Consider the following 57,671-nt stretch of genomic DNA (forward strand, 5'->3'; position numbering starts at 1 on the left):
CTGACCTGGACAGCCGGGCCGAAACCGGGCGGCAACTACGCTCCGTTATGGAGCCTAGTCCGTCCGCGCCCATCTCCGGCCCTCCAGCGCTCTCGGGGCGCGCGGAGACACGCCATGCAGATGTATGTGCANAAAATGGATCCGCCACTTTCCGTAATGATTGAGATATTCCGCACGTTCTTTTACCGACCATCCGGGGATCCGCTAGAGGCATCGGCCCCGACTGGTCGTGCATTCCGGCCGGGTTATGCACACCCTCTTCCTTGCAACGTGACTTCTCGGCTACTTTCTGCCCAAGAGGTGCGCAAGGCACCGACATTATGGATTTAAGCCATCTTTACCTCGACGGGGGACACATGTCGAATACGTCGTCCGGAGATCCCTCTCCCACGACCCAGTTCGAGCGTCTGCTGNGGGAGGCCGGGGTATCCGACACCCGGTTCGCCCGGCAGGTGAACGCCCGCGCCCGCCATCAGCGCCGGATCGAGCTGGGCCTGGCCAGGACCACCGTCGGTCACTGGCGTCGCGGGATGCGGCCGCGTGACCCGATGGTCGCCGAACTTGCGGCGGCCGAGATATCCGCGGCCCTGGGATACCCGGTCCGGCCGGTGGATCTGGGCTGGCGCGGGGAGTCCTATGAACGCGACGACCTCGGGCTGTCGAGCTCGAACGCACCCACCGAGACCCTAAGCACCCTTGCCGGACTATCGGGACGAGACATGCGGCGACGCGACCTGTTGCACGACGGAACGGCCTTTATCGCATCGGCCTTCGCCGATCCGGTCCTCTCCAGCCTCACCGGAGTGGTTGACCGGGTCGCCAGGCCGGAATCAACGGGAGCCTCCGCCGGCGCCGTGATCCGGGATATGACCGAGACCTTCCGCCGGCTGGACGCAAAGTTCGGCGGCGACGAGATCCGGCCTCAGGTCGTCGCCTTTCTGCACGACCGGNCCCGGGCCGCCNGGGNGGGGCGGCCGAGCCCCGACCTGTTCAGTGCGCTGGCCGAGCTGACCCAGTTCAGCGGGTGGCTCGCCCAGGACAGCAACCGGCAGGCCCTCGCGCAGCGCTACTACATCCAGGCCCTCAGCCTCGCCGNGCACGCCGACGACGCCATGCTCGCCGGCCGGGTGCTGTCCGCGATGAGCGACCAGGCCGCCCGGCTGGGCCATCCCCGGCAGAGCCTCGCCCTGGCCCGGGCGGCCCTCGGCCGCGCGGTGCGGCACTCCTCGTATGCCGTGCAGGCCATGCTGCACGACANGCATGCCTGGGCACTGGCACGCAACCGTGACGAGGCCGGTTGCATGGAGGCCCTGGACAAGATGGACCGGGCGATCGCGCGCAGCGACGGGGACGACGGACCGTCCTGGGCCGGCCACTACAACGCCGGCGACGTCGCCGAGTGCCATGGTCACTGCCTGTTACTGCTGGGCCGCGCCCGACCGGCCGAGACGAAACTGCTCGAGGCCCGGAGCCTGCAGGGCGCGGCGCGCGCCCGAACCCGCAGCTACGCCGAGGCCGACCTCGCCTTGGCCTACCTGCGCCGACCGACTCCGGACCTGGAGGCCGCCCTGGAGGCGGGCTACCGAGCCGTCGCCGTCGCCGGGCAGCTGTCGTCCTCTCGGGTCACCGAGAAGCTGCGGGAGCTGGACCGTGAGCTCGACACGCACCCGACGGTGGCGGTCCGCGAATGGCACGAACGGGCGCGCCCGCTGGTCGGCGCCGCGGCCGGCGCCACAGCCGCCACCTGACCAGTCACCGATAGCCGCCGCACGGGCGCCGACGGCTCCCGGCCCCGGCAAGCTACGGCCATCGGCCCCACCGTTACCGACCTCTCACCACCGAACGGGCCGTCCGGGAGCACCCGCCTCCCGGACGGCCCTGTCAGCCGGGCACTCTGGTGAAGTGAGTTCCGCGCAGGAGTCCGGTTCCGCCGTGCCGGATACCGACCCCACCTCCCGGCACAAGGACATCCCGGTCGCCGCCCCGGAGCCCCGGCCGCACCCGACCTTCCCGGTCCGCCCCCTGGTCGTGATCGTCGCGTGGGTCGCGGCGGCCGGACTCGGGGGGATCGCCCTCGGCCGGTTGGCCCATCTCGACGATGCGGTGGGCTGGCCCTACTCCGCGATCAACGCCGGGACCGAACTGCTCTACCTCCCGGCCTACGCCACCGTGGCGGTGGCCTTCGCGCTCCGTCGCAACCTGCTGATGATCATCTCCATGGCCCTGATCGCCATCCATCTGTTCTGGACCCTGCCCGAGGTTTTCCCCGGCGGCGCCGAGGAGGCCCCGCAGGGTGCCGCGCGCCTGCGGGTGATGTCGGCGAACCTGCTCTACTACAACGACCACGCCGACCGGCTGGGCGCGCAGATCCGCGCCGCGAACCCGGACGTGCTCGTCCTCGTGGAGCTCTCCCCGCTCACCCTGGCGCGGGTCACCTCGTCCGGAGCGCTGGCGAGCTACCGGTACCGCGAGGTGCACCCGGAGCCGGGTGCGTTCGGCGCCGCCGTGTTCTCCCGCTTCCCGCTGCACGACGCCGCGGCCCCGATCGTCGGCGGAGCAATGTCATTGCGGGCCACCGTGGAGGTGGATGAGCGTCGACGCTTCGTCGTGTACGCGGTGCACACGATCTCACCGACGACCAGCGCCTACACCGACCGCTGGCGGACCCAGCTCGACACGCTGCGCGCGCAGCTCGAGCACGCCACGCTGCCGGTCGTCATGGCCGGCGACTTCAATGCCACCCGGGACCACCGGCCGTTCCGTCGGCTGGTGAACTCGGGGGTACGCGACGCGCACGACGTCGTCGGCGGCGGATGGCAACCGACCTGGAACTCCAAGAGCCTGATCCTGCCGCCCGTGCTGCGCATCGACCACGTGCTGGCCTCACCCGCGTTCGCGGTGACGGGTTTCGAGGTCGGCGGCGACTTCGGCAGTGACCATCGGCCGGTCATCGCCGACCTGGCCATGCGGTAACCCCCGGATGGCGCCTTCGGCGCAATCCGGGGACCCCTACCACAGACACCGCACGGGGTCTCCGTCGAATCGCCTCCGGCGATCCTCCTGGGACAACCATCGCGCGCCTTCGGCGCAATCCGGGGACCCCTACCACAGACACCGCACGGGGTCTCCGTCAGCGGCCGATGAAGTCGGCCTTGCCGGGCCCGCTCTCGAGGAAGGACTCCATTCCGATCCGCCGGTCCTCGGTGGCGAACAGCCCGGCGAACAGCGCCGCCTCCAGACGTAGCGCCTCGGCCAACGCGATCTCCGCGCCGTCGTCAACCGCCTGCTTCGCCGCCGCGAGCGCCATCGCCGGGCCGTTCGTGTACCGGCCCGCGATCCGCTTCGCCTGCACGTACACCTCACCCGCGGGAACGACGGCGTCGGCCAGACCGATCTCCGCTGCCTCGGCCGCCCGGACCTGCCGGCCGCTGAAGATGAGGTCCTTGGCGCGGGACGGGCCGATCAGGCGCGGCAGCCGCTGGGTGCCCCCCGCGCCGGGGATCACTCCGAGCAGGATCTCGGGCTGGCCGACCCGGGCGTCCTCGGCCAAGACCCGCACGTCCGCGCACAGGGCAAGCTCCAACCCGCCGCCCAGGGCATAGCCCGTCACCGCGGCGACCACGGGCTTCGGGATCCGGGCCACGACCTCGAAGGTGGAGTTCAGATCGCCCACCCAGGTGGATNCCTCGGCGTAACCCATCGGCNCCATCTGCNGGATGTCGNCCCNGGCGGCGAACNCNTTTNCCCCGCCATAGAGCACCACCGCGCGGACGTCCGACCGCCGGGTCGCCTCGACCGCGGCGGTCCGCAGCTCCGCGGCGACCGTGGAGTCCAGCGCGTTCATCGGCGGCCGGTCTAACCGGATGGTGCCGATCCCGCCGTCAACCTCGAGCCGCACCACACTCATCCGCGTTCCTCCCGCTTCAGGCCCTCGATGACCGGCGAGGCGTCCGGCGCCCCGGCGTTCCCCNCCCCGTCCGACCCGCCGAGATCGTCGACGGTGCCGGCTTTGAGGATGGTTTCGATGTCGCTGTAGATGTCGGTCGCCACGATAGGCCGACACCCGCTGATCTTCATCAATCATCTCCAGATCGGGTTCGGGGATCGCTCGGTTCCACCCGGCGCACTAGCCCATAGCAGGAAATAGCGGACATTGCCAACGGTCGGCCGCCGGCCGGTCCCCTCTCACGCCCGGAACCTGCCGACCGCCGGAACCTGCCGCGCAACTCCTGAGAGTTGACGGGCCTTCGTGGTAGACCGGGGGGGCAGCGTGTGACCGTGCTGTTCGTCCCGAGCCGACCCAGGAGGAGCCGTGACCGACACAGGTGTCAGCGTCTCGACCGGTCTCGAGAACGTCGCCGATCTCGAGGCGACCCTGGAGAGTCTGCTGTCGGTGGAGCGTTTCGACCCATCGGCGGCCTTCNCCCGGCGCCTGCCGATGGACGCCGACCGGGCCGCCGCCGAGGCGGACCCGAACGCGTTCTGGGCTCGCAAGGCCGAGGAGCTGCTGACCTGGCACACGCCGTTCACGCAGGTACTCGACGACTCGAACCCGCCCTTCTACACCTGGTTCGCGGACGGGATGCTGAACCTGTCGGAGAACTGCCTGGACCGGCACGTGGCGGCCGGGCGCGGCGAGCGGGTGGCCTTCCACTGGCACGGGGAGGAGGGGGAGCGGCGCACCGTCACCTATGCGGACCTGCTCGCCGACACCCAGCGGCTGGCGAACGGGCTGCGTTCGCTCGGCGTGCGCGCCGGCGACGTGGTCGGGATCTTCCTGCCGATGATTCCCGAGGTGGCCGTCGCGATGCTGGCCTGCGCCCGGATCGGCGCGGTCCACAACGTGGTCTTCGGCGGTTTCGCGCCGTCCGCGGTCCGGGAGCGGATGGAGGTCTCCGACGCCAAGGTGCTGATCACCGTGGACGGCGCGCGGCGCAAGGGACGGACGGCGCCGGTGAAGGCCGCCGTCGACGCGGAGCTCGGTGACCTCCCGGCGCTGGGGCACATTGTGGTCGTGTCCGGGCCGGGCGGTACCGGGGCGCCGATGACCGCGGGCCGGGACGTCTGGTACCACGAGCTGCTGGCCACGGCGGCGCCCGACTGCCCGCCGGAACCGCTGTCCGCGGAGCATCCCCTGTTCATCCTCTACAGCTCCGGGTCGACCGCGAAGCCGAAGGGGATCCTGCACACGACCGCGGGTTACCTGCTCGGCGCCACCTACACTCACCGGGCGGTCTTCGACATCGACCCGGACACCGACGTCTACTGGTGTTCCGCGGACGTCGGCTGGATCACTGGGCACTCCTACATCGTCTACGGCCCGCTATCGAACGGCGTGACCAGCGTGATGTACGAGGGGGCGCCGGACTACCCCGACTACGACATCTGGTGGCGGCTCATCGAGGAGTACAAGGTCACCGTGTTCTACACGGCGCCGACGGCGATCCGTACGTGCATCAAGTGGGGCGCGCGGTATCCCGGTCGGCACGACCTGTCCTCGCTGCGGGTACTCGGCACGGTCGGGGAACCGATCAACCCGAAGGCGTGGTTGTGGTACCACGTGGTCATCGGCGGTGGTCGCTGCCCGATCGTCGACACGTGGTGGCAGACCGAGACCGGCTCCGCGCTCATCTCGCCGCTGGCCGGCGTCACGTCGACCAAACCGGGTTCGGCGACCCTGCCGCTGCCCGGTATCAGCCCGGCGCTGCTCTCGGAGGACGGCGAGCCGGTCACTGAGGGCACCGGAATCCTGGTGATCACCAAGCCGTGGCCGTCCATGCTGCGCACCCTTTACAAGGACGACGAGCGATTCGTCAAGACGTACTTCTCCCGCTTCGGCCCGTCAACCTACGTCGTCGGCGACGCCGCACGCCTCGACGCCGACGGCTACTTCTGGATCATCGGGCGGATCGACGACGTCATCAACGTGTCCGGGCACCGGCTGTCCACCGCGGAGGTGGAGTCGGCGATCGTCGCCCATGAGGCCGTCGCCGAGGCGGCGGTGGTCGCACAGTACGACGAGCAGACCGGCCAGGCGATCGTCGCGTTCGTGACGCTCGCCGGTGACCGCTCGGGCGACGAGGCCACCGAGGCCGAGCTGCGCGAGCACGTGGCCAGGCGGATCGGCAAGCTCGCCCGGCCGCGGCGGATCATCTGGGCCGACGACCTGCCGAAGACCCGGTCCGGCAAGATCATGCGCCGGTTGCTGCGTGACATTGCCGAAGGCCGGGAACTCGGCGACGTCACGACCTTGCGCGACCCCGCGGTGATGGCCGCGCTCACGGCCAAGGTGGGCACCGCCCGAGACAACGAGTAAGGGCGGTTCCGGTCCCCGATTCCGGACAATTCTGGCTGTCATCGGGTCGACATGACAGTTGTTTCCCGGCCGGGACCAGCTGGCCGCACCCGGGTGTGTCGACGTCGCCGGCACTGTCTAGGCTCACGTCTTCGTGAGAGCCCTCCGACGGTTCACCGTCCGTGCGCAGCTCCCCGGGCAGCTTGCTCCACTGGGGGAACTAGTCCTGAATCTTCGCTGGTCCTGGCATCCCGAGACGCTGGACCTGTTCGAGTCTGTTGATCCGGAGCTCTGGCGGGCGACGAAGGGAGACCCGGTCCGCCTGCTCGGCGAGGTGGATCATAACCGGCTGCTCGCGCTGGCCGCCGACCGCCGGTTCGTGCGCCGACTCACCGACGTCGCGGACGACCTCCAGGAGTACCTGACGGCCGATCTGTGGTATCAGCAGCGGAAGGCCGAGGGCGCCCCGTCGGCGATCGCCTACTTCTCCCCGGAGTTCGGTATCACCGAGGTGCTGCCGCAGTACTCCGGCGGCCTCGGCATCCTCGCCGGGGACCATCTCAAGACCGCGAGCGACCTCGGCGTGCCGATCATCGGCGTCGGCCTGCTCTACCGGGCCGGGTACTTCGTGCAGTCGCTGTCCCGGGACGGCTGGCAGCAGGAACGGTACCCGGGCATCGATCCGCACGGGCTCCCCCTGACCCAGCTGACCGATACGGCGGGGNTGCCGGNGAAGGTGGCCGTCGGGCTGCCCGAGGGTCGCACGCTGCACGCGCAGATCTGGAAGGCGCAGGTCGGACGGGTCCCGCTGCTGCTGCTCGACTCGGACGTCGAGGACAACCAGCCGGCCGAGCGGGGGGTGACCGACCGGCTCTACGGCGGCGGAACCGACCACCGGCTGCTCCAGGAGATGCTGCTGGGCATCGGGGGTGTCCGCGCGCTGCGCGCCTACGCCGCGGTGACCGGGACTCCGGAGCCCGAGGTGTACCACACCAACGAGGGGCACGCGGGCTTCCTCGGCCTGGAGCGGATCCGGGAACTCGTCGAGAACGGGCTCAGCTTCGACGAGGCGCTCCAGGCCGCCCGCGCCGGCACACTGTTCACCACCCACACCCCTGTCCCCGCCGGCATCGACCGGTTCCCTCGCAGCCTGGTCGCCCGCCATTTCGGCGGGGACAACGGCTGGCCCGGCGTGCCGGTCGAGCGGATCCTGCAGCTCGGGGNGGAGGCCGACCCCAACGTCTTCAACATGGCCCACATGGGCCTACGGCTCGCACAGCGTTCGAACGGCGTCAGCAAGCTGCACGGCATCGTCAGCCGGGAGATGTTCGCGGGGCTGTGGCCCGGCTTCGACACCGCCGAGGTCCCGATCGGCTCGGTGACCAACGGGGTGCACGCCCCGACCTGGGTGTCCCGGCCCATTATCGAGCTTGCTGACCGCGAGCCCGACCCGGGCCTGCTTTCCGACGACGCGGCCGGATTCGAGAAGATCTCCACGTTGCCCGACGAGGTCGTGTGGGCCGCCCGGCGGCAACTGCGGGAGCGCCTCGTCACCGAGGTCCGCCGCCGGCTGCGGGCCTCCTGGCTCGAGCGCGGCGCGGCACCCGGTGAGCTGGAGTGGGTGGAGTCGGTTTTCGACCCGGACATCCTCACGATCGGTTTCGCCCGGCGTGTGCCGTCCTACAAGCGGCTGACCCTCATGCTGCGGGACCGTGACCGGCTGCGCCGGCTGCTGCTGCACCCGCAGCGGCCGATCCAGATGGTCATCGCCGGCAAGGCGCACCCCGCCGACGACGGCGGCAAGCAACTCGTCCAGCAGATTGTCCAGTTCTCCGACGACCCGGCCGTGCGGTCGCGCATCGTCTTTCTCCCCGACTACGACATCGGGATGGCGCGCTTCCTGTACTCCGGATCGGACGTTTGGCTGAACAACCCGCTGCGTCCGCTGGAGGCGTGCGGCACGTCGGGGATGAAGGCCGCGCTGAACGGCTGCCTGAACCTGTCCATCCGGGACGGCTGGTGNGACGAGATGTTCGACGGCCAGAACGGCTGGGCGATCCCGACCGCGGACGGGGTCGAGGACCCCGACCGGCGCGACGACATCGAGTCCGCCGCCCTGTACGACCTGTTGGAGAACACTGTCGCCCCCCGCTTCTACGACTCGGAGCCCGGCGACGGCATCCCGCGGCGCTGGGCCGCGATGGTCAAGCACACCCTGTCGGCCCTCGGTCCTCAGGTCCTGGCCAGCCGCATGGTCCAGGAGTACGTCGAGCGCTACTACGTGCCGGCCGGTGTCTCGGCCCGGGCCGCCGCCGCCAACGGCTTCGCCGGAGCCCGGGACCTGGCCGCCTGGAAGAGCCGGGTGCATGCCGCGTGGCCCGGGGTCCGCGTGCTCAACGTCGACTCCGCTGGTCTCGGTGACACCCCTCAGGTGGGCCAGTCGCTGGTGGTGCGGGCCACGGTCGACCTCGGTGAGCTGGCACTCGGGGACATCGACGTCCTCGCCTCCTACGGCCGGATCGACCAGACCGACCGGATCCTGGATCCTTCGACGCTGTTCCTGCAGCCGGTTGGCGAAGGGGAGGGCGGTTACCGCTACGAGGGCACCATCCCGCTCGGGCGCACCGGACCCTTCGGTTACACGGTGCGGGTGCTGCCCCGGCACGCACTCACCGCGAGCATCGCCGAACTGGGCCTGGTCACCAATCCTTAGGGGTCCCCACACCGCGGGGAAGCCGCCGTGCCGGGGGGATGGGCTCGTAGGACGAGCACGCTGTGGCCCAGCACGGTCAGGGACTCGCCGCCGACGTAGCTGGTTCCCGGTACCGCGACGGTCGCCGGGAATCCGGCAAGATCGTCGTCGGCGGTATTGAGCAGCAGGTCGTGGCGGGCCGCCCAGGGAGCACCGGGCAGGGNGACGACGGNGTCGCCGCGATCCGGGNGGAACACGTACACCAGGCCAGCGCCGTGGGCCGGTAGATCGTGCGTTCCCCGCCCGCCGGCAGGATCCTCATCGACGGGGCTGCCGGCGACGGGGCTGCCGGCGACATGGGCCACGAGCGTCTCGACCTGCGGGGCGTTCCAGTCCGCCACCGACATCACCGCCCCGTCCGCACGGAACCAGGTGATGTCCGCGAGTCGCCCGGGTGCCGACTGGCCGCCGTGGAAGAACCGCCCGCGGCGCAGCACGGGTTCGGCGGAACGCAGTGCCGCCAACCCGCCCACCAGCCGACACAGCGCCGGGTCGGGGCCGGCCGGGTCGGGGTAGGCGTGGTCCGGCTCCGCGACGTCCTCCGGTCCGGTGACGCCTTCCGGTCCGGTGACGTCCTCCGGTCCGGTGACGCCTTCCGGTCCGGTGACGCCTTCCGGTCCGGTGACGTCCTCCGGTCCCACGAGGTCGGTCGGCCAGTCGAGCCAGGACACCGCGTTGTCCTGGCAGTAGGCGTTGTTGTTGCCGCCCTGCGAGCGACCGAACTCGTCGCCGGCGAGCAGCATCGGGACGCCCGTGGACAGCAGCAGCGTCGTGATCAGTCCCCGGCGCACCCGGCGGCGGATGGCCAGGATCGCCGGGTCGTCGGTCGCACCCTCCATCCCGTGGTTCGCCGAGCGGTTGTCCGCCTCGCCNTCCCGGTTGCCCTCGCCGTTGTCCTCGTTGTGCTTCTCGTTGTAGGAGACCAGATCGGCCAGGGGAAAGCCGTCGTGGGCGGTGACGAAGTTGATCGATGCCCAGGGGCGTCGGCCGCCGTGCTCGAACAGGTCCGACGAGCCGGACACCCGATAGCCCAGATCGGCGACGCCGCTGGTGTACCTGTTCCACACGTCGCGCACGGTGTCACGGAACCGCCCGTTCCACTCCGCCCAGGGTGCCGGGAACCCCCCCACCTGGTATCCGCCCCAGCCGACGTCCCACGGCTCGGCGATCAGCTTCACCGTGGCGAGGATCGGGTCGGCGTGGATGGCGGTCAGCAGGCTTGCCGCGGGGTCGAAGGCGTCGGGATTGCGGGCGAGCGCGGTGGCGAGATCGAACCGGAACCCGTCGACGCCCATCTCCGTCACCCAGTACCGCAGCGAGTCGCAGATCAGCCGCACGACGTGCGGTGAGGACGTGTTGAGGGTGTTGCCGCAGCCGGTCACGTCACGGTAGCGCCGGGGATCCATCGGCTCTACCCGGTAATAGGTCGTGTTGTCCAGGCCACGCAGGGACAGCGTCGGGCCCCGCTCGCTGCCCTCGGCGCTGTGGTTGTAGACGACGTCGAGTATCACCTCAATGCCGACGGCGTGCAGGGCTGCGACCATCGCCTGGAATTCGCCGATCGGATCGTCAGTGGCCGCGTACCCGGCATGAGGGGCGAAGAAGGCCAGGGTGTTGTAAGCCCAGTAGTTGATTTTTCCGCGCTCGAGCAGGGCCGGTTCGGAGACCGAGGTGTGCACCGGCAGCAGTTCGATCGCGGTGACGCCGAGCCGGCGCAGGTGCGCCAGGACGCTCGGGTGGCCGAGCCCGGCGTATGTCCCGCGTAACCGTGGCGGCAGGTCCGGGTGACGTTTCGTGAGCCCGCGTACGTGCGCCTCGTAGATGATCGTGTCCGACCAGGGGATGGTGGGCCGGTTGTCCGCNGGGTGTACGCNGTGNCCCGNNAAACCGCCACTCCCGGATCCGGGGTCCCCGATCCCGGGGTCCCCGAATCCGGACTCCCTGGTCCCGGCGGAGCCCCGCTGCGCCCGCCCGGGCCCGGTCACGACGCAGCGGGGCACGAAAGGTGCGGAGTCCCGCGGGTCCGGTTCGAAGCCGTAGGGGTCGCCGCCACCGAACCCGTAGATCGCCGGGTCCGTGCGCAGCGTCCCGGCTACCGATCGGGTGTAGGGGTCGACCAGCAGCTTCGCCGGGTTGTACCGCTGGCCCCGCTCCGGGTCATAGGGACCGTGTGCCCGCAGGCCGTAACGCTGACCGGGGCGGACGCCAGCCAGATAGCCGTGCCACACCCCGCCGTCACGCTCCGGAAGTCGATGGCGTGTCTCGCGGCCGTCGGCATCGAACAGGCAGAAGTCGACCGCCTCGGCCCCGGGGGCGACGACGGCGATGTTCACCCCGGACCCGTCCCAGGTCACGCCCAGTGGCACCGCGCACCCCGGCGCGAGCCCGGAGGCGGTCGGCGCCGGTACGCCCGGGGATGCCGCTATGTCCGGTGAGACGGTGGTCTTCACGGTGTCGGACACCTTGGCGACGCTAACCGATCCCCTTCTCCGGAGCACGGGAAACACGGTGGCCGTGGAACAGGCCGGGGATGACGTCAAAAGAAGGGGGACGGCTGCGCGGACGGGGACGGCTGCTAGGGCGCAGGGGTGGCGTGGACCCCCCCTACGTCCGGCCTCGACTGGCCGCGTACAAGGCTGTGGCCCACGTCGCACTCAACCAGGCAGATGAAGCCCGGTCAGCCCTGACGTGAAGCCCGGTCAGCCCTGACGGTGATGCAAACGAGCCGGACAACCCTGCCGCCCTATCCCGCCGCCGCGGCCTGGGAGGAGAGCGAGGAACTGATCTGGGCGGCTATGGCCCTGGCTGAACTTGGCGATTCCTCCGAAGTTCAGCCTCGCGTCACCGAAGCCCTGTCGGGCCTACCGACTCTCTCTCACCAGGCTCGCGCGAATGCCCTGTTCGCGGGGGCGCACGCCCAAGTAGACGATCCGGCGGCAGCGGCAGCGGGAGGACTCGCCGCGCTCGACGCGAACGCGGCGTGGCCATCCGCATCGGTCGTCGGCAGGGTGCGTCGGCTATCTGTGGCACTTCCGTCCGGGCCGGGCGCGCCTGCCGAGGTAGTCAAGTTGCGCCGAGCTCTCAGCACCGCACCCCCGCACGTTGCGGATAACGCCGCCGTCTGACCTTCCCGAGCCTGGTGTGCTACGCCGGACGCACGGTTACAGTTCCGGCGGTCCTGGTACCGACGTGGGTGTTCCGCCGCTACCGTTGATGCGGGTAGGGATCGATGGGAGACGGAGAGCAACAGGAGGCGGCGTGGTGCAAAGACCTAAGCACCGGGATAAACGGGGTAACACGTCCGGCGGATCAAGCACCGGGCGTTCCGGGACGAAGCGCGGCGGGACAAAAAACACCGCCGACCCGGACGACATGGTCAACCAAGGCCCACTCACCTGCCCGACGTGCGGCGGCTCCGGGCGGGCCGGCCGCCCGACCGCTGAACTCGACGCGGACGGCATGTTCGACGGTCAAGGTAAGGACAAGTGCACCAGCTGCGACGGCACCGGGAAGCAGAAAAGGTGAGTGATGAGCCGTGATGAGCCGTCAGCCCAGGACAACACCCCCGAGGGGCCAGACGTGATCATTCTGGAGTGTCCGAAGTGCCGGCGCGCCCAGGCACAGGCCCGCGCGAACGCCCGGAAGGGCAATCGGGACCGGGACGGCCTCCCGAATCTCAACCTCCAGGCGGTCCCTGACCGCTGCCCCCACTACCGGGACGTCTGGACGCCTGGGATGGGCCCCGGTTCCGATCCGCTGCCGCCGCCGGGCACGCCGGAGGAGCGCCGCCAAGGCCCGGTCTGACCGGGCCCGGAAGTCGCGCGAGGAGGTTCAGCGACTCCCGGCGGCGATCTCGGCCCGGACCCGCGCGACGAACGCCGCCAGCACCTGTTCGCCCGCGAGCACCCCGGCCGCGGCGGTGACGGTGACATTCGGGCCCGACCAGCCCAGCTCGTGCAGCTCACCGTGGGCCGGACGGATGGCGTGGTCGGCCGCCGCGAGCATCGGGACGTCGAGCACAGAGTCCCCCGCGGCCAGCAGCCGGGCGGTACCGGCACGGCGGGCGACCTCGACCACCGCGCGCTGCTTGGTCAGGACCGATGGGACGAAGTACACCTTCCGCCCCTGCACCGACATCGCCCAGCCCGCGGCCCGCGCCGTCTCGGCCTCCCCGGTCAGGTCGGGAATGCCAGCGCGGTCGTGGGCGACGAGGTAGACGAACAACCCGTCGGCGACCCGCACGAGCCGGGCCCAGCCGCCGGCGGCGGACCGCTCGGCGAGCGCCACCATCTCCGCCAGGGGGGCGCAGGCGGCGGCGGCCTCGGCAGCCACGTCCGCCGCCCAGGCCGGATCGGGAACCCCGTCGACCAGCAGGTGCCCGCCGTTGGCCGCGATCGCGTAGCGCGGCCGGACCCCGAGCTCGACCCGCGCGTACTGGGCGAGGGTGCGGGTGGTGACCGGGACGAGGACGGCGAGGTCGTGCAACTCGGCGAGCAGGGCCAGCGACCGCGCCGTCGCGAACGAGATCGGCGCTCCGTCGAGGCGTTCGACCTCGACGAGCTCCGGTGCGGGCCGGTCGTCGGCCAGCAGCAGCGAGTGCCGGGAAAAGATCAGCGTCTTGTCCAGGTCGCAGGCCAGCAGATGACGCGGCCCGGACGCGGCGGACGGACCGGCCGTCACGGGGGACGAGTCGGCCGTCACAGGACGTCCGGGCGCCAGCGCGCGTTCGGGGTGTGGAAGACCGGTGCCGCGCCGACCGGGCGGACCAGCCCCACACAGGAGAATGGCAGGTCCGCCAGCTCCTGGACCTCGACGTCGCGGTCGGCGGCCAGGGCCAGCACGTGCGTCAGCTCGTCGAGCCGGTCGGGGGCGACGAGGATGCGCCAGGGCACCCGGCGCAGCAGGACCCGGGTCGTCTCCCCCACCCCCGGCTTCACCATGACCACGTCGGGGATGTCGAACGCGGCCGCGATGCGCTCCACCGCCGCCCAGCCCGCCCAGGTCGGACTGCGGTCGGCGGCCCACAGCCGCGGCCAGGTCTCGGCGACCTCGTCGGCCACCTCGGGGAAGTGGGCCGCCACCGTCTCGACGAAGTGCCGGGACAGATCGTGCGCCGCGAGTTCGGCGTAGTACTTCGCACCGTGGAAGTCATCAGGACCGATGTGCTCGGCGTTGAGGACGGTCCGGCTGACCAGCCCGCTCACCGTCGAGTTCAAGCAGGCGCTCGGGATGAGGAAGTCGTCGCGGGTCCCGTAGAGCGGCACGCACCGAGCCGGGTCGGCCAGCACGGCGAGGGTGTCGTCCAGCCCGAGCCGGGCCACCGCGTCGGTCAGCACCCGGGTCATCACCCCCTTGCCGGTCCAGCCGTCGACGAACTGGATCACCTTCCGGTCGTGCCGGGAGGTGAGGTAGCGGATCGCGTTCAGGTCCACGCCGCGATCCTTGATCACCGAGATCGCGTAGTGCGGGGTGTCGAGCCCGTGGCGCCAGCCGTACCAGCGCCGCATCAGGATCCCCACCGGGGTACCGGCCCGGGCGATCGAGGCCAGGACCGGCTCGGGCTTGGTGACCCGTACGAGCTCCGCCACGAGGCCGGTGGCGAGCGCGACCCGGCGGGCCGACCGGTCCAGCGCCCGGTGGTAGAGCTCCAGGTAACCGGCGTCGGGTTGGTACTCGACCGGCAGGTCCTCGGAGTAGTGCCGGCCGGCCTGCATGGCCTCCTCACGGTCCTCGGTGGGCCGCTCCAGGGCGACCGCGCTGAGGTCGGTCAGCAGGAAGGTCACGTCCGCCGGATCGTATGAACCCGAGCCGACGGTGCCGGTGAGCGCGGGATCCACCGCGCCGATCCCGCTCACCGGGCATCCCCGGGCGCACCGGTGAGCGGTCCGGCGGCGGGCGGCGCACCGGTCGGTCGAGGGGACGGCCGGTAGGAGGGCTGGTAGGAGGGCAGTGTCAGCACCGTGACCGGAGCGCATCGGCGTAGCTGAGTAAGCATGCCGTGGAGGCCGGTATCCGCACGGGGAGAGCTCCGGTCCGCCCCCGGGGCGACGTCCGGGACAGAGTCGACGACCCGGACAGAGTCGACGACCACCACGATGTCGTCGTACATCCCGGGCCGGACGTTGTAGACGTGGCTGGCCCGGCCCGGGTCGTCCGGCGCGGGAAAGGTGAGGGCGGCGCGGATGGCGTAGCCGTCGACGTCGACGGGGTGGACCGGCGAACGCGTCGTGGACTGGTAGCGGATCTCACCCGGACTCGTCCGGGCCAGCGCGTCCGCTATCCGCATCGGCGTGTACATCAGTTCCTCCGTCCCGAGCACGAGCGTGCGACCCGCGGGCCGGGTCAGCGCGGCCAGTACCGTCGCGGCGACCGGCGGCACGACCTCGTCGAGGCGGTGGCGGTCGGTCGGCGACCAGCGATGACGGCCACCGTCAGGCAGGTCGGACGGCCAGTCGGCCACCAGCCGGCGGACCGGGTGGGCCACCAGCGCCCCCGTCGCCCGCGCCGCGTCCCGACCGCCCGCGCCCCCGGCGAACCGGGCGCGGATCCGCGCGGCCCGGTCCGCGATCTCGGCCGGCACGGTGACGGTGGCCGTGAGCGGGGCGACGACATCCAGCCGGACCCCGAGCTCGCCGGCGAGATCGGCGAACGCGGCCCGGGCCGCGGGCGGACGGGCGTCGAGCAGCGTGGCAACCACGTAGTGCTCGCGCGGGGCGTGGGCCTGCAGGATCCGGATCGTGCCGAGGGCGGTACGCCCGGTCGACAGCTCGTCGTCGACGAGCACGATCGGCGCGCCGCACCGCAGGATCTCGCGGTCCTCGGGCATCAGCCAGTGGTGGGTCGCGTGGGAATGGGACTCCACGAACTCGAGGATCGGCGTGACACCGGGCAGCGGCCGCCGGGTGGTGTGCAGGTAGTGGCTCGCCGGGAGACCGTCGGCGACCGCGTGCCCCAAGGCCGTCGCGGTCTCGCAGTAACCGATCACGATCGGGCCGGTCCGCGGGCCCCCGGGCTGCTCGGCCGACGAACCCTGCACCGGCGGGTCCGCAACCCNCGGGNCCGCAACCCNCTTTCCGGCCTCCTCGAAGCCGGGCAGTGCCCGGACCAGCGCGGCAACCCCGGCCCCGGCCGCGAGCGCCTCGGCCGGTGCCACCGGCAGATGCTTGCCGAGCACCCGGCTGACCAACAGGTGCGCCCGGCGTGGGTTGCGGCGCAGGGCGAGTCCCACCAGGGCGTGCANCCCCNGGCCCGCCACGTCCGCGGTGACCTGGACATCAAGGCCCAGCTCGGTCCACAGCCACATCCCCGCGGGGGCGGCCGCTGGGCCGCGGGCGGGCGCGGGCGCGGGCGGGTGAGGGATGGGCGCGCCGGTGGGGGCGTCCGTCCCCGCCGTCGCCGTCATCGGGCNTTCCACTGGTCGAAACGACCGTGCGTCGCCGCCAGCACCTCGACGAAGGTGTCGCCCTCGCGCAGGACACCGAACGCGCGCGCCCGGCGGATCACCACCTCGGCCCAGGCCCGGTGCGGACGCAGCTCGTTCATCTTGTTCGCGTAGCTGCTCGGCCGTACCCCGCCGGCATCCCCGTCAAGGACGGTCTCGGCATCGGTGTACTCCTCCTGGGTGACGACGTGCAGCGCGTGCACGGCGGGCACGTGGCTGGGGTGGATCACCGTCTTGCCGATCAGGCCGTTGGCCTTGTCCAGAACAACCTCCCGGATCAGCCGGTCGAGGTCCGCGGAGACCAGTTCGCTGCGCATCCGGATCGCTTCCTCCCCGCCGTCGACGCGGTCCGCCTGCGCGAACGGGGTCACCCGCAGCGAGCTGACGAAGAGCCGTTCCGGCTGGGCGAAGTACTCCCACACCGGTCCGGTCACGACGTGGTCACCGCCCCGCGCGCAGATGTTCACGATGTCGGCGATGCAGTCCCGGACGACGGCGATGTCGTAGATCGTCAGGTCGCGGTCACGGCGCAGCCCGAACAGCCCGCACAGGTCCGTCGCACCGAGCCGGATCGCCAGCACCTGGTCGGCGTGCTTGTCGACCAGCCGCCGGACCGCCGACAACGCCTCCACCCGGGTCTCCCGGTTGATGACCTGCGGGCTCTCCAGCACCGGCATAGTCCACAGCGGACGACCAACCGTCTCGGAGGCCCGCAGCACCGCCTCCATCGCCGCCTCGCCACCCTCCTCGGCGAACTTGGGCAGCACGAACCCGGCGAGACACCCGACTCCGGCCGGCCCGAGCCGGTCGACAAGATCCGGGATCTGCCCGACCGCGCGGACCCGGACGAACAGCAGCGGCATCGCGCCCGCGGCCCAGGGGGGCTCCGCCGCGAGCGCGCGCAACGCGGCGACGACGTTGGCCTCGGCTGCGGCCACCTCGGTGTCGGCGATGGAGTCCTCCAGACAGAGAACCATCGAGGTCACCCCCGCCGCGGTCTGTCTGCACACGTCCGATGCCAACCGGGGGCGCGTCCCCGGGGCGTAGAGGGTCGCGCCGAGCGCGGTGGCCAGCAGATGACGATCATCATTCACGGTGATGTCCTCCGGCGGCCGGAGGAACAGCGCGTCAACCGTCTCGGGGCCTAGAAAGGCGAAGTGGCGCAAGCAGCGTTCTCCTCGTCGAAGGCAGGGGCGTCGTTCGACGAGCATCCCGAAACGGTGCGCGCCGACCGAAGCCGGCAAGATCGTGAAACGTTGCCTCTCGGTGACGGTACCTGGCGAAAGGCATCCGACGACAGCCCGCGGGAACTGACAGCCAGCCGACACACGGCGGCCATCTCGGCGCCATCTACGGGGCGCCGATCTGCGGCGCAGCGTCCGCGAGCGGCCAGCCACCAGCCGGCAGCGGGCGGCAGCGGGCGGCGCCCGCCGGCCTGATCGGGAACGGGTGGTCCGGGAACGGATGACCCGGGAACGGGTGGTGGGCCGCGGAAGGCTGTGTCGCCCGCGGCCCACCACTCCCGGCCGACCCTCGATCGACCCCCACTAATGCGACTAACTGGCGCCGGATCCGAAGAGCTTCTTGTACATGGCGGCCGCCTTCGGGTTCTGACCGCCGTTCGTGATGGTCGAGCAGACGTTTCCGGGAGTGGGGTCGCTGAAGTAGGCGTCGTATCCCATCACGTCGCTGGCCGCCTTGAAGGTGTCGAACATCTTCTGGATGTAGAAGGGATTGTCGCCACCGCCGTCACCGCTGCAGGAGGCCACCCCCCATTCCCCGACGCCGACCTTCTTCCCGTGTTCCCGGGCGAACCTGATCACGTAGCACAGGCCGTTGACGTCCTCGCACTGCTTGTTCCACGTCGCCTCGTCCTTCGACGGGGGGAAGTGGTCGTAGGCGTCGATGCCGACATAGTCCACGTACTCGTCGCCGGGGTAGGCGCCCCAGGGACTGTTGCCGCTGGGTACCGGGGAGGCGTGCGCGTTGAAGGTCCAGTCGATCTTGACTTCGGAGTCGGTGGACCGGATGGCGGTCGCGATTTTCCGGAAACAGTCCCGGAACACCGTCGGGTCGGCGTCCGTATGCCAGTACATGAACGTTCCGTTGAACTCCCAGCCGATCCGGATGATGGAGTCCGCCCGGCCGTGCGCCACGAGGAAGCTGCCGAGCTTCTTCCATTCGGAGTCGTACTCGCCTCGGGCACAGGCGGCGTTGTCGCCCTGGCCCTTGGGGAATGTCGGCTGGCTGATCAGCAGCTTGCCCTGGAAACCCTTGAAGAGATCCACCGGCCAGGCCGGCTCCACCAGCCCGCCCCAACCCTGGTCGCGGCTCGTGTAGACGTGGACGATGTCGTTCGGCCGGCCGCGCCAGTCACCGAACTCGACGAGCTGCGCGAGCTGATGCGACTGGAACCCCGACAGCCACGGCAGGCCCGACCTCGTCCCACCGGCGCCGGTGCCCGTCGATCCCGTACCGGGGGTCGGTCTCGACCCGGACGGGGTCGCGGTCGGCGTTGCGGTCGGCGTTGCGGTTCTCCTGGTGGGGGCGGTCGAGCTGGCGCTCGCGGACGGCGCGGGGGACGGCGACGCGGACGCCGAACCGGCGGCGGACGGGGACGGCGCGGGCGAGACGGCCGGGCTCGGCGAGGTGCCCGCGGACGTGTCCTGCTGCCTGGGAGACGGCGATGTCGAGGGCGCCGTCTTCACCACCGGTTCATCGGGAAGAGCCGGAGCGGCCTGGAACGCCCGGGCGGCCGCCTCCGGTCCGGTCACATCAAGAGCGTCGGTCGCCGTGGCCGTGCCCTGGGTGGCCTTGACGTTGACGGTTCCCGCGAAGTCCGCCGGCACCCGGAAGCCGAGGATGAAACGGCCGTCGGCGTCCGCCCGGGTGAGCGCGCTGCCGCCCAGCTTGGCCGTCTCCGCCACGACGGTGACATCATCACCCGCGGTAAAACTGCGGCCACCGACGAGCACGATGTCCTGGTCGAAAAGGACGAGGGTGATCCGGCTGCGCGCCTGCGGGCTCAGCGTGGTGAGTGGAACGCCCTGCGCGCGGCCACTGCCCGCGTCGCCCCCCGCCCGGCTGGATCCGCTCGTCGCGGATGGCGACACGGCCGGAGTCGGCGACGGTGACTTTCCCGCGGCGCGGGCCAGCGGGGTGACCGCCTGGAGGAGACCCACCACGAACACGGCTATCAGGCCGATCCGGGCTCCGGTCCGGACCCGGCGCTGGGTGTGGATCCGGCCGCTGCGGGGTCGTCGATGGGCTGAGGGAATCGGCTNGCCGACCGGAGGGGCGGGTCGGCCGCGGATGATCGAGGCCATGCTCGCGCGCTGCCTTTCGGTGTTGGCGTGACATGCTCCCGTCGGATCACCCGGCGCGCGACGGCGGAGCATGGCCGGACCACGACCCACGATGGGGCGTCCCCTCCGAGCGGACCGCTCGCACGGCAACCGCTCAGCGCTCCACCGGACTCGACCCGTGCCTCACCAGGCGAGTCGACCGGGCACCGTCAGGTGCCCGTCCGTGAACCCAACCGTCTCCGACCTCGCAGCCGGAACGATTCGACAGGTGCTCCACCCAGGTAACCGATACACACCTGGGCGGTACTGGGACTAGGAGTGATGAGGCCAATCGTAAACGGCGCATCCCAGCCAAGGAACAGCACCCTCATGAATACTTTCCGTAGTAGCGCATATGTTGTAGATCTGGTGCCACAAAACCCGAGGNAACCGCCATAAATCAACGGAAGAACAAGAAGAAATGAGCCGAAGCGGACCACGGAGAGCACATCCACCTGGGATCGCTCCGGATCATCGAATGACCAGTGCGTCGTCCGGTGGTTGGGTGATGGTCCATCCAGTCGGGTGCACCAGCGCAGGCAACAGCCGGACTCCCCAGGGCAGCTGGGCGCCGTCCAGGGTGACGTCGATGGTCCGGGTGCCGGCCTGGTCCACAGCGGCGAGCCGAGACAGCTCGTGGGCCTCCGCGGCAGCCCGCGGCGGTACGGTTCCCGGCCGCGCGAACAGAATCAGATCTCCGGCCGGACCGGTGGTGTGCACCTGTACCCGTAGGGTGCGCCGCCGCCAGCCGGACCTGCTCACGGTGTAGGTGACGGTCGGCTGGACGGCCGGAGCCTGCGGCGGCGTGGGGCCGGTGGACGAACCCGCCGTCGGGCCCGACGGCGGGTTCGTCTGCGCCTCCGACGCGTGCTCCGGCACCGGGCGGAGGGGGCCGGTGGCCAGGGGCTGCGGGTAGGTGCCCGTCGCCGCGGGCAACGGCACAGCACCCGTCGCCGCAGGCAACGGATAGCCCCCGGTGCGGGGCTGGGTCGGCCCACCCGGCGGCTGCATCGTGATCGGGTCGGCGACGGTACCAACCACCGGCCGGCCCGAGACCACGCCAGCCGAGACCACGCCAGCCGAGCCTCCCGGGCTGCTCCCGGACGCCGCCGGCATCGGGGGTGGATCAGGACGCGTCGCGGGGCGCGCCAGCACCGAGACGCCGGCCGCGACCACCCGGGCCACGCCCCCCGACCGGTACACCGGGTAGCAGGCCACGTGGTAAGCCCACCCGTCCCGCGGCGCGGCGAGATGCCAGCCGCCCTTGATCTCCAGACTGGTATTGGTGACCTTGGCGCTCGCGGCGTAGGGATCATCCGGTCCGGTCGGCGGTTGGTCACGGCGCCAGAGCACCCGCGCCTCGGTGACCCCCGGTGGCAGCTGGAAGGACAGCACGATCGAGTCGCCTCGATCGTCGGCGCGCAGATCCCGCACGGGTTCGATGGCGAGGTGACACACGGCCCGGCCGACGACGGCCGTCCCGCCATGGACCGTCAGCGGCGTGTAGATGACCTCGCCGACCTGTGCCACCTCGCTGACCTGCCCGGAACGGCTCAGCCCCACAAGACGTGACGAATCGGGGATGGCGGCGAGCGACACGTCGCAGCCTTCCGGCCCGATGCCGATCATCGGCAGGGGCCCCGACCCCGGGTAGGGCCACGGGCCGGTGCTGGTCGCGTGAGCGGTGCTGGTCACGTGGGTGATGGCGGCGGGGACGGCCGGCGGCTGCGGCACCGGGGTCGCGTAGATCCGCACCTCCCAGCCGGGCGGCGGCGTCCAGCGCAACGTGGTCCGCCCGGCGGCGGTGGCCGCCGTGAGGTCATGGACGGGCCGCGGGCGGGCGGCCACCTCCAGCGTCACCTCGGCTCCGGGGGTCCGGGCCGGGTGTCCCCGCGCGTCCTGGTACTCGACGAAGACGTGGTAACGATAGGTCACGCCGACGACGACATCGGTGTCGTGGAAGAGGCCGCCGGTGCCCCGCGCCCGCCGGGGCGGCTGGCTGACCGCGGCGGGCGGTGCCACCGTCCGCTCCACTGTCACGGCGGCCAGCGCCCCGCCGAGGCTCCAGTCCAGGCGGATCCCGGCGGCGGTGCGCTCGGCCCGCAGGTCGGTGATGTCCCGGGTGAAGACGAGCGGGGCGGTCTCCACCGGCGTGGAACGGCGCTCACCGCAGAGGGCAGTCACCTCGTATCGCACCGGAGTCCAGGCGGGAGCGCCGGCATCGCACAGCTCCGTCGAGCGGGTGGTACCGAGGCTGCTCCGCCCCGGGGCCACCCCCTGGCCGTCGCCAGCTTCCACGGGCACGACGCGTTCCACCCGGTAGGAGACCGGGCCCCCGACCGAGGGCGAAGCGCGCCACCACAGCTGCACCGAACCGTCGGGGCCCGGCACCGCGGTCAGGTCGGACGGCGGGGAGAGCGGCAGAGCCGCCATCGCCGCGAGCGCCTCCCGGTTGTCCGCCGCCGTCGCGAGGACCGCGGCGAGGGCGGCCTCCTGGTCCTCGGGTGGTAGCGCGCGCGCCGCCTCGACCCGCCGGCGGATCACCGCCTGGGCGGCAATGAGCTCGGCCAGCACCTCGGCCGGTTTCCGGCCGTCGGGGCCGGGGACGTCGGCGGCCTGTGCCGCGAGCCACCGGGCATCGGCAAGCGCCGCATCCGCCCGGCACGCCGCGCGGGCCTCGGTGAGTGCCCGCCAACCGGCGTCCGCGGCGCCCAGCGCGGCGGAGACCCGGGCTCCCAGTTCCTCCGCCGTCCCGGCGACCGGTCCACCGACGGCGGCCAGCACCGGATGGGCGGTCGTGAGGATCTCGCCGGCCTGGCGGGGATGACCGCCCTCCAGGGCGCGACGCACCGCGACGAGCGCATCGGCCGCCTCCCTGGCCTGGCGCAGGCTGTGCCCGCAGTGCCGGCAGACGACCGCCGCCGCCTCGGTCATCGATCCGCAGGACGGGCAGGTGGTGTAGAGGTCGGTGTCGCAGTACCGGCAGTGCCGCACGGACCCGGCCGCCTCCGGCCGGCCGCATCCCGGGCATACCACGTAGTCGACGACCCCGCCGACGTTCACCGCGGCGCCGAGCTCCCGAGCCGCCTCCAGGACGACGGACTTCGCCTGAGCCGCGGTCAGTCCGCGCCCGGTCGCGAGCGCCGCCCGGACGAGACCCTCGAAGGCGACCGCGGTGAGCTCGCCGTCGAGCACGACGTGTTCCTCGACCGCGGGCCGCAGCTCGTCCACGGCGTCCGCCATCAGCCCAACGGTGTACGCGGCGGGGTCGCCCTCGATCAACCGGGCGGAGACGAGGGCGAGCAGGTCCGCGGTGACCGTCTTCTCCCGGTCATGGGGACGGTGGTGGTTGCCCGCCACCATCGCGGCGTACGCGGCCCGCAGCCGCTCCGGTGAGGCGTCCGGGGCCAGCCCCAGGAAGGCCCACAGCGACGCCGTCGAGACCCGGTCCCCGCCGCGCAGGGCGCGCAGCTCGCCGAGCCGTTCGGAGATCTGCCGGCGGACCTCGGCCGGCAGCGGTTCGACGCCCCCGCCGACGGCGTCGATGATGATCTGCTCCCGGCTCAGGCGGGCGTCGAACTCCTCGACCGTCACCCCCGCGGCGACGGCGAGGCGGCGCAGGCCGTCCACCCGGGATGCCGGGATGCCGCCGAAACGCTCCCGGACGGTGGCGAGATAGCCGTCGACCTTGGCGAGACGCTCGGCGTCACCGCTACGCCGGGCTGCCAGCACCCGGGCGCGGACCCGTTCCCGGGAGTCCGCGTCCCGCAGCGGCTCCTCCCATTCCGCCCGCCGACGGACAAGCTCGGCGGCGAGGGTCGCGTACTTCGCCGAGTTGCGTTCCCGCTGCAGGAAGGCGAGCACCCGCACCAGGTGCGCCCCGACGTCGGAGTCGGTGTACGCCACCGTCGGATCGAGACCCGCGAGGAGGAACGGGTCGGCGGTGTCCAGGGAGGCGCGGGCCCGCAGCGGCGCCAGCACCCGCTGGCGATAGCCGCTGCCGTCGAACGCCGCGCTCACCGATCCACCTTCGTCCCACGTGCCCACCGTGCCCACCGTGCCCGCCGGGAACCGGCCGGCGGCCCGTCGTCAGGCGCCGATCGTGGAGCGGCCGTCGACCACTCCACACCTGAGAGTACGAAGCCGCGCCTCGGCGCGGGCCGCGGACGCCAGGTTGGCGCCGCCCGCACGCACTGCGCGCACCCACGTCCCCGCGAGGCCTGTAGGGCGCTCCACCGGACGCGGTGCCTGGTCAGGCTGAACCCTATCCACTCCGGCGTCGGCCGCCGCGGGCCGGAACACTCGTGCGGGAACACTCGTGGGGGAGGCCGAATGGCCCGGCACCGGCATCGATCCACGGCGAGGTCCGATCCGCCGCGGGGTCCGATCCGCCGCGGGGTCTCAGTCCCGCTGCTTGAGCAGGCTGACCTTCGCCGACTCGACGGCCCGCATCTCCTCCGAGCCGACCCCGGCGCGCACCTCGAGCACCAAGGGGGTGGCCGCGCCCTCGTGCGAGGCGGTGACCTGGATCGTCTGGTCCCCGCCCATCGTGAAGGTCACCTCAACGGGGGTGCCCAACGGGTGGCCAGGCGGAATCCCGCTGATGGAGCCGGCGACGATCACCTTGTTGTCGTCGATCGCCGTGGACTCGGCGGTGGTGCCCTGCTCGAAGACCCGGATGTCCACCTCGGCCTGATCGTCGACGACGGTGTAGAAGGTCCGGGTGACGGCGATAGGCAGCGGGTCGTTCTGGTGGGCGAGGAAGGCCGCGACCGGTGTGCCCCGGTCCTCGGCGAAGATCCCGAAGCCACGTGACGTGACGTTCGTCACTTTCGTGCGGACGAGATCGACCACGGAGGCGGTCGAGAGTCCCGCCTCCTCGGCGCTGGCTGCGGCCGCCTTCTCCACGTCCACGGCGTCGGCTGCGGCGAGTTCCTGGTCGGGACGTAGATGCCCGCTGGCGACCAGGTCCGCGTGGACCTCGCGCTCCAGTGCCTTCTTCTGCCCGTACNCCGCGGCGCCCTTGGCGACGGCGAGATCGGGATCGGCAAGCCGAGAGGTGAGCCCGAAGGACTCCTGCAGCCGGCGGGCCACCGCCGGTGTCTTGCTCATGCCCCCCACCAGCAGGCACAAGTCGATCTTCTCGACACCCTTCTCCCGGGCTCGCGCCAGCACCGAGCCGGTCAGGTCGATGGTGCGCCGCAGCAGCGGGCCGGTGATCTCCTCGAAGACGGTCCGGGTCACCGGCACGCTTGTGCGCCTGCCGTTGTGCACGACCAGCACGTCGACGCTGTCCCGGCCGGACAACGCCAGCTTCGCGTCCTCGGCCGCGGCCAGCAGCTCCTGCTCGTCGTAGACGTCGTCGAGCGGGTCGCCCGCGTCGGGCTGCGCCTCGGTGAACTTCTGCGCCAGGTAGCGGACGAGTTCGTTGTCCCAGTCCGCACCGCCCAGCTCGTGGTCGCCATCCGTGGCGACCACGGTGATCGCGCCCTCGCTCAGCCTGATGACCGTGGTGTCGAACGTGCCACCGCCGAGGTCGTAGACCAGCACGGTCGACTCCTCGGCCCCGTCCTGGCCGAATCCGTAGGCGAAGGCGGCGGCGGTCGGCTCGTTGATGATGTCGACCACGTTGAGGCCGGCGAGCTCGCCGGCCAGCTTCGTCGCCTTGCGCTCCTCGTCACCGAAGTACGCGGGCACGGTGATCACTACATCGGTGACCGGGACACTGGTCGCGCGTTCGGCATCCGCGGCGAGCGCCTTGAGCACCAGGCTCGACACCGCGGCGGCGCTGTNCTCCTCGTCATGCGCCACGAACCGCCAGTCCGACGCGCCCATGTGCCGCTTGACCAGCCGGGCGACGTCGTCGGGACGGATGCGAGCCTGGCGCTTGGCCTGGGTTCCCACCACGAAAGAGGTTGGGCCCTCCGCCCCAGTGTCGAACAGGACGACCGAAGGCGTCGTCGGCTGGGACTCGATGTTGCGGATCACTTCCGGTCGGCCGTACTCGTCGACCTGGGCAATGCAGGAGTAGGTCGTGCCCAGGTCGATCCCGAACACCTTGGTGCCTGCCACCGTCTAATTCTTCCCTTCACAAGCCTCGTACCTCCGCGGCTCAGCGCGATCGGTAGACCTCGGTCTCCGCCGGTCGGACGACCGTGGTCTCGCCGCGGACGAAACCCGGACGAACGGTACGAGCGATCGTCCCGTCCCGTCCCGGGTCGTCCGTCGGCACCCGACGCACCCCCAGGTGCCGCGCCGGGTCGAAGGTCCCGCCCGGCACCGCCGTGTACGGGCGGACGTCCACAGCGACATCGAGCACCTGGAGCAGCTGCTTACGCAGGATGCCGGCGACACTCTGCGGATCGTCGGCCCCCAGGCTACCCATTTGATCATGAAGTCGAATCAACCCCCGCAGAAGGGGGGCCATGGCTTCGGTAAGCTCACCACTACGTAGCCGGGCATTCTCGGCATGCAATCGGTCCACGAGTTGGGTATCGTGACGCCGTAGCCGGGCCAGTTCGTCAACGCGGCTCGCGAGGCGTTCCAGCGCCACCGCCTGGACAGCACCGATCGAACCCACCAGATCCGTCCCGCCGCCGTCAGGGCCCGGACGGTCCACGGGGCAGTCCTGATCCGCCGAACCGTCCTGAGGAACCTGATCATCCTGAGCCGCGGTGCCGCCATGGTCGACCGGGCCGCGCTCCGCATCCCGTTGATCCGGGCCCGTCGGAGACCGTGTCGGCGTCGCCGGTCCGGCGTGCTCGGCGCGCTCGGATGCCACGGCCGACTCCGGCTCGTCGGGCCGGACCTCGTCGGGCCGGACCTCATCAGGCCAGACCTCATCAGGCCAGACCTCATCAGGCCGGACCTCATCAGGCCGGACCTCATCAGGCCGGATGTCCTCAGGGCCACCCGCCCCGCGGTCCCCGGCCTCGGGACCGGTCTCGCGCCACTCAGCCTCCGGCAGGTCATCGGCCTCGCGCGGATCGGTCGCCTCGTACGCGGGCGCGCCCCGAGAGCCCGCGACGGAGCGGTGCTCCTCCCGCGCCCCATNCCCCGANCCGGCATGGNCCCCGTAGCCACTCGACCCGCCGTGGCTTGGCTGCGAGGGGGACCATGCCGGGGCGTTCCGTCCCGGGAACCGGTCCTCTCTCGGCGGATGGGCGTCCACCGGAACCTGCCCTCTCCGGCCCTGTTCCCAGCCGGCCGCCCGCGAAGGACCGGCGTACGCCGGGTCGGCCTGGCCCGGATCGGCGCCGGTCACCGGCCCGCCGCGATCATCGGCGGAGTATCGTCCGGGCCGCTCCCGGCCTCGCCCGGAAGCCGGGTCACGATCAGGATGAGATCGGTGCCCGGGGTGGGCCCGCTGGTCGCAGCTCGCACGGTCGGCGCGCGCCTGCTCGGGCGAGGGCTCGCGACGTGGCTGGAACATCGAGTATCGATCCTCCTCGCCGACGGGCGGCGGGACCGGATGGCTCATCGCGGACTACCGGCGTCACTTGCGGCCGGCAGTCCAGTTCAGGCCCCAGCCGTAGGCCTCGTCGAGCTCGCGGTGACCGCTGACGTAGCGGACCTCCCGGCTGACCTTGAAGTCGTTGCCGGTGTTGGTCAGCAGGGCGATGGCGCACATCCGGGCGCCACCGGCCTGCTCGTCCAGCCGGACCTCGATCGGGGCACCCTGCGCCGGAGTCAGGGTGACCACCGCGTCGGCCTGGTCGAACGAGGCCACCCCCTCGTAGATGAAGGCGAACACGAGGATGCGGCGGATCTGGGAGATGGCGGCGAGGTTCACGTACAGGTTCTCGCCACCGACCGCGGCGCCCGTGCGGTCGTCCGCGTCGAGGTTGATGAAGGGGGGATCCGTGAAGGAGCCGAACGCATCACCCAAGGCCTGGACCACACCCGCACGGCCGTCGGAGAGCTCGAACAACGCGGCGAGGTCGAGATCAATGCCGCCGCCCGCGGCGCCCAGCACCCGCTTGAGGAAGCCGCCCTTCTGCTGGCCGCCGCCCGGCTGCTGGTTCCAGTTGAGGTTCACGTGCAGCCGCCCGCCACCACCCTGCTTGCTCAGCGAGACGGTCGGCGCGGATTTCGTCAGTGTCACCTTGCTCAGCGAGACCGGGCCGGAACCGGCCGCCGGTGTGGCGGGACGTTTGCTGTAGTCGATGCCCATGATCCGCTCCCTCGCGGTAGCTGGGTGTCATCCATGATCAGGTGATCATCGCCTGGCAGGATCGGACGCCAGTACCCGACGATGTCACATCCGCGGCGGCGCTCTCCAGACCGGCCACCCAGGCCCGGTGCGCCGGCCGGCTGTCGCCGCCCGGCGCACGGCCGCTACATCGGGGCGCCGACGGCCTCTCGTGGCTGCCCCGGGCCGCCCTCGTCCTCGCCCGGGACGGACCCGGCACCCGCCAAACCGCGCTCGGCGGACCGGTGGCGGATGGAGGACAGCAGCGACAGACCGATGAAGGCCACCCCGATGAGACCGGTGACGATCTCCGGAACCTCGGTCTCGATCGAGATGGCCAGGATGATGGCCAGCGCCCCGATCGCATAGTGGGCACCGTGCTCGAGGTAGATGTACTCGCCGAGAGTGCCCCGCCGGACCAGGTAGACGGTCAGGGACCGGATGTACATCGCGCCGATCCCGAGACCGGCCGCGATGACGAAGATGTTCTGGGAGATCGCGAAGGCGCCGACGACTCCGTCGAACGAGAACGACGCGTCGATGACCTCGAGGTAGAGGAAGAGGAACGCGGCGGCCTTGCCGGTGGCGAGCACCAACTTCGGCGGGCCGCCGGTACCGTTCGACCGGACCGGGGCCAAGCCTGCCGACTCGGCGACGGAATCGTCGTCATCGTCCTCGGCGCCCACACCGCGGGCCTCGAAGAACTCGCCGAGTCCCCGCACGCCCAGATAGGTCGCGAGCCCCGCCACCCCGGAGAGCAGCACCTGCTGCTGGTGGTCGCCGGCGAAGGCCTGGCCGACCACCAGCAGGGCGATGAGCCCAAGCACGATCGGAACCACATCGAGCTGGCCCGCCCTGCGCAGCGGCTCCTCCAGCTTCTTGATCCACTGGATCTCCCGTTCGGGGTCGAACAGGAAGTCCAGGAACAGCATGAACAGGAAGATCCCGCCGAACGCGGCGATGGCCGGATGCGCGTCACCCAGTTTCTCCGCGTACCGGGCACCGTCGTTCAGCGCCAGGTCGAAGACCTCGAGCGGACCGAGATGCGCGGTCAGCGCCACGATGGCGATCGGGAAGATCAGACGCATGCCAAACACCGCGATCAGGATGCCGAGCGTCAGGAAGATCCTCTGCCAGAACTGGCTCATCCGGCCGAGGATCGTCGCGTTGATGACGGCGTTGTCGAAGGACAAACTGATCTCGAGCACCGCGAGGATCGCGACGAGCGCCGCGTTCCTGGGGCCACCGATCACCCCCGCCGCGGCCACCCCGATAACGGTGATCGCCAAGGACCATCCGAAGATTCGCAAGGCGTGCACGCCTACCAACACCCTCCCGGACCGGTCGCCAGACCCCGGCCGCGCCGCGCGGGCGGATCCGCGGTCCGTCGGATCCCGCATCGCTCAAGCATCGCCGGAGACCGCGTCGTCCCGCGGCCTGCTGGCCCGGTGCGGCGGTCGTCGGCATCGTAACTGCTCGTCTGGTGGGCACGACCTGACAAAAGTGCTACACCCGATGTGTATCGCTCTACCTGTACATGTCACCCACACACGACCGGACCCATAGCATCTGGTCATTACCGCGCCGGCCGGCGCGGTCGGACCCAGTGACCCGGTCGGACCCGGTCGGACCCAGTGACCCGGTCAGACCCAGTGACCCGGTCAGACCCAGTGACCCGGTCGGACCCGGTCGCCTGACCGAGCCCGACTGCGCATCCGGGGTTCAGACGTATCCGGGGTTCAGACGTTGACGCCGAAGTCGCGCGCGATCCCGGCCAGACCCGAGGCGTAGCCCTGTCCGACGGCTCGGAACTTCCAGTCCGCGCCGTGCCGGTAGACCTCGCCGAACACCATGGCCGTCTCGGTGGAGGCGTCCTCGGTGAGGTCATAGCGGGNGATCTCGCTGCCGCCGGCGCCGTTGACGATCCGGATGAAGGCGTTGCGGACCTGGCCGAAGTTCTGCTGCCGCGAGTCCGCGTCATAGATCGAAACCGGGAAGACGATCTTGTCAATCTCCGCCGGCAGGGATGTGAGGTTCACCGTGATGGCCTCGTCGTCGCCCTCACCCTCGCCGGTCAGGTTGTCGCCCTGGTGCTCGATCGCACCGTCGGGGCTCTTGAGGTTGTTGAAGAAGACGAAGTGCCCGTCCGACACGACCTTGCCGTCGGCCCGGCACGCGATGGCGCTCGCGTCCAGGTCGAAGTCCGCGCCGGTTGTGCTCCGAACGTCCCAGCCGAGCCCGACCAGGATGTTGGTGAGTCCGGGCGCCTCCTTGGTCAGCGACACGTTGCCGCCCTTGCTGAGGCTGACTCCCACTGCTCCTCCTGCTGTGCGTTGTTCGAAAGGGCTGCCGTTCAGATGTTGCTGCCGTTCAGATGTTGCTGCCGTTCAGATGTTGCTGCCGTTCAGATGTTGCTGCCGTTCAGATGTTGCTGCCGTTCAGATGTTTCGGGGGCCGCTCGAGCGGCCCCCGCGGAAGCCGGCGACCCGGGGCGAGGTGCGCCCCGGGTGTCCCCGGGTGTCCCCGGGTGTCCCCGGGCGCCGGCAGCCTACTGCGCGGCGTGAACGCCACAGTGACTCTCCGCCCACGAAGGCCACGTGGCCGGAGTACTGTGCCCTGCGGGACGAACGAGTGGGCCACGAGGTTCCCGCAGCCGGTGCCACACCGCCCCGTAGCCGCGCCGGCTGCGCCCGAATCGTCCCGGTGCCNCCCGCCCGCCACGATCGGGCCACCCCTTTACGCGCCGGCAACCGCGGCGGAACACCACCCGAGCCACCCCGACCCCATCACACAACATCACCACAATGATTCCGGAATGCGCCGGGCGTCCGCCGCCGGGACCCCGGTGACGCTCCGACCTCGACCCCGCACCCGGAGCACCGCAACAGAGGAGGTTCGGACGTTCGACAGGGCCGCAACTGGGGAACATTGCCTTCAGCGCGGGCCATCCGGGCGGGACGGACCGACCCATCCCAACGACAACAATCGCCCATGCGATGGTCGCGGGCAGTTCACACAGAGGTGTCGCCAATCGCCACGTACAGGGCGGACCATTGAGGTGTGGTTCGTCTGGATAAGGTCGTCATGATGATCGGACGTTCAGTAGGCCGGGTTGTCGTCTCCGATGTGACACCGACCGTCTCGTGTGGCCAGTGGCCGGCGCGGGCGGTCGCGGGCGAAATTCTCACCGTCGGTGCAACGGTGTTCCGCGAGGGTCATGACCTCATCGGCGCGAACGTCGTGCTGTCAGGTCCCGACGGGCAGGGAACTCCGTTCATCCGGATGCGCTCCGCCGGCCCCGGTACCGACCGTTATGAGGCGGAGATCACCGCCGGGACCGAAGGCCTGTGGGGATATCGGGTCGAGGCGTGGGCCGATCCGGTCGCCACCTGGCGGCACGGTATTGCCCTCAAGGTCGGCGCGGGCCAGAGCACGGACGAACTCGCGGTGGACTTCGAGGACGGTGCGCGCCTGCTGCTGCGGGCCCTGCCCGCAGTCCCCGAACCGCGCCGGGCGGAGATCGCTCTCGCCGTGGCCGCGCTGCGCGACGACGACTGCACCGACCCCCGCGACCGGATCGCCGCGGCCCTCGATCCCCAGCTGGTGAGCCTGCTGGACGCCTGTCCGCTGCGCGAACTGGTGACCCGCTCACCGCTGTACCGGCTGTGGGTGGATCGTCGGCGCGCCCTCTACGGCAGCTGGTACGAGATGTTCCCGCGCTCGGAGGGCGCGAGCCTCGACCCGCCCCGGTCCGGGACCTTCCTCACCGCGGCCGAACGCCTGCCCGCGGTCGCGGCGATGGGCTTCGACGTGGTGTACCTGCCGCCGATCCATCCGATCGGCGAGGTCAACCGCAAGGGTCCCAACAACACCCTCACCCCCGGTCCGACGGACCCCGGCTCGCCGTGGGCCATCGGCAGCGAACACGGCGGCCACGACGCCGTGCATCCCGACCTCGGCACGATCGACGACTTCGACCTGTTCGTCGCCCGGGCACGCTCGCTGGGCATGGAGATCGCGCTGGACCTCGCCCTGCAGTGCGCGCCGGACCATCCATGGGCGAAGCATCACCCGGAGTGGTTCGTCGTGCGTAGTGACGGCTCCATCGCCTACGCGGAGAATCCGCCGAAGAAGTACCAGGACATCTATCCGCTGAACTTCGACGCCGACCCGACCGGGCTCTATCAGGAGATCCTGCGCGTCGTCCGGTACTGGACTGCACACGGAGTACGAATCTTCCGTGTCGATAATCCGCATACAAAGCCCGTCGAGTTCTGGGAATGGCTCATCGCCCAGGTGAAGTCGACCGAACCAGATGTGCTCTTCCTCGCGGAGGCATTCACCCGGCCGGCGATGATGCACACGCTCGCCAAGGTCGGTTTCACCCAGTCATATACCTATTTCACCTGGCGCAACACGAAGTGGGAGCTCGAGAAGTACGCGCGCGAACTGGTGTCGGCCGCGCACTACATGCGGCCGAACTTCTTCGTCAACACCCCGGACATCCTGCCGGAGTACCTGCAGCACGGCGGCCCGGCGGCGTTCCGGATCCGGGCGGTGCTCGCTGCGACGCTGTCACCGACCTGGGGCGTCTACTCCGGGTACGAGTTGCGCGAGAACACCCCGGTCCGACCGGGCAGCGAGGAGTACCTGGACTCCGAGAAGTACCAGTACCGGCCACGCGACTGGGCCGCGGCGGAGCGTGCGGGCCAGTCGCTCGCGCCGTACCTGACCAGACTCAACCAGATCCGCCGTGCCCACCCCGCCCTGCAGTGGTTGCGCAACCTGCACTTCCACCATGCCGACGGGGACGAGATCATGGTCTTCTCCAAGCGGGTGGACTCCCTGCGGGCGGACGGCACGGATCCCGGGGACACGGCCGCCGCCGACACCGTGCTCATCGTCGTCAACCTCGACCCGCACGCTCCCCGGGAGACCACCGTGCGGCTCGACATGCCGGCCCTCGGCCTCGGCTGGGAAGACTCCTTCGAGGTCACCGATGAGATCACTGGTGCCACCTACGCGTGGGGCAAGCAGAACTACGTGCGGCTGGACCCGGCGGTCGAGCCCGCGCACGTCTTCGCTGTGCGGGCCCGGTCGTGATGGATTCTGAGCCTCTCAGCGAACCGATCGGCGACCACNCCCCCGGCCCGGCCCCCGCCATGCCGGTCGGGGGGACTTTACGCGACCCACACTGGTTCAAGCGAGCCGTGTTCTACGAGGTGCTCATCCGCGGCTTCGCGGACTCCAACGGCGACGGCACGGGGGACATTCGCGGCCTGATCTCCAGGCTCGACTACCTGGAGTGGCTCGGTGTCGACTGTCTGTGGCTGCTACCGATCTACTCCTCGCCGTTGCGTGACGGCGGCTACGACATCAGTGACTACTTTCAGATCCTGCCGGAATTCGGTGACCTCGGCGACTTCGTTAGCCTGGTTGACGAGGCCCACCGCCGGGGCATCCGGATCATCGCGGATCTGGTGATGAACCACACCTCGGACGCCCATCCCTGGTTCCAGGCGTCCCGCTCCGACCCCGACGGGCCGTTCGGGGACTTCTACGTCTGGTCCGACAGCGACGAGCTGTACCCGGACGCCCGGATCATCTTCGTGGACACCGAGAAGTCGAACTGGTCGTGGGATCCGGTCCGCGGTCAGTACTACTGGCACCGTTTCTTCTCCCACCAGCCCGACCTGAACTATGACAACCCCGAGGTCCAGGAGGCGATGCTGGAGGTTCTGCGCTTCTGGCTCGATCTCGGCATCGACGGGTTCCGGCTCGACGCGGTCCCCTACCTCTATGTCCGGGAGAACACCAACGGCGAGAACCTGCCGGAGACCCACGAGTACCTCAAGCGGGTCCGCAAGGAGGTCGACGCCAAGTACGCCGACCGGGTGCTGCTCGCCGAGGCAAACCAGTGGCCCTCCGACGTCGTCGAGTACTTCGGCAACGACGACGAGTGCCACATGGCGTTCCACTTCCCGTTGATGCCGCGCATCTTCATGGCGGTCCGGCGGGAGTCCCGCTACCCAATCTCGGAAATTCTTGCTCAGACACCCCAGATCCCGCCGAACTGCCAGTGGGGCATCTTCCTGCGCAACCACGACGAGCTGACGCTCGAAATGGTGACCGACGAGGAACGGGACTACATGTGGGCCGAATACGCGAAAGATCCGCGTATGAAAGCCAACATCGGCATTCGTCGCCGGCTGGCGCCGCTGCTGGACAACAGCCGTGACCAGATGGAGCTGTTCACCGCGCTCCTGCTCTCGCTGCCCGGCTCGCCAGTGCTGTACTACGGCGACGAGATCGGGATGGGCGACAACATCTACCTGGGCGACCGGGACAGCGTCCGGACTCCGATGCAGTGGTCACCGGATCGTAACGCCGGTTTCTCCACCGCGGACCCGGCCCGACTGTACCTTCCCCTGATCATGGATCCGGTCTACGGTTATCAGGCCCTGAACGTCGAGGCCGGACAGCGCATGCCGACCTCGTTCCTGGCCTGGACCAAGCGGATGATCGAGGTACGCAAGCGTCATCCGGTCTTCGGGCTCGGCGACTACACCGAGCTCGGCGCGTCCAATCCCTCGATCTTCGCCTTCGTCCGCGAGTTCGGCGACGACCGGGTCCTGTGCGTCGCGAATCTGTCCCGCTTCGCCCAGCCGGTGGAGCTCGATCTGCGTCGTTTCGAGGGAATGGTTCCGGTGGAGCTGCTCGGCCGGGTGCACTTCCCGCCGATCGGCGAGCTTCCCTACCTGCTGACACTGCCAGGTCACGGACATTACTGGTTCGCGGTGACCAGACCGGGGGAATTCACCCCCTAGCCGCGTTGGGCGGACCGGGGCAACGGAGGCCGTCGGGGCGGTCGGGCAAGGAACAGCCAAGGAGCACTGGAACCGCCTGAACGACGTGCGGCCCGGCCCGGGTCGGGCAAAAGGCTGCTATGGAGGCAGTGGACGTTAGGTTAGCTGGCATAATGATCGTTGAGGACGGGCACCGGGAGGTCGATGATGGGTGACCACCACGCGGAACTGACCGGCCTGTTGCGCGAGTGGCTCCCCCGGCAGCGCTGGTTCGCCGGGAAGGGCAGATCCGGGGGCGGCCTGCGGATCCGTCACGACGTCATGGTCTTCGAACCGCTACGGCTGCTCGTCGTTGACGTCGACTACGACCACGGTCCGTCGGACCATTACCAGGTTCCGGTGGTCATCCGCTCGGACGCGCCCTTCGGCCACGAGGGCTTCCTGATCGGCGAGAGTGCCGGCGGCCTGGTCTACGACGGCCTGCACGACCCCGATGGCAGCTCGGCCCTGCTGAGTTTCCTCCGCCGGTCGACACACCGCGACGGCCTCGTCGCCGAGGCGCTGGAACCACTGGACATCCTGCCCGCCCACGCCGTCGGCGCCGAGCAGTCCAACACCTCGATCGTCTACGGCGACGCCTACATCCTCAAGGTGTTCCGGCGGCTCTGGCCGGGCGTCAACCCCGATCTGGAGGTGACCCGGGCGCTGGCGGAGGCGGGCAGCACACACGTGGCCCGCCCCGTCGCCTGGTACTCCGGCCGTGTCGACGGGACACCGACCACCTTCGGATTCCTCCAGGAGTACCTGCGCAGCGGTACCGAGGGCTGGCGACTGGCGCTGGCCAGCGTGCGCGACCTGTACGCCGAGGCCGACCTGCACGCCGACGAGGTCGGCGGCGACTTCGCCGCGGAGGCCGAGCGGCTGGGTACCGCCACCGCCGAGGTGCACGCCGACCTCGCCCGGACGCTGCCGACGAGGCCCGCGACCGCCGATGCCCTGCGCTCCCTGGTGACCTACCTGCATGGCCGGCTGGATGCGGCGGTCGAGGCCGTCGCCGAGCTGCGTCCCTTCGAGGCGGCGATCCGCAAGAGCTACGACGAGGTGACGGGGGCGTCGGCGCAGGCCGTCCATCCCCGGCCCTTCCAACGGCTACACNGCGATCTGCACCTGGGTCAGGTCCTGCGGGTCGACTCGGGCTGGGTGCTGTTCGACTTCGAGGGGGAGCCAGTCCGCCCGGTCGCCGACCGTGTGGGGCTGGAATCGCCGCTGCGCGACGTCGCCGGGATGCTGCGCTCGTTCGACTACGCGGCCCGGTCGATGCTGCTCGAACGCGGTGACGAGCCGTCGTTGGCCTACCGCGCCCAGGAGTGGGCAGATCGCAACCGGGAGGCGTTCTGCCGGGGCTACGGTGCCGCGGCCGGCCGCGATCCTCGTGCGGATGCCGTGGTGCTGCGTGCGTTCGAGCTCGACAAGGCCGTGTACGAGATCCTGTACGAGGCCCGCCACCGACCGGGGTGGATCGGGATCCCGCTGTCCTCGGTGGAACGACTGACCCGGTCCAGCCCGTCGGCGGGGTAAGCCACGGCCCGGCCCGGGCCGTGGCGGCCGCCCGGCAGCGGTGCCGGCACCCGGACGCGGATCAGCCAGAAGACCCGACAGAAGACCCGAAAAATCACCGCGCAGAGAGGCAGGGGTGTCCCAGTGAACAACGGCGACGTCAACAACGGCACGGCGCGGACGGGACGCCTGGCCACCGGGCTCGCCCCCGACCGACCGAACCCCCGAGGGGCGGCCACCGCCGTCCGCAACGGCGGTGGCCGGGNGGCGCTGGCGGACCGCGACGCATCGTCCGCCAGCGCCCAGCCTGGACAGACCGCCGACGATCCCGCCGTGCCATCGGCCCCACCATCGGCCCCACCATCGGCCCTGCCCGCAGACCCGCCCGCGGTTGCGCCCGCGGTCTCGGTCGACCTGCCCTACGACGACCTGGAGCGGTTGGTCAGCGGGGCGCATCACGACCCGCACGCGCTGCTCGGGGCGCACCCGCATCCCGGGAGCGACGCCACGGTCGTCCGGGTGCTGCGCCCCGATGCGAGGGCCGTGACCGTCCTCGTCGGGCCGGCCCGCTACCCGGCCACCCGGCTGCACAGCGGCGGGGTGTTCGGAGTGGCCGTGCCGGGAATGCTGCCCGACTACCGCATCGAGGTGACCTACCCGGACGGCCCGTACCTCATCGACGACCCCTACCGGCACCTGCCCACCCTCGGTGAGATGGACCTCCATCTGATCATCGAGGGCCGGCACGAACAGCTCTGGAAGGTGCTCGGGGCGCATCCGCGCGCGCTGACGACGCCGGGCGGCGCCACAGTCACCGGGGTCAGCTTCGCCGTGTGGGCCCCCTCCGCGCGGGGAGTGCGGCTCGTCGGCGATTTCGACTTCTGGGACGGGCGTGCCTTCCCGATGCGCTCGCTCGGCCGCTCCGGGATCTGGGAGCTGTTCGTCCCCGGCGCCGGCACCGGCGCCCGGTACAAGTACGAGATCCTCGGCTTCGACGGGATCTGGCGGCAGAAGGCGGATCCGCTGGCGTTCCACACCGAGGTGCCGCCGGCCACCGCGAGCGTGGTGTTCGCCTCCGACTTCACCTGGAACGACGGCGCGTGGCTCGACCGGCGGGCCCGGACGGCCTGGCGCACCGAGCCGGTGAGCGTCTACGAGGTCCACCTGGGCTCCTGGCGGCGCGGGTTGTCCTATCGGGAGCTCGCTGAGGAACTGACCGCGTACGTCGTCGAGAACGGCTTCACCCACGTGGAGATGCTGCCCGTGGCCGAGCATCCCTTCGGCGGCTCCTGGGGCTACCAGGTGTCGGCCTACTACGCCCCGACGGCCCGCTTCGGCAGCCCCGACGAGTTCCGCCACCTTGTGGACACGCTGCACCGCGCCGGCATCGGGGTGATCGTCGACTGGGTGCCGGCGCACTTCCCCCGGGACACCTGGGCGCTGGGCCGCTTCGACGGCACCCCCCTGTACGAACATCCCGATCCACGCCGCGGTGAACAGCCCGACTGGGGTACCTACGTCTTCGATCTGGGCCGCCCCGAGGTACGCAACTTCCTCGTGGCAAACGCCCTGTACTGGTTCGAGGAATTCCACATCGACGGGCTACGCGTCGACGCGGTCGCCTCGATGCTGTACCTCGACTACTCCCGGCCGGAGGGCGGCTGGCTGCCCAACATCCACGGCGGCCGGGAAAACCTCGACGCCGTCTCGTTCCTGCAGGAGNCCAACGCCNCCGTCTACCGCCGTTTCCCGGGCGCAATGATGATCGCGGAGGAGTCGACCGCGTGGCCCGGGGTCACCCGCCCCACCCACCTCGGCGGCCTGGGCTTCGGCTTCAAATGGAACATGGGGTGGATGCACGACACCCTCGACTACAACTCCCGGCTGCCGATCCACCGCATGTACCACCACCATCAGATGACCTTTTCGATGGTGTACGCCTACTCGGAGAACTTCATCCTGCCGTTCAGCCACGACGAGGTGGTCCACGGCAAAGGTTCACTGCTACGCAAGATGCCCGGCGACCGCTGGGCACAGCTCGCGAACCTGCGGGCGCTGCTCGCCTACATGTGGGCGCATCCCGGCAAGAAGCTGCTCTTCATGGGCTGCGAGTTCGCCCAGGACAACGAGTGGAACGAGTCCGCGTCCCTCGAATGGCCCCTGCTGGACGATCCCGCCCACGCCGGTGTCGCGGACCTCGTGCGCGACCTGAACGGTCTCTACCGGACGGTCCCGGCCCTGTACCAACACGACGCCGACCCGGCGGGCTTCTCCTGGATCGACGCGAACGACGCGGAGAACAACGTCTTCTCGTTCCTGCGGTGGTCGGGCGAGGACCCGGCGGGCGGCGTGCTGGCCTGCGTCACCAACTTCGCCGGCATCGGGCACGAGGGCTACCGCATCGGGCTGCCGTTCCCCGGCCGCTGGCGCGAGATACTCAACACCGACGGGTACCGCTACGGCGGCGGCAACATCGGCAATCTCGGCTCGGTCCAGGCTGTCGAGGAGCCGCATCACGGTCTCGACGCCTCAGCAACCCTGACGCTGCCGCCTCTCGGGGCCATCTGGCTCTCCCCCGCCTAGTGCCTTCCCCCGCACGGCGGCTTCGCCGCAGTGCGGGGACCCCTGGCCCAGGGCGCCGTACGGGGCCTCCGTCAGCTCGCCTTCAGCCGGTGAATGTGGGGATCTGAGCACGGTCCGCGGTCCCTGGACCGTGCACTGGCTCCCCACAACTCGACTGCCGCGTCCTCAGAAGAGAGCGGCTGCCAGGGAGCGTCGAGCCGGGGCCACCGCGGGCTCCTCGTCACCCAACGCCTGGAACAGCCCGACGAGGTGCGCTCGGACCCTTTCCCGCTCCGGTCCCGCCGTCCGGCGGACGACCTCGACGAGACCAGCGAGGGCCCCGGCCACGTCTCCCTGCGCGATGCCCAGGTCGGCCGCGGCAACCGCGGCCTCGACGTCGTCCGGATTCGCCACCAGCCGGTTGCGGACGTCCACCGGATCGTACCCATGCACCCGGCGCAGCAGTTCGGCCCGCGCGAGCCCGGTCAGGGCCTCGGGATCCGCGGGCGCCTCGGTGAGCCGGATGCGGTAGGACTCGACCGCGGTGTCGAAGTCGCCACGGGCAAGCGCCGCCTCGGCCGCCGCCACATGTGGGTCACGGGCGGGGCCGCCCGCGGCTGCCGCGCCCGGGACTGCGCCCATCGCCTCGCCGACCAGGGAGAGCAGCTGATCGAGCCAGCTCCGCACCTCCCGTTCGGGCACGGCGCCGGTGAACTCTCCGATGANNNNCCCGCCGATCACCGCCTTCACCGCGGGGATGCCCTGCACGTCGGCGGCCTGCGCGAGGCCCGGGTTCGCGTCGACGTCGATCTTGGCGAGGATCCACCGGCCGCCGTCCGCCGCGGCGAGCTTCTCCAGGATCGGGCTGAGCTGCTTGCACGGGCCGCACCAGGAGGCCCAGAAGTCCAGCACTACGGGAACCTGCATCGACCGGCTGACCACGTCGGTGGCGAAGCTCGCCTCGGTGACGTCGATGACCACGGGCCCGGCTGGCGCGCCGGGACGGGCGTCCGGCGCGGCCGTGGCGGCGCTGCTGGCGGGGGGNGGCGGGGNCGCCGGCTTGGGGTCGAGCGGGACGGCGCCGGCGAGGCGCAGACCGCCGAGGCTTTCGGGCAGACGTCCCGCGCCTCCCGCACCGCGCGGCGATCTGGATGGGACTGGTGGCCTACGTTGCATGCCTCCATCGTGGCATCTGGTCGCGGTCAGTGGGCTCGGCACCGGACGACTTTTCCGGTCCTCATGTCCGCCTCGCCCGGGGTCGGACACAGACGCCCAATCCGGGCCGGCGGGCCGCGGGCCGCGGGCCGTTGCCCGCCGGCCGCGGTCAACGATCAGTGGCGTCCGCGCCGGTCTCGCCCCCGGCCAGCAACCGGTCGATCGCGGCGACCTTCGTGTGCAGAGCGTCGGTGACTCCCGGGCGAAGATCGGCCTTCAGCACCAGACTCACCCGGCCAGCACGGGCCGAGACCGCCTCGGTGGCCCGGCGGACGACGTCCATCACCTCGTCCCACTCGCCTTCGATCGTGGTGAACATGGCGGTCGTCTCATGGGGCAGCCCACTGGCCCGCACTATCCGGACCGCCTCGGCGACCAGATCCGCGACCCCCTCGCCCTGACCGATGGGCGTGACACTGAAGGCAACAAGCATGCGGTCAGACTTATCACGACAGTCCGCTCACCGCGCATCGAACAACGCAGGGCCACTACCCTGCNACGCCGACGCACCGAGGTCGTCGGTAAGCTATTTGCATGTCACGAAACGTCGCCAGAAAACCGGCCGGCGATCCAGTTGAGCAAACCCGGAACAACGGTCTCTGACGGTACGCCCTACCATTGCCCGCCGTGGGGTGGAAGAAGACGGATAATGAGGCGTAGGTGGGGTCACGCATCTTGCTCGACGCGCTGACGGACCTGGCTGTGGTCGTCGGCACGGATGGTCGTGTCACCGACATGGGTGCCGCCGCCCGTGCCTTCCTCGGTGACCGGGTTCCCCGCGTCCCCCATCTGCGCGATCTTGTCGACGTCGTCGATCCCGCGTTCCGCCTCGCTCTCGGTGAGGCGGTGACGGCCGCGCTGGGGCGGACCGGGCAGTGGCGTGGCTCGGTGGGACTCGTCGACCTGGCCGGGGCCACCGTGCCCCATCACGTGACGGTCCGGGTCGACCCGGAGGGCGGGCTGGTCGTCGTCGCTCGGGACACCAGCGACCAGCGCGCCCGCGAGGTCGCCGAGAACGAGTCACGGGCCAAGGACGAACTGATCGCCCGGCTCGGCCACGAACTGCGGACCCCGCTGAACGCCATGCTGGGCTTCGCGCAGCTGCTGGAACTCGAACCGCTCACCCCCGACCTCCACGACGACGTCGAGCGGATCATCACCGGTGGCCGCCACATGCAGGCGTTGATCGATGACGTGCTGGACCTGGCCAGGCTCCGCGCGGGCCGGGGGGACATCAACAAGGGGCCGGTCAACGTCCTCGACATCGTCCAGGGCGTGGTGGAGCTCGTCGAACCGCTCGCGGCGCAGCGCAGCATCCGGCGGGTGATCCATCCGGCGCTGCCGCTCGTCGCCGACGCGGACCGCCGCCGCCTGTGGCAGGTCCTGCTCAACCTTGTCGGTAACGCGCTGAAGTACGGCCGGGAGGGCGGCAGCGTGCGCGTCGGCATCGTGCCCATCACCGGCTCGCGGATCCGTATCGAGGTCGAGGACGACGGCGCGGGGCTCTCCCCCCGGGCGATCGACCGACTGTTCCGGCCCTTCGAGCGCCTCGGCGCCGAGCGCAGCGGAATCGAGGGCAGCGGGCTGGGCCTCGCGCTGTCCCACGCCCTGGTCACGGCGATGGGCGGGGTGCTTACCGTCGCCAGCCGGTACGGCGTGGGAAGCGTGTTCGCCGTCGTGCTCGACGCGGTCGACCTGCGTTTCGAGGATCTCGATGATGACAGCGGGTTCGTGGGCAGTTACGGTGGCCTCCCAGGTCGCTCCGGCGAGTCCGGCACGGTCACCCTCGGCCGTCCTCCCACACCCGGCGGCCTGCGGGTCGTGCACGTCAGTGGCGATCCCGCCCTGCGTTCCCTGGTCGCCGAGACCCTCACCGATTTCCTGGCTGCGGACACCGTGACCGTTCCCCGCGCCGGTCTCGCCCTCGACGCGGTGCGGGGGGCCCGGCCGGCGTTCATCCTGCTCGACCGGGACCTGCCCGACACGACCGCGGCCGAGCTGCTCGCCCAGCTCGCGGCGGACCCGACCGCCGGCGTCATCCCGGCCCTGGTCCTCAGCGAGGACACCGACCCCCGCGAGCGGGCGTACCTGCGCCGAGCCGGCGCCGTGGACGTCCTGAAGATCCCGCTGGATCCCGGCGCCCTAGTCGCCGCGGCAGCCGCGCTCACCACCGCGATGACCGCCCCGAGCTGACCTGACCGGGCCGCCCCGAACGGCGCCTGATGCGGGGAAGAGCTCGAAGTCCAGAAAGTCGAAGCCAGGCGCCACCACGCAGCCGACCAGGACGTGCTGTCCATCGCGCGGGACCGCGGTCTGCCATTCGCCGGCCGGCACGACGAGCTGCGGCGCTTGGCCCGCGGCCAGATCGGGCCCGAGGATCCGCCGGTCGGCGGCGACCGGCGCCCGGCCCGGCCCGCCGAGAGTGAGATCGAGGGCCCCGCCGCCCTGCCAGAGCCAGATCTCGGCCGAGGCCACCCGATGCCAGCCGGACACCTCTCCCGGACGCAGCAGGAACAGGATGGACGTCATGACGGGGCGCCTGCCGCCATGTGCGTCGATCTGGTCGGGACTGGCCCAGGTCCGGCGGTACCAGCCGCCCTCGGGATGTTCTTCGAGACCAAGCTCCCGCACCAGGTCGTCGGCCAGCGTCGCGGGGTCGTCGATGCGGGTCATCGCGGGAGCCTCCCCGAGGCCTGCCGTCACGCCGGAACGCGCAGCACCAAGGCGTCTCCCTGGCCGCCGCCGCCGCAGAGACCGGCGGCCCCGATCCCGCCGCCGCGGCGCTTCAGCTCGTTGGCCAGGGTCAGGGCGATCCGGGCACCGGAGGCTCCGACGGGGTGACCGATCGCGATCGCGCCGCCGTTGACGTTGGTGATCTCCGGGCCGATCCCGAGGTCGCGCATGGACTGGATCGCGACCGCGGCGAAGGCCTCGTTGATCTCGACGAGGTCGAGATCGGCCGGGGTGAGCCGCTCCTTGGCCAGCGCCGCGAGGATGGCGCGCGAGGGCTGGGACTGCAGGGAGGTGTCCGGACCGGCCACGAAGCCGTGGTGACCGACCTCCGCGAGGATCGGCAGGCCGAGCTGTTCGGCCTTCGCCCGGCTCGCCACGATGACGGCGGCGGCGCCGTCGGAGATCGGCGACGACGAACCCGCGGTGATCGTGCCGTTGCCGTCGAAGGCCGGCCGCAGCTTCGCGAGCACCTCGACGGTGGTGTCGGGACGCACGCTCTCGTCCTGGTTGACGACCAGCGGCTCGCCGCGGCGCTGCGGCACCGCGACCGGGACGATCTCGTCGTCGAACAGCCCGTTCTTGGTGGCGGCGGCGGCCCGCTGATGCGACTGGGCGCCGAACTCGTCCTGCTCGGCCCGGCCGATGCCAAGCCCCGCGTTGTACCGCTCGGTGCTCGCCCCCATCGCGATCTGGTCGAAGGCGCAGAACAGCGCGTCGTGCTCGGTGGCGTCGAGCAGCTCGGCCCGGCCGTACTTCACCCCGGAGCGCAGCGAGCGCAGCAGGTGCGGGCCGCCGGTCATGGACTCCATCCCACCGGCGACGACGAGGTCGAACTCCCCGCTGGAGATGTACGTGTCGGCCAGGGCGATCGCGTCGAGGCCGGACAGGCAGACCTTGTTGATCGTGATGGCGGGCACCGACAGCGGGATGCCGGCGGCGACCGCCGCCTGCCGGGCGGTGATCTGACCCGCACCGGCCTGGATCACATGCCCCATGATCACATAATCGACCGCGTCGCCGGACAGGCCGGCCCGCGCGAGNGCACCCGAGATCGCGATGCCACCGAGATCCGTCGCGGTGAAGCTCTTCAGCCCGCCCGACAGTTTCCCGAACGGTGTCCGCACTCCGGCCACGATCACGGAACCAGGCATGGATGCCTCCTCATCTCCAGGAAGATCTTCGGACCGGGACGGCGCCGGCATGCGGCATGCGGCATGCGGTGACGTCGTCTCGTGGCGACGGCCTCGAGAACGGCCGTTGCTGATATAATAGCCTGGTCACGTCTGAGATTCCCGGCCGCGATTCTGGCCTCTCAGGGACAAGCGCACCCAGCCGGACCGGCGGGACGGCCAGGAGAAGCGGACCGTCCTGACAGGGACCGTCAGGACAGCTGGCCGCAGGCTGCCACGAACGGCGAGGTGGCCGGGTCCGCCGGCAGGCGTACCTGGTCGGACCGGCTGTCTTGGGCGGCCAGGCCCTCCGGGGTCAGCGCCAGGATGGTCGTGGCCACGGTGAACAGCGAACCGTCGGTCGAGGTCCCGCTGTTGATCCGCAGGGCCCGGTCCATGCAGCGGAACCCGGCGCCGACGTTGCCCTGAACTCCGGCGGCGAGGGTGAGCTGAGCCGGCAGGGAGACGGAGGCCAGCGTGTCGAGACTGGCGTAGCGCACCAGCGCGTAGTTGTCCATCCCGCTCCTCGACGTGGTCTGCACCAGGATCTCGCCGAACCCGTTGGCGTCGATGTCGACGACCGTGTAGTGCAGGGGCACCACGATCGCGCCCAGGTCGACCTGCCCGACAGTTCCGTCCCGGGAGAACACGACCTCGAGTTTGCTCCCGGTCGCCCGCACCTGGTCGGAACGGCCGTCGCCGTCGACGTCGCCCGCCACCGCCGGCTTCACGACGGCCGTCGGCAGCTGAGGGCTGTCCTGGGTCACCGTCGTCGGACTGGCTGACGAACCGGCCGTGACGGGCGGGGAGGACACGCTGGTGCTCGGGAGGGCGGTCGGCGGGGTAGTCGCCGACCAGGTCGCCGCTCCCCCTCCGGACCCACCGCCGGCCCTGGCAGAACGGCCGGTGCCGCCGGTCGAGGGCGCGACGGGTGTCCGGCTCGGCCCCGTCACGGGTGCGGTCACGAGCGGCGGGACGGCTGGCTCGACGAGCTCGTTGCTCGACGGAGGGGGCCGCAGCGCCACCACGGCGAGCCCGATGAGCGCGGCCATGACCATCCCGGCCGCCGTCATCAGCGGCAGACGCCACCGGCGCCGACGGTCGATCCCGGCACGGATCTGCCGGTAAGCGTCCGGCGAGGGCCGGATGGGCTCCACCGCCTCGGTGAGCAGGCGGGCGAGCTCCTCCGGTTCCAGACCACTCACCGCAGGCCCTCCAGCTTGCCGCTCAACGCCGACAGCCCCCGGGAGGTGTACGCCTTGACGGAACCGACACTGCAGCCCATCACCGCCGCGGCGTCCGCCTCGGACATGTCGGCGTAGTACCGCAGCACCACCGCCTCCCGCTGCCGGCGGGGCAGCTCGCGCAGCGCCTGGATGACCGCCGCCCGTTCGACGAGGGAGTAGGCGCCCTCCTCGGCGCTCGCGGCGTCGGGCATCGGCTTGGGAGCGTGTTTGAGAGCGACGAGTCGACGACGCAGTGTCGAACGTGCGAGGTTGACGACGGTCTGCCTGAGGTAGGCCAAGGCCTTGTCCCGGTCCTGGAGCCGCCCCCAGGCCGCGTGGACGCGGATGTAGGCGTCCTGCACAACCTCCTCGCAGAGGCCGAGATCGTCAAGTAGTAACGCTGCAAGACGAACCAATGACCGATAGTGTTCGGAATACAACGCGGTCAGGGCGGCATCGGCGTCCCGCGCGACATCGCTACGGGCGGCGTCGCTCCGTGCAGGCACGGGCCGCCACCCTTCCACGACAGTCATGGGCGCGATCACACCCAGTTGGACGCGTACCGAGCACTCGAAGTTGTCCCAAAAGTTCTATCGCGTCGCGCACGAAACAGACAGCCTCCACATCCCGCGACCCCGCCTCCCACCTATGGGTAACATCTGCCGTCTATCCGCCACCAGCACCAGCGTCCTACGGAGGCCGACCGTGAAGGACATTCTCGAAGCGATCATTGCCCAGAGCCCTCCGTCGCCCGCCCGGCGGGCGGAGTTCGCATCCCTCCCGGTCCCCGAGTCCTACCGCGCCGTGGTCGTGCGCCGGGACGAAATCGGGATGTTCGAGGGCATGCCGNCCCGGGANAAGGNCCCCCGCCGCTCCCTGCACGTAGACGACGTGCCGACCCCCGAGCTCGGTCCCGGCGAAGCCCTCATCGCGGTCATGGCCTCCTCCGTGAACTACAACACGGTCTGGACGTCGATCTTCGAGCCGATCCACACCTTCAACTTCCTCGAGCGCTACGGCCGAACCTCTCCGCTTGCATCCCGTCACAACCAGCCTTACCACGTTGTCGGCTCGGATCTGGCCGGAGTTGTGCTACGGACAGGGCCTGGCGTACAGGCCTGGTCCCCCGGGGACGAGGTCGTCGCCCACTGTCTGTCCGTGGAACTTGAGCGTCCCGACGGCCACAACGACACGATGCTGGATCCCGAGCAACGAATCTGGGGATTTGAGACGAATTTTGGCGGACTCGCCGAGCTCGCCCTGGTCAAGACCAACCAGCTCATGCCGAAACCCGCGCACCTGACCTGGGAGGAGGCGGCCGCACCCGGTCTGGTCAACTCGACCGCGTACCGCCAGCTGGTCTCGGTCAACGGCGCGAACATGAAGCAGGGCGACGTCGTTCTCGTCTGGGGCGCGTCCGGGGGCCTGGGCTCCTACGCCACCCAACTCGTGCTACGCGGCGGGGCCATCCCGGTCTGCATCGTCTCCTCGCCGGAAAAAGCCGACATATGCCGCTCCCTCGGCGCAGAGCTGATCATCGACCGCGCCGCCGAGGCCTATCAGTTCTGGAGTGACGAACACACCCAGAACCCCCGGGAATGGCAGCGGTTCGGCAAGCGCATCCGCGAGCTCACCGGCGGCGACGACCCCGACATCGTCCTCGAACACCCGGGCCGGGAAACCTTCGGCGCCTCCGTCTATGTGACCCGCCGCGGCGGAACTATCGCCACCTGCGCCTCCACCAGCGGTTTCCAGCACGAGTACGACAACCGGTACCTGTGGATGAATCTCAAGCGCATCGTCGGCTCGCACTTCGCCAACTACCGGGAGGCCTGGGAAGCCAACCGACTCATCATGCGCGGGATGATCCATCCGACCCTGTCCCGGGTCTACCCGCTTACCGAAACGGGGCAGGCCGCCTACGACGTGCACCGCAACCTCCACCAAGGGAAGGTGGGCGTGCTGTGTCTCGCCCCGGCCGAGGGGCTGGGTGTCCGCGACGAGGCACTCCGCTCCCGCCACCTGACCGCAATCAACCGGTTCCGCGGCGTATAAACCCGGAAATCGGCCAGGTCGACAGCCGGCTCCCCTCACGCTCGCATTGACCGTCTGAGATGCTGAGGTCCTATGACCGAACACACCGATCTCATCCCAATGGCCGGCGAGACCGACGGGCCCCCCGCCTTTGATCTGGTGCGCCGTGGCTACGACCCCAATCAGGTCACCCATCACGTGAACTGGCTCGTCGAGCAGCTACGCGAGGCCGAGGCGCACCGGGCGGCGGCGGAGGCGGCCGCGTCGGAGGCTGCGACCGAGGCGGCCCGGGTACGCGACGATCTGGCCGCCAACCGTCCCGCCTGGGAGGAGTTCGGTGGCCGCGTTACCCAGATCCTCCAGCTCGCCGAGGAGGAGGCGGCCACCGTTCGGGCTGAACGCACCCGGGAGGCCGATGCCCAACTCGAGGAGGCCCGCCGGATCGTCACCGAGGCCGAGCAGACCCGGGAGAAAACCCTGCGCGACGCCGACGAGCAGGCCGCGGCCATCGTCTCGACGGCCCGCGCGGAGGCCGAACGGATCGTCGAGGTCGCTCGGGCCGCGGCCGCGCAGGCCGAGGACGACTCGAAGCGTCGGCTGGCCGACCTCGAACGCCAACGCGAACAGGTGACCTCGCAGCTTGCCACCCTGCGTGACCAGGTGACGGCCCAGCTGGGCGCGCTGCGCGACAAGCTGACCGCCGCCTCCGCGTCGATCGCCTCCATCGAGGCACCGCCGCCTGAGGAGCGTAAGGCGCTCGGCAGCGAGCCGAACGCGTTGCCCGCGTCGGCGGCCTCCCGCGGGGTCTAGCCCGCACGGGAGACCGTCGTCTCGTGGGGTCAGCCGTCACGGACGCGCGGCCGGGCCGCTCGGCATCGGCGTTCCCAACACGGCCGGTGCCAGTGTCGACGGTCCTCGATCCGCTCGGGCGGCCAGACCACCACGTGAGCGGCGCCCGGAGTGATCTCATAATCACAACCGGGACACCGGTAGACCTTGGTGGTCGCCGCGCCGCTCGTCGGTCGCACACCCACTCACCGTCCCGCAGGACGACGACCGGATCCGGCATCCACCAGCCGACCGGGTGCCCGCGCTGCGCATCCGACGGCCGGGCCCGGCGTCGGCGCGCCTTCCTCGTCACCGCCCGCGAGCGGGTCTGCCCGATGCCCGGAACCGATCCCGCCGGGTGCGGGAACCCGAACCCGGGGTATCGCCGGCCGGCGGGCCCGCGACCCACTCGCCCCGGTCCACCACCTCGCCGTCAACGATCCGAGGCCGGTCATCCGCCGCCGGTCCGGCCGAGGAGGCCGTCGTGCGCCCGCCCGTCCCCGCCCCGAACCTCTCGCCCGTCCACCGCACCCGCCCGCCGACCCGCTCGAAGCCGGCCATCACGAGCGAGCGGGCGAGCTTGGCCTTGCGCACGGCCCCCGCCGGACTCGCCAGGGCGGACGACGCACCGATGAGCAGCTGGAAGCCGCGATCGCTGCCACGCCAGTGCTCACGCAGGATCGGCTCCCCGGCTCCGACGGCCAGCCGCCGGAAGGCGAACGCGATGACCGCGACGTCGTCGAGCTGACCCACCACCGGAATCGCGTTGGTCAGCCGGTTCTTCGGCGACACGAGGTACGCGAGCGCCGCGGCGGCCTCCACCTTCGCGGACTGCGGGACCCGCGGATCGGCGACGACCCGCCGCAGCAGCTGGACCAGATCGGGAAGGAACATCGTGACTTCCCGACTGAACGCTCGCACGGCGTCCCTGTCGAGCACGACCATCGCCGCTCCAGCCTCCTCCCGCGCGAATCGGGATTTCCCGCCGACCGTCGACATCCTAGTCCGCGCGGACAGAAGCGATCTTGTTCTCGGCGTGACGGGTGGGCTCAGCGCGGCGGGTGGTCGAGGAACCCCCGGCCGGTCTTGCGTCCCAGGAACCCAGCCCGGACCAGCTGTTCGAGCAGGGGTGCCGGGGCGTAGCCGGGCTCGCGGAACTGCGCGTACAACGAGCGCGTGATCGCGAGCGTGACATCGAGGCCGACGACGTCGGCGAGCGCGAAGGGGCCCAGCGGATGGCCGCAACCGACCGTCATCGCCGTGTCAACGTCCTCGATCGTCGCATAGTGCGCCTGGAGCATCTTCACTGCGTCGTTGAGATAGGGAAACAGCAGCGCGTTGACGATGAACCCCGCCCGGTCGGCGCAGAGCACCGGATGCCGCCCGGCCGCTCGGGACAGCGCCAGGACCGTGGCTGTCACGTCGTCGCCGGTGAGAACCGTGGGCACCACCTCGATCAGCTTCATCGCCGGGGCCGGGTTGAACCAGTGCATACCGATGACGTCCCGCGGCCGGCTGGTGGCCATGGCGCACTCGATGACCGGCAACGAGGACGTGGTGGTCGCCAGCACGGCGCCGGGCGCCGCGATCTTGTCCAGGTCGGCGAACAGCTCCCGCTTCACCGCCAGGTCCTCCACCACCGCCTCAAGCAGCAGCTCGCAGTGGCCGAGCTCACCCAGATCGGTCGTGCCGCGCACCCGGGCCAGAGCCGCCAGCCGGTCGGCGTCGGACAGCCGCCCCCTGGCCACCGACGCCGCCAACGACGACTCGATCTTCGCGAGGGTGGCGGCGAGGGTGCGCTCGCTCCGGGCCCGCAGGAGGACGTCGTGCCCGGACCGGGCCAGCACCTCCGCGATGCCACCCGCCATCGTGCCGCTCCCCACGACGCCGACCGAGCGCACCGGGCGGCCCCGCCCCAGGCGGTCGGCGAGCGGATCGACCGCGTCGACCACCTCGGAGGAGTCCGGTGCCGCGTAGGTGTAGAAACCACGACCGGTCTTGCGGCCGAGCAGGCCCGCGCGCACGAGCTGGCTCAGCAGCGGTGCCGGAGCGTGCAGGTGGTCACGGGACTGCCGGTACATCGAGTTGAGAATCTCGTGGGCGGCGTCCAGACCGATCAGATCGAGCAGGGCGAGCGGGCCCATCGGATGCCCGCACCCGAGCCGCATGGCCGCGTCAATGTCCTCCCGGGCCGCATACCGGGCCTCGAGCATGCGCACGGCGTTGTTGAGATAACCGAACAGCAGCGCGTTGACGATGAAGCCCGCCCGGTCCTCCGCGACGACCGCGGTCTTCCCCACGTCGTTGACCAGGCCGATCACCCCGGCCAGCACGGTCGGGTCGGTGACGACCGTGCGTACGACCTCCACCAGGCGCATCACCGGCGCCGGATTGAACCAGTGGGTGCCGAGCACCCGTTCCGGGCGGGCGGTGCCCGCCGCGAGTTCCGTTACCGACAGGGAGCTGGTGTTCGTCAGGAAGACGGTGGCCGGGGGGCAGATCTCGTCGAGTCGGGCGAAAAGCGCCTGTTTGGCGCTCATTCGTTCGTCGATCGCCTCGATCACCAGCTCGCAGTCGGCGACCGCCGCGAGCTCGGTGCCGAGACGCATGCGGGCCAGCACGGCCTCCCTGGTCGCGTCGTCGAGCTTGCCGTGGCGGCCCGCGCGGTCGAGGGAGTGCTCGACCCGGGCCCGGCTGCGGGCGAGCGCGTCGGCGTCACGCGCGATGCCGACGACCTCCAGACCGGCCTTCGCCAGCACCTCGGCGATGCCCGCGCCCATGGTGCCGAGCCCCACCACCCCGACCCGGCGGTGTCTCACCGCCTCGTCCCGGCTGTTCTCCGGCTTCTTCTCCTGGTTCGCGTTCTCCTGGTTCGCGGCCGGCCCCGTTCCCGATGTGGTTCCCGATACGGGCCTCTCGATCATGCCCAGGCTCCTCTACTTCGGCGCACGGGCCCCGGGCGACGGGTGGGCGTCGCGGGCCGGGCGGTGTCAGACGGCGAACGCCGCGATCCTCCCATATTCTCGAGACGCCGGCCCATGATCGCACTACGGGAACGGACCGGCCGCCGGACGGGGAAGCCGGACGGGCGGCCGTCGCAGGTTCGGCGGACCGGGCAGGCTCGGCGGAATCGCTTTCAGAAAAGCGTCGGAATGGACGGTTCGAGGCCCCGCAGCTCGTCATAGTCGACGACGGCGCAGCCCAGCCCCCGGTCCGCCGCCAGCAGCCGCGCCTGCGGGGTGATGGACTGCGCCGCGAGGATGCCGCGCACGGGATGCGGCAACGCCGGGTCGGCCTCCAGGCGGACAAGGTAACGGGTCAGCTGCTCCACCCCGTCGATCTCACCCCTGCGTTTGATCTCGACGGCGACCGTCGAGCCGTCCGCGTCGCGGCACAGCAGGTCGACCGGCCCGATGCCGGTCTCGTACTCGCGGCGCACCAGGGTGAGTCCGGGCGCGATCGCGTCGGGCCGGTCGGCGAGCAGCACCTGCAGATGCGCCTCCACCCCGTCCTTGCGCAGACCCGGGTCGACGCCGAGGTCGTGCGTGGAATCGTGCAGCACCTGTTCGAGGGTGATGACGAGCTGCTCGGCCGCGCGGTTGGTGACCCGCCAGACCCCGTCCGCCTCGGCGATGACGCACGGGGGACTCATCCAGTTGAGCGGCTTGTACGCTCGCCCGTCGGCGTGGATGGAGACGGATCCGTCCGCCTTGACGAGTACCAACCGGACGGCGCTCGGCAGATGTGCGGTGAGCCGACCGACGTAGTCCACGCTGCAGCGAGCGATGACGAGCCGCATGACGTCACGCTATCGCGGCCGTTTCCGGCGCCCGGCGGCGGTGGGACCGCCGCGCACCGGGCGATCGCCTGACGATCACCCGACATCGCCGCCGCGAGCCGCCACGAGGTCGTCCAGAATCCGGCATCGATCCACGTACCGGGCCGACAACCGGGCGGCGTCCTCGGGCGGCAACCGCCTCAGCCTGGCCGGATCGGCGTTGTCCTGTATGTCGGCCCGTTTCACGACGACGGCAAGCGGATCGGCGGCCACCCGGGCGAGATAGTCGGGCACCGGCTCGCCCTCCCGATGGGACAGCGCGTCGACCGCCGCGACGACCGGGGCCGGATAGCCCGCGGCCACGAGATCCGCGAGGGTGGTCTCGCTGTCCTCGACGACGTCGTGCAACACCGCCGCGAGCTGGGCGGCGTGGGCGTCCACCCCGGCGGTGGGAGCCGTGCGCGCGACTGCCGCCATCACGCGCAGCGGATGGCCGATGTACTCCTCACCGACCTTGTCCAGCTGACCGGCGTGCGCCCGGGTGGCCAGGGCGACGGCGTCGTGCAGGGTGGGCGTCGCGGCGCGGTGCGGACCGTCCGCCTCGCCATGACCGGGCCGCGCGTCGTCAATCCTGGTTGAGGGCACAGACCGACCGTACGACGTCGAGGGTGCCCCGGGCTGTCAAGGGTACCCCGGGCCCATGGCGGTGCAGGTCACCCGGTGCAGGGCGGCGGGGAGACCTTCCACAGGGTGATCAGAGCGCTCGGAAGCACATCACAGGCCCGCGGGCCGTTGCGGACGATCGTCCAGGGCCCGGCTCCGATCCGCCGCCACACGTGCGGGTCGACCGGCGGCGTGGCCGGCCCTTGGACCTCGATGCGACCGATCGCCCAGTACTCGTCGTGCGCCGCGTCAACGCCCTCGACGGCGCCGAAGTACATCCCGTTCACGATCGTCACCTGCCGGGCGGAGATGGTGGAAGCACCCCCGGCCGCCTTGATCGAGTCGGCGACCGTCCACGACAGCGCGAGCCGCAGGGCATCCGGATCAGGCTCGTCGAGGACCCGCATCTGATGGGCCGTGCCCGGTCGGCGGGCGCCCTCCCACGGGGCGGTCCGCAGCGCGGGGGTCAGCTCCGGGGCGGGCGAGGTGGCGGTCCGAGGCGCATGCACGGTGCCGGACTGCCGGTCCGCGGTCACGTAGCCGATGGCCACGCCGAGCAGGACCGCGACCACGAACGCCACCGGGACCAGGACCGACCGGTACTCGCGCACCCCGGCCAGCCCGGCGGATCGCGCGCTCCGATCGCCGACGGCATTCACCCGCGCGGGCACCTCCACGTCCTGCACGCCTCCGTCCGGCATCACACCCTGCCAAGAGCCGGGCCCGTCACCCGAAAGCAGTACCCGATCAGCAGGTACCCGGCAAGCATGCCGCATCGCGTGTCCGCCCGGCACACGGGCGCGCCTGACATGACGGTGCGCAGCCACCCTGGTTCGTTCCGCTCCGGGCTCCGTCCCGATCGGGACGGAGCCCCTCCTGGCGGGCCTAGGTGGTGGTCGAACGGATGAGCCGCCCGGGCAACCCGCTCAGGCGTGGCCGACGTGCACCAGGTCGGCGGCCTCCTCGAACCGCAGCAACCCACCCAGCCGGTCCGCGACGAGCAGGCGTTCAAGCGGGCTCGGCACATCGACCAGCACCATCGAGCGGCCAGCGGCACGGGCTCGGCGAGCGCCGCCAAGCAGCACCCCCAGCGCGGCATGATCGCCGAGCTCCAGGCCCGCGACGTCAACGCGCAGCGGCCCGCTCCCATTGTCGATCGCCGCGTGCAGCAGGCTGCGTAGTGTCCCCACCGTCCGCACATCCACCCGGCCAACCACGCGGGCCGTCTGCGCGCAGCCGGCCCGCGTGTCCCCGGAGCACTCCAGACTCAACACGTTCACGCCGATGTTCATGTGATCTCCCGTCCCGGCCGTCCGGCGCCCCCGCTGTCGTGACGCCGTTGCTACCAGCTATCCGCGCCGATCGCGGGTAGCACTCAGGTGCGGCTCGCCCCGGGCGGACCGCGACGTACCCCCTCGTCTCCATCGAACTGTCGTCGTTCGGCCACAGAGAGGTCGGGCCGGTTACCTCAATGGTGGCAGCGGTTGACGGGCGATGTTTCCTCTGTCGGATTCCGTGGAGGTGTCGAGGCCCGGATCCAGGTCCGTCGCGAGGATGTCTGGGACGATGCAAGGTGGCGTCGAAGAGCGGCACGATCGGAGGTGCGGGATGCCCGCAACGGCCGGGGCACTTCTCCTCGAGCCGCTGATCGCGCTGCTGGCCGTCGGCCTGCTGATGGCGATCGGGCGCTGGGCCCATGCTCCGGCACGGCCGCGGCCGGCCGGTTCCGTCCCCGGCCACGACTTCGGTCTGCTCGTCCCGGTGGCCACCGTGGACNCCCCCGCCGAGATCACTCGGCTCCGCGCGGCGCTGTGGGCGCGGGGTATCCGCTCGACCTGGGCCACGGCACCGGCCGGTCCGATTCGCATCGACGCCGCCGGGAACATCATCGCCCGGCCGCGGGACCGCCGCCACGTGCTCGTGTTCGGCACGGACGCGAACCGAGCCGCCCGTGCCCTCGTGAACCTGCTCGGCTCGCGCCAGTCGCCCACCTGACCCCGCCGGCCGGGCCGGCGGGGTCACGATGCCAGCGGGATCAGGCCGATGCCGGTGAAATCAGGCTACGGCGCGGTCGGAGACCCGGCGGATGTCGGCGCCGAGGTCCGTCATGTTCTCGACAAACCGGGCGTATCCCCGGTCGATGTGGTGGACGTCGCTTACCTCGGTGACACCGTCCGCAACCAGGCCGGCGAGCACGAGACCCGCGCCGGCCCGCACGTCGGAGGCCGTCACCCGGGTGCCGGACAGCCGCGCGGTGGGCCGGACGATGACGTGGTGGCCGTCCGTACGCAGGTCGGCGCCGAGTTTGTGCAGCTCGCGGCAGAAGGCGAACCGGCTGTCGAAGATGTTCTCGGTGATCAGGGAGGTACCCCGGCTAACCGACTCCAACGCGATGATCTGCGGCAGCAGATCAGTCGGAAAGCCGGGGTACGGCAGCGTCACCACGTCGATCGACCGGGGTTGTCCCCGTCCGACGACCCGGAATCCGTCGTCCCGGACGTCGACCTCGGCACCGGCCTGCACCAGCTTCTCTAGGACGATGCTGAGGTGGGCGGCCTGACCGTGCCGGATCAGCACGTCGCCACCGGTCATCAGGGCGCCGATGGCGTACGTGCCGGCGACGATGCGGTCCGCCACCGTCCGGTGTTCCACCGAGGTGAGCTGGTCGACCCCGTCGATGATCAGTGTCGACGATCCCGCGCCGTCGATACGCCCGCCCATCGCCGTCAGCATCGCGCACAGGTCGGCAATCTCGGGTTCCTGGGCGGCATTGTCGATCACCGTCGTCCCCTTGGCGAGAACCCCGGCCATCAACAGGTTCTCGGTGGCGCCCACGCTGGGGAAGTCGAGCCAGATCGAGGCTCCCTGCAGCCGGCCGGAGCAGCGCGCGACGAGGACTCCGGACTCGACGTCAACCAGCGCACCGAGTTTGGTCAGGCCGTTGACATGAATGTCGAGCGCGCGCGATCCGATCGCGTCCCCACCGGGCAGGGCGACCCGCGCCTCCCCACGGCGGGCGACCAGCGGACCGAGCACCGCCACCGACGCCCTGATCTGCCGCACCAGCTCACCATCGGCCGCGACGCCCGGAGCCTGGGGCACCTCAATGCTCAGCCGCCCGCCGGAGGCGTCCCGCTCGACGGTCGCACCGAGCCCCGCCAGCACCTTGGACATCACCGACACGTCCAGGATGTCAGGAACGGCGGACAGCATCGTCCGGCCCGCGGCCAGCAGGCTCGCGGCCATCAGCTTCAATACCGAGTTCTTCGCGCCCGGGACGGCGACCTCGCCGGCCAGCCGGGTACCGCCTGTCACAACGAAGCGCTCCACGAACCTCGATGCTAGGTCCTGGCCTGAAGATCTTCACCGCCACCCGCCGGACCGACCGGCGCAACCCTGCGCGGTCGCCTCATTCCGCTGCGTCGGACGGAAGGACGGACACCCCGTCGTGGGTGCGGATAAACGGCTCGAGCCGTCCGGCCACCGCGTCCGCCACCCGGATTGCGAAAGCCGGCACAAACCGCGTACGGACCTCGTCGATCGACAACCAGCTGACCTCCGTCGCCTCCGCGGTGTCGGAAGCGATGACGCCGGTCGGATGGTGGCAGAGAAACACCATGGCAACCACGCCTAGGGGCATGTTGAGGTACACCCCGGTCAGGCGGACGGGTTCGACGACCGCACCCGTCTCCTCCTCGACCTCACGGCGCAGCCCGGTGTGCAGGGTCTCACCGCGTTCGAGCACCCCACCCGGGATCTGCCAGGCGCCGATGTCCCGGCGGCGGATGCATAGAATCAACCCTTTTTCGTTGAGTGTCACTCCGGCTACGCTCACCGAATGCATATGCGAAACGTACCAATTGCCACGCGGAAGTCCAAGTGAACGGCGGCCTTTCTCAGCGGCTGGCGGAACTGCCCCCAGAGACCGACCCGGGGTTCGGCTCGGCCGCGCGGGCGTTGTTGACCGGGCCCGACGCGACCGACGAGGCCCTCACCGCGGCAGTCGAGAACCCCAATCTAGCGGAGCAGACGCGCTTCAACGCGTTCTACTGCCTGCAGGCTCGGGCCTGGCGCCGCAAGGACCATCGCCGCCATCGGGCCAACACCGATCGATACCAGGCCCGGTTCGGTCGGCATCCGATGTTCTTCTTCATGCAGGCCGAGTATTACGCCTCTCTCGACGGCGATCCGGCAAATCTCGACGCGGCGCTCACGTTCGCGCTCGAGGCGGTGGACCGGCTCGGCGGCGTGCCTGGCGTGCTGCATCTCGCCGCCGAGATTATCGCGGACCGCCACGAACGGGACCCCGACAACGATCCACGCCTACTGCTCGACGCTGAGCGGCACGTCCGGCAGGCCATCGCGCTCAGCGACGGGCATTATGCGCGCTATCATGCCACCCACGCGCGCATCGCGACCCTGCGAGGGGCGTTCGCGTCCGCGCGGGCCAGCATCGCCCGCGCGATCGAGGACGAGGACAGTACGGGCGCCGAATACGCGCTTCGCATCGGCGACTACCAGCTCATCCGGTCCAGGATCCAATACGCGCAGGAGGCTGAGCGGCTGAGCGCACGCCAAGAGGAGGCTTCCCGCGAGCTGCAGCAGATCCGGAGTCAGGTCCTGGAGATCATGGGGTTACTCGCGGCAGTGATCGCCTTCATCACCACCGCCGCGAACGTCGCTGCGGGGCAGCCGGCCCGACCGGCCGCCGGCCTTCTCACGCTCGCTGGCGGCGTGACGTTGCTCGTCTTCTGGGGCTTTCACGTCCTGCTCGTGGGGACCGAACCGGCCCGGCGTCGGGTCGTCGCGGCGGTCGTCGGGACGATACTCGTGGTGGCGGGGNTTCTCATGACGGAGTTCTCATGACCACGGTGGGGGCCAACGGGTGCGTGTGCTGCGGTCCATCAGCCGGTCGGACAAGCTCCACAATGAGGATGCCGCCGGTTCCCGCGCCGATGGCCTGTGGGTGATCGACGGAGCGACGCCGCTGCACGACGATCCGACGATCAGCGGCCGGTCCTCGGCGGCCTGGCTGAGCGGCGCGGCCGACGCCTTCCTCGCCACGGTCCCCTGGCGG

General features: G+C 70.7%; 42 protein-coding genes (1 of these 42 running past the window's edge). 15 read left to right on the plus strand and 27 right to left on the minus strand.

The window, feature by feature from the left end:
* Positions 1-356 precede the first annotated feature (356 nt).
* Entirely contained in the window at positions 357-1,748 is a 1,392-nt protein-coding gene (locus ALLO2_RS14875) for a hypothetical protein (RefSeq protein ID WP_035732828.1), read from the plus strand.
* Positions 1,749-1,902: 154 nt separating this feature from the next.
* On the plus strand, positions 1,903-2,973 hold the full coding sequence (locus ALLO2_RS14880; protein WP_011438037.1) for an endonuclease/exonuclease/phosphatase family protein: 1,071 nt from the start codon (positions 1,903-1,905) through the stop codon (positions 2,971-2,973).
* 157 nt (positions 2,974-3,130) lie between these two features.
* On the opposite strand, the gene ALLO2_RS14885 is transcribed toward ALLO2_RS14880, so the two are convergent.
* Complete coding sequence (locus tag ALLO2_RS14885; protein ID WP_035732830.1) at positions 3,131-3,907, minus strand: enoyl-CoA hydratase/isomerase family protein; 777 nt, start codon at positions 3,905-3,907, stop codon at positions 3,131-3,133.
* Between the two features lie 405 nt (positions 3,908-4,312).
* Here ALLO2_RS14885 and acs point away from each other — a divergent pair, with 405 nt between their 5' ends.
* Together acs and glgP are read left to right on the plus strand one after the other, a co-directional pair.
* Entirely contained in the window at positions 4,313-6,316 is a 2,004-nt protein-coding gene (gene acs / locus ALLO2_RS14890) for an acetate--CoA ligase (protein WP_035732831.1), read from the plus strand.
* A 133-nt stretch (positions 6,317-6,449) separates the two neighbouring features.
* Positions 6,450-9,008 (plus strand): alpha-glucan family phosphorylase, encoded by a 2,559-nt coding sequence (gene glgP, locus ALLO2_RS14895; RefSeq protein WP_035732832.1) that lies wholly within the window; start codon positions 6,450-6,452, stop codon positions 9,006-9,008.
* Here glgP and glgX read toward each other — a convergent pair.
* A complete protein-coding gene (glgX, locus tag ALLO2_RS14900; protein ID WP_369808166.1) occupies positions 9,005-11,509 on the minus strand; it encodes a glycogen debranching protein GlgX in 2,505 nt (834 codons plus the stop codon). The genes glgP and glgX overlap by 4 nt on opposite strands.
* A gap of 1,066 nt (positions 11,510-12,575) precedes the next feature.
* On the opposite strand from glgX, the gene ALLO2_RS14905 reads away from it, so the two are divergent.
* Positions 12,576-12,851, plus strand: coding sequence for a hypothetical protein (locus tag ALLO2_RS14905; RefSeq protein WP_023841106.1), 276 nt, complete (start codon positions 12,576-12,578; stop codon positions 12,849-12,851).
* A gap of 27 nt (positions 12,852-12,878) precedes the next feature.
* Here the strand turns inward: ALLO2_RS14905 and ALLO2_RS14910 are convergent, their stop codons facing one another.
* The 11 genes from ALLO2_RS14910 to ALLO2_RS14960 all read right to left on the minus strand — a co-directional run bounded on the left by ALLO2_RS14910 (position 12,879) and on the right by ALLO2_RS14960 (position 30,338).
* A complete protein-coding gene (locus tag ALLO2_RS14910; protein WP_011438043.1) occupies positions 12,879-13,748 on the minus strand; it encodes a hypothetical protein in 870 nt (289 codons plus the stop codon).
* Positions 13,745-14,893: a cysteine protease StiP family protein gene (locus ALLO2_RS14915; protein WP_035732866.1), complete on the minus strand. Its 1,149-nt coding sequence runs from the start codon at positions 14,891-14,893 to the stop codon at positions 13,745-13,747. The genes ALLO2_RS14910 and ALLO2_RS14915 overlap by 4 nt, the downstream gene beginning before the upstream one ends.
* Before the next feature lie 5 nt (positions 14,894-14,898).
* Positions 14,899-16,449: a phosphoribosyltransferase family protein gene (locus ALLO2_RS14920; protein WP_035732868.1), complete on the minus strand. Its 1,551-nt coding sequence runs from the start codon at positions 16,447-16,449 to the stop codon at positions 14,899-14,901.
* Entirely contained in the window at positions 16,446-17,654 is a 1,209-nt protein-coding gene (locus tag ALLO2_RS14925; RefSeq protein ID WP_035732869.1) for an HpcH/HpaI aldolase/citrate lyase family protein, read from the minus strand. Before ALLO2_RS14925 ends, ALLO2_RS14920 begins: the two co-directional genes overlap by 4 nt.
* A gap of 390 nt (positions 17,655-18,044) precedes the next feature.
* Complete coding sequence (locus ALLO2_RS14930) at positions 18,045-19,814, minus strand: glycoside hydrolase family 26 protein (protein ID WP_198031015.1); 1,770 nt, start codon at positions 19,812-19,814, stop codon at positions 18,045-18,047.
* A gap of 489 nt (positions 19,815-20,303) precedes the next feature.
* A complete protein-coding gene (locus ALLO2_RS14935) occupies positions 20,304-23,852 on the minus strand; it encodes a hypothetical protein (RefSeq protein ID WP_023841102.1) in 3,549 nt (1,182 codons plus the stop codon).
* Positions 23,853-24,233: 381 nt separating this feature from the next.
* Positions 24,234-25,904 (minus strand): Hsp70 family protein, encoded by a 1,671-nt coding sequence (locus ALLO2_RS14940; RefSeq protein ID WP_035732834.1) that lies wholly within the window; start codon positions 25,902-25,904, stop codon positions 24,234-24,236.
* Between the two features lie 40 nt (positions 25,905-25,944).
* Positions 25,945-26,451 (minus strand): hypothetical protein, encoded by a 507-nt coding sequence (locus ALLO2_RS14945; protein ID WP_232235114.1) that lies wholly within the window; start codon positions 26,449-26,451, stop codon positions 25,945-25,947.
* 876 nt (positions 26,452-27,327) lie between these two features.
* Positions 27,328-28,005 carry a tellurium resistance protein TerA gene (locus ALLO2_RS14950; RefSeq protein WP_011438051.1) on the minus strand — a complete coding sequence of 226 codons (678 nt, stop codon included), beginning with the start codon at positions 28,003-28,005 and terminating at the stop codon, positions 27,328-27,330.
* Positions 28,006-28,169: 164 nt separating this feature from the next.
* Complete coding sequence (locus ALLO2_RS14955; protein WP_011438052.1) at positions 28,170-29,342, minus strand: DUF475 domain-containing protein; 1,173 nt, start codon at positions 29,340-29,342, stop codon at positions 28,170-28,172.
* Positions 29,343-29,762: 420 nt separating this feature from the next.
* Positions 29,763-30,338 (minus strand): TerD family protein, encoded by a 576-nt coding sequence (locus ALLO2_RS14960; protein WP_035732835.1) that lies wholly within the window; start codon positions 30,336-30,338, stop codon positions 29,763-29,765.
* 769 nt (positions 30,339-31,107) lie between these two features.
* Here ALLO2_RS14960 and ALLO2_RS14965 point away from each other — a divergent pair.
* The 4 genes from ALLO2_RS14965 (at position 31,108) to glgB (ending at position 38,969) form a co-directional block, all read left to right on the plus strand.
* Positions 31,108-33,126, plus strand: coding sequence for an alpha-1,4-glucan--maltose-1-phosphate maltosyltransferase (locus ALLO2_RS14965; RefSeq protein WP_011438054.1), 2,019 nt, complete (start codon positions 31,108-31,110; stop codon positions 33,124-33,126).
* Between the two features lie 59 nt (positions 33,127-33,185).
* Positions 33,186-34,850 (plus strand): maltose alpha-D-glucosyltransferase, encoded by a 1,665-nt coding sequence (gene treS, locus ALLO2_RS14970; protein WP_049761123.1) that lies wholly within the window; start codon positions 33,186-33,188, stop codon positions 34,848-34,850.
* A 186-nt stretch (positions 34,851-35,036) separates the two neighbouring features.
* A complete protein-coding gene (locus ALLO2_RS14975; RefSeq protein ID WP_035732839.1) occupies positions 35,037-36,407 on the plus strand; it encodes an aminoglycoside phosphotransferase in 1,371 nt (456 codons plus the stop codon).
* 123 nt (positions 36,408-36,530) lie between these two features.
* A complete protein-coding gene (gene glgB, locus ALLO2_RS14980) occupies positions 36,531-38,969 on the plus strand; it encodes a 1,4-alpha-glucan branching protein GlgB (RefSeq protein ID WP_035732841.1) in 2,439 nt (812 codons plus the stop codon).
* Between the two features lie 165 nt (positions 38,970-39,134).
* Here glgB and ALLO2_RS14985 read toward each other — a convergent pair whose 3' ends face one another.
* On the minus strand, positions 39,135-40,124 hold the full coding sequence (locus tag ALLO2_RS14985) for a tetratricopeptide repeat protein (protein WP_051875293.1): 990 nt from the start codon (positions 40,122-40,124) through the stop codon (positions 39,135-39,137).
* A gap of 148 nt (positions 40,125-40,272) precedes the next feature.
* Positions 40,273-40,596 (minus strand): MTH1187 family thiamine-binding protein, encoded by a 324-nt coding sequence (locus ALLO2_RS14990; protein ID WP_011438060.1) that lies wholly within the window; start codon positions 40,594-40,596, stop codon positions 40,273-40,275.
* Positions 40,597-40,823: 227 nt separating this feature from the next.
* Here ALLO2_RS14990 and ALLO2_RS14995 point away from each other — a divergent pair, with 227 nt between their 5' ends.
* Positions 40,824-42,356, plus strand: coding sequence for a HAMP domain-containing sensor histidine kinase (locus tag ALLO2_RS14995; RefSeq protein WP_011438061.1), 1,533 nt, complete (start codon positions 40,824-40,826; stop codon positions 42,354-42,356).
* Here ALLO2_RS14995 and ALLO2_RS15000 read toward each other — a convergent pair.
* From ALLO2_RS15000 to ALLO2_RS15015, 4 genes are all read right to left on the minus strand, one after another.
* Positions 42,306-42,836 carry a cupin domain-containing protein gene (locus tag ALLO2_RS15000; RefSeq protein WP_011438062.1) on the minus strand — a complete coding sequence of 177 codons (531 nt, stop codon included), beginning with the start codon at positions 42,834-42,836 and terminating at the stop codon, positions 42,306-42,308. The two genes, ALLO2_RS14995 and ALLO2_RS15000, sit on opposite strands and share 51 nt — an antisense overlap.
* A gap of 26 nt (positions 42,837-42,862) precedes the next feature.
* Positions 42,863-44,047 carry an acetyl-CoA C-acetyltransferase gene (locus tag ALLO2_RS15005; RefSeq protein ID WP_011438063.1) on the minus strand — a complete coding sequence of 395 codons (1,185 nt, stop codon included), beginning with the start codon at positions 44,045-44,047 and terminating at the stop codon, positions 42,863-42,865.
* 230 nt (positions 44,048-44,277) lie between these two features.
* Positions 44,278-45,270: a VCBS repeat-containing protein gene (locus ALLO2_RS15010; RefSeq protein WP_023841098.1), complete on the minus strand. Its 993-nt coding sequence runs from the start codon at positions 45,268-45,270 to the stop codon at positions 44,278-44,280.
* Positions 45,267-45,824: a SigE family RNA polymerase sigma factor gene (locus ALLO2_RS15015; protein WP_011438065.1), complete on the minus strand. Its 558-nt coding sequence runs from the start codon at positions 45,822-45,824 to the stop codon at positions 45,267-45,269. Before ALLO2_RS15015 ends, ALLO2_RS15010 begins: the two co-directional genes overlap by 4 nt.
* Positions 45,825-45,996: 172 nt before the next feature.
* Here ALLO2_RS15015 and ccrA point away from each other — a divergent pair, with 172 nt between their 5' ends.
* Together ccrA and ALLO2_RS15025 are read left to right on the plus strand one after the other, a co-directional pair.
* Positions 45,997-47,346 (plus strand): crotonyl-CoA carboxylase/reductase, encoded by a 1,350-nt coding sequence (gene ccrA / locus ALLO2_RS15020; RefSeq protein WP_035732873.1) that lies wholly within the window; start codon positions 45,997-45,999, stop codon positions 47,344-47,346.
* A gap of 72 nt (positions 47,347-47,418) precedes the next feature.
* Positions 47,419-48,135, plus strand: a complete 717-nt coding sequence (locus ALLO2_RS15025; RefSeq protein WP_011438067.1) for a sugar-binding protein — start codon at positions 47,419-47,421, stop codon at positions 48,133-48,135.
* A 327-nt stretch (positions 48,136-48,462) separates the two neighbouring features.
* On the opposite strand, the gene ALLO2_RS15030 is transcribed toward ALLO2_RS15025, so the two are convergent.
* The 6 genes from ALLO2_RS15030 to ALLO2_RS15055 form a co-directional block, all read right to left on the minus strand.
* Positions 48,463-49,098, minus strand: a complete 636-nt coding sequence (locus ALLO2_RS15030) for a YkvA family protein (protein WP_011438069.1) — start codon at positions 49,096-49,098, stop codon at positions 48,463-48,465.
* 104 nt (positions 49,099-49,202) lie between these two features.
* The gene (locus ALLO2_RS15035) at positions 49,203-51,077 is read right to left on the minus strand and encodes a 3-hydroxyacyl-CoA dehydrogenase family protein (RefSeq protein ID WP_011438070.1); all 1,875 of its coding nucleotides are present in this window, start codon (positions 51,075-51,077) and stop codon (positions 49,203-49,205) included.
* A 212-nt stretch (positions 51,078-51,289) separates the two neighbouring features.
* Positions 51,290-51,952, minus strand: coding sequence for an endonuclease NucS (gene nucS / locus ALLO2_RS15040; RefSeq protein WP_011438071.1), 663 nt, complete (start codon positions 51,950-51,952; stop codon positions 51,290-51,292).
* Positions 51,953-52,027: 75 nt separating this feature from the next.
* A complete protein-coding gene (locus ALLO2_RS15045; protein WP_011438072.1) occupies positions 52,028-52,576 on the minus strand; it encodes an HD domain-containing protein in 549 nt (182 codons plus the stop codon).
* Positions 52,577-52,644: 68 nt separating this feature from the next.
* A complete protein-coding gene (locus ALLO2_RS15050) occupies positions 52,645-53,280 on the minus strand; it encodes a hypothetical protein (protein ID WP_232235115.1) in 636 nt (211 codons plus the stop codon).
* A gap of 240 nt (positions 53,281-53,520) precedes the next feature.
* Positions 53,521-53,886: an STAS domain-containing protein gene (locus ALLO2_RS15055; RefSeq protein WP_011438074.1), complete on the minus strand. Its 366-nt coding sequence runs from the start codon at positions 53,884-53,886 to the stop codon at positions 53,521-53,523.
* Positions 53,887-54,202: 316 nt separating this feature from the next.
* Here ALLO2_RS15055 and ALLO2_RS15060 point away from each other — a divergent pair, with 316 nt between their 5' ends.
* Entirely contained in the window at positions 54,203-54,589 is a 387-nt protein-coding gene (locus ALLO2_RS15060; RefSeq protein WP_035732847.1) for a hypothetical protein, read from the plus strand.
* Positions 54,590-54,649: 60 nt separating this feature from the next.
* Here the strand turns inward: ALLO2_RS15060 and murA are convergent, their stop codons facing one another.
* Complete coding sequence (murA, locus tag ALLO2_RS15065; RefSeq protein WP_232235116.1) at positions 54,650-55,924, minus strand: UDP-N-acetylglucosamine 1-carboxyvinyltransferase; 1,275 nt, start codon at positions 55,922-55,924, stop codon at positions 54,650-54,652.
* Between the two features lie 79 nt (positions 55,925-56,003).
* Entirely contained in the window at positions 56,004-56,438 is a 435-nt protein-coding gene (locus tag ALLO2_RS15070) for an NUDIX hydrolase (protein ID WP_011438077.1), read from the minus strand.
* Positions 56,439-56,473: 35 nt separating this feature from the next.
* Here ALLO2_RS15070 and ALLO2_RS15075 point away from each other — a divergent pair, with 35 nt between their 5' ends.
* Both ALLO2_RS15075 and ALLO2_RS15080 read left to right on the plus strand, forming a co-directional pair.
* Positions 56,474-57,460 (plus strand): hypothetical protein, encoded by a 987-nt coding sequence (locus tag ALLO2_RS15075; RefSeq protein WP_035732848.1) that lies wholly within the window; start codon positions 56,474-56,476, stop codon positions 57,458-57,460.
* A 19-nt stretch (positions 57,461-57,479) separates the two neighbouring features.
* Positions 57,480-57,671 carry the start of a protein phosphatase 2C domain-containing protein gene (locus ALLO2_RS15080; protein ID WP_011438079.1) on the plus strand. It continues 633 nt past the right edge of the window, so 192 of the gene's 825 nt are visible here — the first part of the coding sequence; its start codon is at positions 57,480-57,482; its stop codon lies off the right edge, out of view.

It is taken from the genome of Frankia sp. Allo2 (genome assembly GCF_000733325.1).
Taxonomy (GTDB): Bacteria; Actinomycetota; Actinomycetes; order Frankiales; family Frankiaceae; genus Frankia; species Frankia casuarinae.

Bases quoted from the DNA above. Each gene is read 5' to 3' on its own strand.
- ALLO2_RS14905 (WP_023841106.1), top strand. From the start codon at position 12,576: ATGAGCCGTGATGAGCCGTCAGCCCAGGACAACACCCCCGAGGGGCCA.
- ALLO2_RS14950 (WP_011438051.1), bottom strand. From the start codon at position 28,005: ATGGGCATCGACTACAGCAAACGTCCCGCCACACCGGCGGCCGGTTCC.
- ALLO2_RS14965 (WP_011438054.1), top strand. From the start codon at position 31,108: ATGATGATCGGACGTTCAGTAGGCCGGGTTGTCGTCTCCGATGTGACA.
- treS (WP_049761123.1), top strand. From the start codon at position 33,186: ATGCCGGTCGGGGGGACTTTACGCGACCCACACTGGTTCAAGCGAGCC.
- ALLO2_RS14990 (WP_011438060.1), bottom strand. From the start codon at position 40,596: ATGCTTGTTGCCTTCAGTGTCACGCCCATCGGTCAGGGCGAGGGGGTC.
- ALLO2_RS15000 (WP_011438062.1), bottom strand. From the start codon at position 42,836: ATGACCCGCATCGACGACCCCGCGACGCTGGCCGACGACCTGGTGCGG.
- ALLO2_RS15015 (WP_011438065.1), bottom strand. From the start codon at position 45,824: ATGACTGTCGTGGAAGGGTGGCGGCCCGTGCCTGCACGGAGCGACGCC.
- ALLO2_RS15025 (WP_011438067.1), top strand. From the start codon at position 47,419: ATGACCGAACACACCGATCTCATCCCAATGGCCGGCGAGACCGACGGG.
- ALLO2_RS15030 (WP_011438069.1), bottom strand. From the start codon at position 49,098: ATGGTCGTGCTCGACAGGGACGCCGTGCGAGCGTTCAGTCGGGAAGTC.
- ALLO2_RS15035 (WP_011438070.1), bottom strand. From the start codon at position 51,077: ATGATCGAGAGGCCCGTATCGGGAACCACATCGGGAACGGGGCCGGCC.
- nucS (WP_011438071.1), bottom strand. From the start codon at position 51,952: ATGCGGCTCGTCATCGCTCGCTGCAGCGTGGACTACGTCGGTCGGCTC.
- ALLO2_RS15055 (WP_011438074.1), bottom strand. From the start codon at position 53,886: ATGAACATCGGCGTGAACGTGTTGAGTCTGGAGTGCTCCGGGGACACG.
- ALLO2_RS15070 (WP_011438077.1), bottom strand. From the start codon at position 56,438: ATGCATTCGGTGAGCGTAGCCGGAGTGACACTCAACGAAAAAGGGTTG.